Source organism: Jannaschia sp. L-14R, from assembly GCF_056857695.1.
This window is the reverse complement of sequence record NZ_JBSXNP010000005.1, coordinates 1-56,044: the sequence shown is the minus strand read 5'-3', so window position 1 is coordinate 56,044 and position 56,044 is coordinate 1. Positions and strand designations below refer to the sequence as shown.

55 protein-coding genes and 1 pseudogene (1 of these 56 cut by a window edge) are annotated in these 56,044 nt (G+C 59.8%); 23 read left to right on the top strand and 33 right to left on the bottom strand.

The window, feature by feature from the left end:
- The 4 genes from AC13C2_RS00720 to AC13C2_RS00705 form a co-directional block, all read left to right on the top strand.
- Positions 1-3,058: the 3' portion of an efflux RND transporter permease subunit gene (locus tag AC13C2_RS00720; RefSeq protein WP_482885632.1), read on the top strand. It extends 23 nt beyond the left edge of the window; only the last 3,058 of its 3,081 coding nucleotides appear in the window; its start codon lies beyond the left edge, outside the window; its stop codon occupies positions 3,056-3,058.
- Between the two features lie 76 nt (positions 3,059-3,134).
- Positions 3,135-3,503 (top strand): acyl-CoA dehydrogenase family protein, encoded by a 369-nt coding sequence (locus tag AC13C2_RS00715; protein ID WP_074838771.1) that lies wholly within the window; start codon positions 3,135-3,137, stop codon positions 3,501-3,503.
- 49 nt (positions 3,504-3,552) lie between these two features.
- On the top strand, positions 3,553-4,119 hold the full coding sequence (locus AC13C2_RS00710; protein ID WP_074838768.1) for a biotin transporter BioY: 567 nt from the start codon (positions 3,553-3,555) through the stop codon (positions 4,117-4,119).
- A 153-nt stretch (positions 4,120-4,272) separates the two neighbouring features.
- A complete protein-coding gene (locus AC13C2_RS00705) occupies positions 4,273-5,091 on the top strand; it encodes an MBL fold metallo-hydrolase (protein WP_074838765.1) in 819 nt (272 codons plus the stop codon).
- A gap of 62 nt (positions 5,092-5,153) precedes the next feature.
- Here AC13C2_RS00705 and AC13C2_RS00700 read toward each other — a convergent pair whose 3' ends face one another.
- The 3 genes from AC13C2_RS00700 to AC13C2_RS00690 all read right to left on the bottom strand — a co-directional run bounded on the left by AC13C2_RS00700 (position 5,154) and on the right by AC13C2_RS00690 (position 7,539).
- Positions 5,154-5,996 (bottom strand): hypothetical protein, encoded by an 843-nt coding sequence (locus AC13C2_RS00700; protein ID WP_111368590.1) that lies wholly within the window; start codon positions 5,994-5,996, stop codon positions 5,154-5,156.
- Positions 5,997-6,232: 236 nt separating this feature from the next.
- A complete protein-coding gene (locus AC13C2_RS00695) occupies positions 6,233-6,661 on the bottom strand; it encodes a hypothetical protein (protein ID WP_057821026.1) in 429 nt (142 codons plus the stop codon).
- A gap of 308 nt (positions 6,662-6,969) precedes the next feature.
- Complete coding sequence (locus AC13C2_RS00690) at positions 6,970-7,539, bottom strand: hypothetical protein (RefSeq protein WP_482885631.1); 570 nt, start codon at positions 7,537-7,539, stop codon at positions 6,970-6,972.
- A gap of 18 nt (positions 7,540-7,557) precedes the next feature.
- Here AC13C2_RS00690 and AC13C2_RS00685 point away from each other — a divergent pair, with 18 nt between their 5' ends.
- The 5 genes from AC13C2_RS00685 (at position 7,558) to scpB (ending at position 11,636) form a co-directional block, all read left to right on the top strand.
- The gene (locus AC13C2_RS00685; RefSeq protein WP_482885630.1) at positions 7,558-8,658 is read left to right on the top strand and encodes a transposase; all 1,101 of its coding nucleotides are present in this window, start codon (positions 7,558-7,560) and stop codon (positions 8,656-8,658) included.
- Positions 8,627-9,493, top strand: a complete 867-nt coding sequence (locus AC13C2_RS00680; RefSeq protein WP_093039160.1) for a TniB family NTP-binding protein — start codon at positions 8,627-8,629, stop codon at positions 9,491-9,493. Before AC13C2_RS00685 ends, AC13C2_RS00680 begins: the two co-directional genes overlap by 32 nt.
- Positions 9,490-10,425, top strand: coding sequence for a TniQ family protein (locus AC13C2_RS00675; RefSeq protein WP_175544817.1), 936 nt, complete (start codon positions 9,490-9,492; stop codon positions 10,423-10,425). Before AC13C2_RS00680 ends, AC13C2_RS00675 begins: the two co-directional genes overlap by 4 nt.
- 105 nt (positions 10,426-10,530) lie before the next feature.
- Positions 10,531-11,034 carry a DUF1403 family protein gene (locus tag AC13C2_RS00670; RefSeq protein WP_482885629.1) on the top strand — a complete coding sequence of 168 codons (504 nt, stop codon included), beginning with the start codon at positions 10,531-10,533 and terminating at the stop codon, positions 11,032-11,034.
- Positions 11,031-11,636, top strand: a complete 606-nt coding sequence (gene scpB / locus AC13C2_RS00665) for an SMC-Scp complex subunit ScpB (RefSeq protein ID WP_482885628.1) — start codon at positions 11,031-11,033, stop codon at positions 11,634-11,636. The genes AC13C2_RS00670 and scpB overlap by 4 nt, the downstream gene beginning before the upstream one ends.
- A gap of 135 nt (positions 11,637-11,771) precedes the next feature.
- On the opposite strand, the gene AC13C2_RS00660 is transcribed toward scpB, so the two are convergent.
- From AC13C2_RS00660 to AC13C2_RS00645, 4 genes are read right to left on the bottom strand one after another with little or no spacing between them, the layout of a single operon-like run.
- Positions 11,772-13,208, bottom strand: a complete 1,437-nt coding sequence (locus tag AC13C2_RS00660; protein WP_482885627.1) for an argonaute/piwi family protein — start codon at positions 13,206-13,208, stop codon at positions 11,772-11,774.
- Positions 13,205-15,007: an SIR2 family protein gene (locus tag AC13C2_RS00655; protein WP_482885626.1), complete on the bottom strand. Its 1,803-nt coding sequence runs from the start codon at positions 15,005-15,007 to the stop codon at positions 13,205-13,207. Before AC13C2_RS00655 ends, AC13C2_RS00660 begins: the two co-directional genes overlap by 4 nt.
- A gap of 15 nt (positions 15,008-15,022) precedes the next feature.
- Positions 15,023-15,901 carry a nucleotidyl transferase AbiEii/AbiGii toxin family protein gene (locus tag AC13C2_RS00650; protein ID WP_482885625.1) on the bottom strand — a complete coding sequence of 293 codons (879 nt, stop codon included), beginning with the start codon at positions 15,899-15,901 and terminating at the stop codon, positions 15,023-15,025.
- Positions 15,898-16,722, bottom strand: a complete 825-nt coding sequence (locus AC13C2_RS00645) for a type IV toxin-antitoxin system AbiEi family antitoxin domain-containing protein (RefSeq protein WP_482885624.1) — start codon at positions 16,720-16,722, stop codon at positions 15,898-15,900. The genes AC13C2_RS00650 and AC13C2_RS00645 overlap by 4 nt, the downstream gene beginning before the upstream one ends.
- A 116-nt stretch (positions 16,723-16,838) precedes the next feature.
- On the opposite strand from AC13C2_RS00645, the gene AC13C2_RS00640 reads away from it, so the two are divergent.
- Positions 16,839-18,053 carry a DUF5623 domain-containing protein gene (locus tag AC13C2_RS00640; RefSeq protein ID WP_482885623.1) on the top strand — a complete coding sequence of 405 codons (1,215 nt, stop codon included), beginning with the start codon at positions 16,839-16,841 and terminating at the stop codon, positions 18,051-18,053.
- A 147-nt stretch (positions 18,054-18,200) separates the two neighbouring features.
- On the opposite strand, the pseudogene AC13C2_RS00635 reads toward AC13C2_RS00640, so the two are convergent.
- Positions 18,201-19,286: pseudogene (locus tag AC13C2_RS00635) on the bottom strand (helix-hairpin-helix domain-containing protein); the annotation flags it as partial.
- On the opposite strand from AC13C2_RS00635, the gene AC13C2_RS00630 reads away from it, so the two are divergent.
- On the top strand, positions 19,277-19,816 hold the full coding sequence (locus AC13C2_RS00630; protein ID WP_482885622.1) for a hypothetical protein: 540 nt from the start codon (positions 19,277-19,279) through the stop codon (positions 19,814-19,816). The pseudogene AC13C2_RS00635 and the gene AC13C2_RS00630 sit on opposite strands and share 10 nt — an antisense overlap.
- Here the strand turns inward: AC13C2_RS00630 and AC13C2_RS00625 are convergent.
- The 11 genes from AC13C2_RS00625 to AC13C2_RS00575 form a co-directional block, all read right to left on the bottom strand.
- A complete protein-coding gene (locus AC13C2_RS00625; RefSeq protein WP_482885621.1) occupies positions 19,810-20,010 on the bottom strand; it encodes a hypothetical protein in 201 nt (66 codons plus the stop codon). The genes AC13C2_RS00630 and AC13C2_RS00625 overlap by 7 nt on opposite strands.
- A 77-nt stretch (positions 20,011-20,087) precedes the next feature.
- On the bottom strand, positions 20,088-20,297 hold the full coding sequence (locus AC13C2_RS00620) for a helix-turn-helix domain-containing protein (protein ID WP_482885620.1): 210 nt from the start codon (positions 20,295-20,297) through the stop codon (positions 20,088-20,090).
- A 383-nt stretch (positions 20,298-20,680) separates the two neighbouring features.
- Positions 20,681-21,583: an IclR family transcriptional regulator gene (locus tag AC13C2_RS00615; RefSeq protein WP_482885619.1), complete on the bottom strand. Its 903-nt coding sequence runs from the start codon at positions 21,581-21,583 to the stop codon at positions 20,681-20,683.
- Positions 21,571-22,893 (bottom strand): TRAP transporter large permease, encoded by a 1,323-nt coding sequence (locus AC13C2_RS00610; RefSeq protein WP_482885618.1) that lies wholly within the window; start codon positions 22,891-22,893, stop codon positions 21,571-21,573. The genes AC13C2_RS00615 and AC13C2_RS00610 overlap by 13 nt, the downstream gene beginning before the upstream one ends.
- Before the next feature lie 42 nt (positions 22,894-22,935).
- A complete protein-coding gene (locus AC13C2_RS00605; RefSeq protein WP_482885617.1) occupies positions 22,936-23,469 on the bottom strand; it encodes a TRAP transporter small permease in 534 nt (177 codons plus the stop codon).
- 10 nt (positions 23,470-23,479) lie between these two features.
- Complete coding sequence (locus AC13C2_RS00600) at positions 23,480-24,562, bottom strand: TRAP transporter substrate-binding protein (protein WP_482885616.1); 1,083 nt, start codon at positions 24,560-24,562, stop codon at positions 23,480-23,482.
- Between the two features lie 56 nt (positions 24,563-24,618).
- Positions 24,619-26,226 (bottom strand): benzoylformate decarboxylase, encoded by a 1,608-nt coding sequence (gene mdlC, locus AC13C2_RS00595; protein ID WP_482885615.1) that lies wholly within the window; start codon positions 26,224-26,226, stop codon positions 24,619-24,621.
- A gap of 83 nt (positions 26,227-26,309) precedes the next feature.
- Positions 26,310-27,761, bottom strand: coding sequence for an aldehyde dehydrogenase (locus AC13C2_RS00590; protein WP_482885614.1), 1,452 nt, complete (start codon positions 27,759-27,761; stop codon positions 26,310-26,312).
- A 139-nt stretch (positions 27,762-27,900) separates the two neighbouring features.
- Positions 27,901-28,767, bottom strand: a complete 867-nt coding sequence (locus AC13C2_RS00585) for a dioxygenase family protein (RefSeq protein WP_482885613.1) — start codon at positions 28,765-28,767, stop codon at positions 27,901-27,903.
- A gap of 2 nt (positions 28,768-28,769) precedes the next feature.
- Positions 28,770-29,849 (bottom strand): maleylacetate reductase, encoded by a 1,080-nt coding sequence (locus AC13C2_RS00580; RefSeq protein WP_482885612.1) that lies wholly within the window; start codon positions 29,847-29,849, stop codon positions 28,770-28,772.
- 4 nt (positions 29,850-29,853) lie between these two features.
- On the bottom strand, positions 29,854-31,065 hold the full coding sequence (locus tag AC13C2_RS00575) for an FAD-dependent monooxygenase (RefSeq protein ID WP_482885611.1): 1,212 nt from the start codon (positions 31,063-31,065) through the stop codon (positions 29,854-29,856).
- A 144-nt stretch (positions 31,066-31,209) separates the two neighbouring features.
- On the opposite strand from AC13C2_RS00575, the gene AC13C2_RS00570 reads away from it, so the two are divergent.
- Positions 31,210-32,091, top strand: a complete 882-nt coding sequence (locus AC13C2_RS00570; RefSeq protein ID WP_482885610.1) for a helix-turn-helix domain-containing protein — start codon at positions 31,210-31,212, stop codon at positions 32,089-32,091.
- Positions 32,092-32,115: 24 nt separating this feature from the next.
- Here AC13C2_RS00570 and AC13C2_RS00565 read toward each other — a convergent pair whose 3' ends face one another.
- The 9 genes from AC13C2_RS00565 to mhpA all read right to left on the bottom strand — a co-directional run bounded on the left by AC13C2_RS00565 (position 32,116) and on the right by mhpA (position 40,894).
- Positions 32,116-32,448: a hypothetical protein gene (locus AC13C2_RS00565; RefSeq protein ID WP_482885609.1), complete on the bottom strand. Its 333-nt coding sequence runs from the start codon at positions 32,446-32,448 to the stop codon at positions 32,116-32,118.
- A 172-nt stretch (positions 32,449-32,620) separates the two neighbouring features.
- Positions 32,621-33,466 carry a dioxygenase family protein gene (locus AC13C2_RS00560; protein ID WP_482885608.1) on the bottom strand — a complete coding sequence of 282 codons (846 nt, stop codon included), beginning with the start codon at positions 33,464-33,466 and terminating at the stop codon, positions 32,621-32,623.
- A 28-nt stretch (positions 33,467-33,494) separates the two neighbouring features.
- Positions 33,495-34,520 (bottom strand): branched-chain amino acid ABC transporter permease, encoded by a 1,026-nt coding sequence (locus AC13C2_RS00555; protein ID WP_482885607.1) that lies wholly within the window; start codon positions 34,518-34,520, stop codon positions 33,495-33,497.
- Positions 34,521-34,529: 9 nt separating this feature from the next.
- Positions 34,530-35,393, bottom strand: coding sequence for a branched-chain amino acid ABC transporter permease (locus AC13C2_RS00550; RefSeq protein WP_482885606.1), 864 nt, complete (start codon positions 35,391-35,393; stop codon positions 34,530-34,532).
- A complete protein-coding gene (locus tag AC13C2_RS00545; protein ID WP_482885605.1) occupies positions 35,390-36,103 on the bottom strand; it encodes an ABC transporter ATP-binding protein in 714 nt (237 codons plus the stop codon). Before AC13C2_RS00545 ends, AC13C2_RS00550 begins: the two co-directional genes overlap by 4 nt.
- Positions 36,100-36,819 carry an ABC transporter ATP-binding protein gene (locus AC13C2_RS00540; RefSeq protein ID WP_482885604.1) on the bottom strand — a complete coding sequence of 240 codons (720 nt, stop codon included), beginning with the start codon at positions 36,817-36,819 and terminating at the stop codon, positions 36,100-36,102. The genes AC13C2_RS00545 and AC13C2_RS00540 overlap by 4 nt, the downstream gene beginning before the upstream one ends.
- 55 nt (positions 36,820-36,874) lie before the next feature.
- Positions 36,875-38,140: an ABC transporter substrate-binding protein gene (locus tag AC13C2_RS00535; RefSeq protein WP_482885603.1), complete on the bottom strand. Its 1,266-nt coding sequence runs from the start codon at positions 38,138-38,140 to the stop codon at positions 36,875-36,877.
- A gap of 31 nt (positions 38,141-38,171) precedes the next feature.
- Positions 38,172-39,233 carry a maleylacetate reductase gene (locus tag AC13C2_RS00530; protein ID WP_482885602.1) on the bottom strand — a complete coding sequence of 354 codons (1,062 nt, stop codon included), beginning with the start codon at positions 39,231-39,233 and terminating at the stop codon, positions 38,172-38,174.
- Between the two features lie 14 nt (positions 39,234-39,247).
- A complete protein-coding gene (gene mhpA / locus AC13C2_RS00525; RefSeq protein ID WP_482885601.1) occupies positions 39,248-40,894 on the bottom strand; it encodes a bifunctional 3-(3-hydroxy-phenyl)propionate/3-hydroxycinnamic acid hydroxylase MhpA in 1,647 nt (548 codons plus the stop codon).
- A gap of 321 nt (positions 40,895-41,215) precedes the next feature.
- Between mhpA and AC13C2_RS00520 the strand changes: the two genes are divergently transcribed.
- A complete protein-coding gene (locus AC13C2_RS00520; protein WP_482885600.1) occupies positions 41,216-41,854 on the top strand; it encodes a TetR/AcrR family transcriptional regulator in 639 nt (212 codons plus the stop codon).
- Positions 41,855-41,872: 18 nt separating this feature from the next.
- Here the strand turns inward: AC13C2_RS00520 and AC13C2_RS00515 are convergent, their stop codons facing one another.
- On the bottom strand, positions 41,873-42,634 hold the full coding sequence (locus AC13C2_RS00515; protein ID WP_482885599.1) for an IclR family transcriptional regulator domain-containing protein: 762 nt from the start codon (positions 42,632-42,634) through the stop codon (positions 41,873-41,875).
- A 105-nt stretch (positions 42,635-42,739) separates the two neighbouring features.
- On the opposite strand from AC13C2_RS00515, the gene AC13C2_RS00510 reads away from it, so the two are divergent.
- The 4 genes from AC13C2_RS00510 to AC13C2_RS00495 all read left to right on the top strand — a co-directional run bounded on the left by AC13C2_RS00510 (position 42,740) and on the right by AC13C2_RS00495 (position 46,508).
- On the top strand, positions 42,740-43,459 hold the full coding sequence (locus AC13C2_RS00510; RefSeq protein ID WP_482885598.1) for a 3-oxoacid CoA-transferase subunit A: 720 nt from the start codon (positions 42,740-42,742) through the stop codon (positions 43,457-43,459).
- Positions 43,459-44,151 carry a 3-oxoacid CoA-transferase subunit B gene (locus tag AC13C2_RS00505; protein WP_482885597.1) on the top strand — a complete coding sequence of 231 codons (693 nt, stop codon included), beginning with the start codon at positions 43,459-43,461 and terminating at the stop codon, positions 44,149-44,151. The genes AC13C2_RS00510 and AC13C2_RS00505 overlap by 1 nt, the downstream gene beginning before the upstream one ends.
- Positions 44,151-45,350, top strand: coding sequence for a 3-oxoadipyl-CoA thiolase (gene pcaF / locus AC13C2_RS00500; RefSeq protein WP_482885596.1), 1,200 nt, complete (start codon positions 44,151-44,153; stop codon positions 45,348-45,350). Before AC13C2_RS00505 ends, pcaF begins: the two co-directional genes overlap by 1 nt.
- A 147-nt stretch (positions 45,351-45,497) precedes the next feature.
- A complete protein-coding gene (locus AC13C2_RS00495) occupies positions 45,498-46,508 on the top strand; it encodes a ParB/RepB/Spo0J family partition protein (protein WP_482885595.1) in 1,011 nt (336 codons plus the stop codon).
- A 148-nt stretch (positions 46,509-46,656) separates the two neighbouring features.
- Here the strand turns inward: AC13C2_RS00495 and AC13C2_RS00490 are convergent, their stop codons facing one another.
- Genes AC13C2_RS00490 through AC13C2_RS00480 form a run of 3 tightly spaced genes read right to left on the bottom strand, consistent with a single transcriptional unit; the run spans position 46,657 to position 48,692 of the window.
- Complete coding sequence (locus tag AC13C2_RS00490) at positions 46,657-47,133, bottom strand: DUF6915 family protein (RefSeq protein WP_482885594.1); 477 nt, start codon at positions 47,131-47,133, stop codon at positions 46,657-46,659.
- Position 47,134: 1 nt separating this feature from the next.
- Positions 47,135-47,518 carry a DUF6878 family protein gene (locus AC13C2_RS00485; RefSeq protein WP_482885593.1) on the bottom strand — a complete coding sequence of 128 codons (384 nt, stop codon included), beginning with the start codon at positions 47,516-47,518 and terminating at the stop codon, positions 47,135-47,137.
- A 4-nt stretch (positions 47,519-47,522) separates the two neighbouring features.
- The gene (locus AC13C2_RS00480) at positions 47,523-48,692 is read right to left on the bottom strand and encodes a hypothetical protein (protein WP_482885592.1); all 1,170 of its coding nucleotides are present in this window, start codon (positions 48,690-48,692) and stop codon (positions 47,523-47,525) included.
- A gap of 167 nt (positions 48,693-48,859) precedes the next feature.
- Here AC13C2_RS00480 and AC13C2_RS00475 point away from each other — a divergent pair, with 167 nt between their 5' ends.
- From AC13C2_RS00475 to AC13C2_RS00460, 4 genes are all read left to right on the top strand, one after another.
- Positions 48,860-49,237 carry a hypothetical protein gene (locus AC13C2_RS00475; RefSeq protein WP_482885591.1) on the top strand — a complete coding sequence of 126 codons (378 nt, stop codon included), beginning with the start codon at positions 48,860-48,862 and terminating at the stop codon, positions 49,235-49,237.
- Positions 49,238-49,914: 677 nt separating this feature from the next.
- Entirely contained in the window at positions 49,915-51,510 is a 1,596-nt protein-coding gene (locus tag AC13C2_RS00470; protein ID WP_482885590.1) for a hypothetical protein, read from the top strand.
- The gene (locus AC13C2_RS00465; RefSeq protein ID WP_482885638.1) at positions 51,392-52,213 is read left to right on the top strand and encodes a DUF7146 domain-containing protein; all 822 of its coding nucleotides are present in this window, start codon (positions 51,392-51,394) and stop codon (positions 52,211-52,213) included. The genes AC13C2_RS00470 and AC13C2_RS00465 overlap by 119 nt, the downstream gene beginning before the upstream one ends.
- Positions 52,214-52,511: 298 nt before the next feature.
- Positions 52,512-53,423: a DUF2493 domain-containing protein gene (locus AC13C2_RS00460; protein WP_482885589.1), complete on the top strand. Its 912-nt coding sequence runs from the start codon at positions 52,512-52,514 to the stop codon at positions 53,421-53,423.
- On the opposite strand, the gene AC13C2_RS00455 is transcribed toward AC13C2_RS00460, so the two are convergent.
- Complete coding sequence (locus tag AC13C2_RS00455; protein ID WP_482885588.1) at positions 53,420-53,725, bottom strand: helix-turn-helix domain-containing protein; 306 nt, start codon at positions 53,723-53,725, stop codon at positions 53,420-53,422. The genes AC13C2_RS00460 and AC13C2_RS00455 overlap by 4 nt on opposite strands.
- Before the next feature lie 129 nt (positions 53,726-53,854).
- Here AC13C2_RS00455 and AC13C2_RS00450 point away from each other — a divergent pair, with 129 nt between their 5' ends.
- Both AC13C2_RS00450 and AC13C2_RS00445 read left to right on the top strand, forming a co-directional pair.
- Entirely contained in the window at positions 53,855-55,018 is a 1,164-nt protein-coding gene (locus AC13C2_RS00450; protein WP_482885587.1) for an ATP-binding protein, read from the top strand.
- Between the two features lie 503 nt (positions 55,019-55,521).
- Positions 55,522-55,860, top strand: coding sequence for a DUF736 domain-containing protein (locus AC13C2_RS00445; protein WP_482885586.1), 339 nt, complete (start codon positions 55,522-55,524; stop codon positions 55,858-55,860).
- The last annotated feature ends 184 nt before the right edge of the window (positions 55,861-56,044 follow it).

Sequence of the window (56,044 nt, the reverse complement as noted above, 5' to 3'; positions counted from 1 at the left end):
GAGCATCGAGCGTCCTGTGGCGGTCTGGCTCACCATCATCTTCTGCGTTCTCGGCGGCTATTGGGGGCTGAATACGGTCGGCCGCCTTGAAGACCCGAGCTTCACCCTCAAGACGGCACTCATCTTCGTGCCGTATCCCGGCGCCACGGCAATGGAGGTTGAAGAGGAGGTCGCAGACGTCGTCGAAAACGCGCTGCAGCAGATGAAGCAGCTCGACCGGGTGGAATCGAAATCGATGCCGGGCATGGCGCAGATCACCGTCGAGATCGAGATGACCTATGGCCCGGACGAGATCCCGCAGGTTTGGGACGAGATGCGCCGCCGCATCAGTGATATCGAGGGGGATCTTCCGGCAGGGGCGCAACCGCCCATCATCAATGACGATTTCGGCGACGTCTATGGCATGTTCTATGCGGTGACGACCGAAGGTCTGAGCCCATCGGAGCAAAGGGACTTGGCCACGACGCTGCGGCTCGGGCTGGTCACTGTCGATGGCGTCGCCAAGGCCGAGGTTCAAGGCCTCTCCGAAGAGGTGATCACCCTCTCGATCCCGTCTGCACGCCTCGAGAAACTGGGCCTTCCGCCGACCCAGATCCTGGGAATTCTCGCAGACGAAAACCAGGTGTTCTTCAACGGCGAGATCACCGAGGGCCCCGCCCGCATCGGCCTGTCCGTTCCGCCGGGCTATATCAGCCCCGAAGGCATAGAGGAGTTGCGGCTGGGCACGGCCGGAAATGTCGGCCAGATCGCCGTCAGCGACATCGCCACCGTCACACGGGAGGCGGCCGAACAGCCCAGCCAGATCATCCGGCAGAACGGCAAGGCGGCCTTCACCCTTGGCGTTTCCGCGTTGACGGACCGAAACGTGGTCGCTGTCGGCCAGGAGGTTTCAGCGCGGCTGGAACGGCTCAAGTCGGAGCTTCCCGAAAGTGTCGAGATCATTCCGATCTACGAGCAGCATGTCGTGGTGGACGAAGCCGTTTCAAGCTTTCTCGTCAGTCTCGGACAGTCGGTCGCGATCGTGGTCGGTGCCCTGATGCTGACCATGGGGTGGCGCGCCGGCCTCGTGGTGGGCGCGACCCTCGGACTTACCGTTTTCTCCACGCTGTTCTTCATGTCGGTGTTCGGGATACAGATGGAACGGATCAGCCTTGGCGCCCTGATCATCGCGATGGGTATGCTGGTCGACAACGCCATCGTCATCACCGAAGGCATGGTGATCGGCATGGCGCGTGGCAAAAGCGCGGAAGACGCGGCGGCCGAGACGGAATCCTCGACGTCCATTCCCTTGCTGGGGGCAACCGTTATCGGGATCATGGCGTTTTCCGGTATCGGGCTGTCGCCCGATGCGACGGGCGAGTTCCTGTTTTCGCTTTTCGCCGTGATCGCCATTTCGCTGCTATCAAGCTGGGTTCTGGCAGTCACGGTCACGCCGTATCTTGGCAAGCTGCTGCTCAAGGCCCCCAAGAACACCTCGGACGATCCCTACAAGGGCCCGTTCTACGGGATTTACCGCGGGGTTCTGTGGACGGCGCTGCGCGCCCGCATCCCGGTCGTTCTGACGATCATCGGGATCACCGTCTGGTCGGTCATGGCTTTCGCCCAGGTCAAGCAGGCCTTCTTCCCCGCCTCGAACACGCCTATTTTCTACGTCGAGTTCCAGATGCCGCAGGGAACCGATATCAACACGACCGACGAAGAGATGCTGCGGCTTGAGCGGATACTTCTGGATGAGGATGCTGTGACCGGGGTAACGGCCCTCGTAGGGCGGGGGGCAAGCCGCTTCATGCTGACATACAATCCGGAACAGGCGGATGCCAGCTATGGCCAGCTCATCGTCCGGGTTGCCGACGCCGCAACGATCCCGGCGATCGCGAGCAGGCTCAACCGGGATTTGCCAGCCGAATTCCCCCACGCTCTGATCCGTGTCGAAGAAATCGTGTTCGGACCGCCGGCCGGTGCCGATGTTGCAGTTCGTTTCTCGGGCCCCGATCCGGTCGTCCTGCGCCAGCTCGCGGATGATGCGATGAGGATTTACGAGGAGGCAGGAACCATCACCAATCCGCGCACCAATTGGCGGCAGCGTGAGATCCTCGTCGAACCCATCGTCGATGAGGCACGAATGCGGCTGGCTGGCGCAACGCGCGGAGCGATCGCGGATACCATCCGCTATGGAACGTCCGGACTGCGCGTTGGCGACCTACGCGAGGACGACGTGTTGATTCCGATCCATCTCCGGCTTCCCGAGAGCGAACGCGACGGAGTTGACCGCCTTCGTGACCTATCGGTGTGGTCCGATGGGGCAGGGTCCTATGTACCCATGGCCAACCTTGTCGAAAGGTTCGATCCCCGTCTTGTCGAGGCACTCATTCACAGGCGCGACCGAGAGCGGACAATCGCCGCCCTCGGCGGTGCCCGCAGCGATCTCACCGCGGATGAGGCATTCCGAAGCGTCCGCACCGAGATCGAATCCATCCCGCTTCCCGACGGTTATGCAATGGAATGGGGCGGCGAATTCGAAAGTGCGCAGATGGCTCAGGAGTCGCTTGGCAAGCAGCTTCCCCTGGGCTTCCTGGTCATGTTGACGATTTCGATTTTGATGTTCAACAAAGTCCGCCAACCGCTGATCCTGTGGCTCGTGGTGCCAATGTCCGTGACGGGCATGGTCCTGGGGTTGCTGTTCACCGGTCTGCCCTTCACATTTACGGCCCTGCTCGGCTTCCTGTCGCTTTCGGGAATGTTGATGAAGAACGCAATCGTTCTCATCGAAGAGATCGACTTTCTACGTGCACAGGGTGTGCCCGATTACAAGGCGGTGATCGACGGCTCAGTCAGCCGTCTTCGCCCTGTGGTGCTCGCCGCCGGCACGACGATCTTTGGCATGATTCCGCTTCTGCCCGATGCGTTTTTTGCCTCGATGGCGGTGACGATCATGGGCGGCCTCGCCTTTGCTTCGGTCCTGACGCTCGTCGCGGTTCCGGTGCTCTATGCGCTTCTGTTCCGGATACGGCCACCGAAACGGGACGCACAGTCGGACGGCCTAGCGGCGACCGCCTGACACAACGATCCTCCCTAAAATAGGATTTCGAGCCAATTTGAGGATAGCGGAATGGCCCAGAAAAAACAAAACCGGAGTGGATCGTCGCGAAGCTCCGGGAGTCCGACGATCCCAGGGCGCCTCGTGCGGTGTCCTATGGGACAAGCAGGTGGTGCGCCAGCGGCTGGCAGACTGCCAGACGAGGATCGCGGCGGGACGGCAGCTGGTCTATCATGCCGCAGGTCTGGACGCGGCGGGCCACGATTGCGTGCAAGAGGTCTCGATGGTCAAGGCCTATTGCGGCGAACTGGTAAACAGCGTGCTCTACGACTGCGTCCAGTTTCACGGCGGCATGGGCTATATGCGCGAAACCCCGGTTGAACGCATGTCGCGCGACGCCCGTGTTCAGGCCATCGGCGGCGGTGCGAGCGAGGTCATGCTGGAAGAAGTCGCCAAGCGCATGTGAGCTTCCCTATCCAGCAAATCAACGATCTACAGAAACAAGGACGAAACAGATGAATTTGGAAGCCACTCAACGCCAACCGGTCGCAAGACTGACCCGAGAGATCTCAATAATACTCATCGGCACAATACTTCTGACACTATCCGCCAAAATCGCGGTGCCGTTCTACCCGGTACCGATGTCAACACAAACCCTGGTGGTCTTGGGTCTCGGCCTTTTCCTGGGGCCGGTGCGCAGTAGTCTAGTTGTCGCTGCGTACCTTCTGGAAGGTCTGTTTGGCCTGCCGGTTTTCGCTGGCACGCCTCCCGCACCGGCGGGTCTGGCCTATTTTGCGGGTCCCACTGGCGGATTCTTGATTGGGTTTGCGCTCGCGGCGGCGGCTGCAGGATGGATGGTTCAAAAGCTGGCAGGGCTTCCGCCTTCAATCAGAGCATCTGTAGCGGTCCTCTCCGGTTCGATACTTATGTATTGCGCAGGGCTATTCTGGTTGGGTGGCTTTGTCGGCTATGGCGAAAAATTGCTGAACGCCGGGCTTTACCCGTTCCTGCTTGGAGACCTGACGAAGGCAGCAATTGCTGTAGTGCTGTATACAGGTTTCCATAATCGGGGTCACGCTTGACTGCTGGGCTTTGTTGCCTTGTTCCAGCGCCGGTTCTGACCGGCGCTGGACGCCAGCCCGAGGCTTCCAAAGCTATGCAAAGCAAAAGGCGGCTTTGCAAGTCCCAGACTTTTCACTGTCAGAAAGTGGTCGTATTCAATGACAAAACGCAGCATGTTTCACACAGAGCCGGAACCGTGTCGCGCGCGTGCAGAACAGGTGGCCGAGGGAATCCTGAGGATCGTTGCGAGCAATCCCGGGAAGATGACCTATCACGGGACGAACAGCTACATCATTGATACACCTGACGGTCGGTTCATTCTCGATCCGGGTCCAGCAGAAGACAGTGCACATTTCGAAGCAATTGTCGAGAATCTGGGAGGCAACCCGGCCGGAATTCTAGTGTCACACCACCATTCCGATCATTTCGGTGCCGTGCCGGGATTGCGCGAACGGACAGGTCTGCCCGTTTATGTTTCGCGTGCCTTTCCAGACGATGCATTTCAACCCGACGGGTTTTTGGAAGACGGGCAAAGGATTGCCGGTCTTACTGTCCTTCACACACCCGGTCACGCGAGCGATCACCTCTGCTTTGCGAGGCTGGATGGAGTGTTATTCACGGGCGACCACGTGATGAGTTGGAACAGTTCGATCGTCAGCCCCCCTGACGGCAACATGCGTGATTACTGCGACCAGCTTCAACGGCTTATTGATCGCGACGATAGGATCTGCCTGCCGGGTCACGGGCCCGTACTCCAGGATCCGCGCCCTTACATCGAACGGTTACTTGCCAACCGGATGCGCCGCGAGACCCAGATCCTCAAGCATCTCCTAAATACTTCCGATACAGTCCAGAATATCGCCGCTTCAGTCTACAAGAAATCTGACCCGCATATTGCAATGGCCGCCGAAAGGAATGTTGTGGCTCATTTACAGAAACTTCTTTCTGAATCGCGAGTGGCTCAGGAAGAAGGGATCTGGAGGGTAAATTAACATAAACTTAACTATCGGATCTTTACGTTCACACGCAGGGTTTTCCCGGCCCCAAAGCGAGCCTACCTCGAAATCTCGCCTGCCAACACCGCTCGTCCGTGCACCGCTAAGGTTGCTGAGAACCTCTGACACCCAAACTTGCGGATTACATCCAGTACTCGCGCTTCGTAGGCAGCGTGACCGATCAAACGACACAGGTCGGACGCGTGGAACTGGCGGTTCGCAGTCGGGGCGGCTTGCATCTGTCTCAGCAATTCGCGCTCTTTGGGGTCTGCTACCCGTTTCTGCGATGGTTTCACCTCGGGACGAGGCGGAGTCCCTGGCGAATTCCGCCATCGTCGCATAAAGCCAAGCAGGAAGCCGGCCGGCACCTTTCCGTTGCCTCGGGACCGGTTGAAGGCGAGGAAGCGATCCCAGATGACCTGGGTGTCGATGTTCCAGCAGGGCAACGTGGCCTTCGCTGCTTTGATGAGCTCTGCCCAACTGGTCTGAAAAACGTTCGAACTCTCGGTGATTTCGATCAGCCCTGAGAAGATAGTTTTGTTATTATTATCTCTAGATAGTGATGTGTCGCCTTCACCTGACACGAGATCATGGGTTTCACTCTCCTCGTCGAAGGCGGAAAACCGAAAGATCCAGGGCGCGAACTTGCCATTCGGCTTCGCCCGCTCGAGCTGCAACTCCGACGTCTCAAGTTCGCTCAAAAGAACCGAAAGATATTGTCGTGAGACACCCATCTTCTCCGCCAGGGCAGAGAGGGTGAAGGCTGCCGTTCCGCGCGGCAAACCGTTGTAGCCATCCTTCCAGGCGATGGCATCGAGGATGAGAGTAGCAAGCTTGTGCGCAGCAACAGAGAGATTTGTCTGCGTGATCCGTCGCAGGATCAGGCCGGTCGTAGGTTCCATGGTCGAGGTCTCCTTGGAGATCCGACGCCATGTCGTGAGACAACAACATTCTTGCCAGCAAAACAACTTTGCTGGTTGCAGGTGTTTTGGCGGTGCGCTAGGAAACTCTTGTTCACGGAGTTTTCTAGCACGGCGTCAGGCTTCACGGTCTGGCGTCGTCTCCTTTTTGGGGGCTTTGCACAGCCTTTCGTGCGGGGTTGTGATGACGCGCGCGGCAAGACCGCGTGCAGATTTTGTCAGTAGCGAACTTCTTCAGAACCATAGTTCCCGGCGTGATCACGCCAGTCGACGAAGACGGAGCGGTAGAAGTAGCTGCCGCATCCATTCGGGATGCTCAGGCCAGATGCAGCCGGCACTTGGCCCACGTTGGATCTTGTCCATCGGTAGTCGCCCTGCACTCCGTAGGACCCCAATCGCGTGGAATCGGTGCGATTGCAGTCGCCATCTCGGTTTTCATGCTGGCGGTACTGAATGTGATAGACGCGAATGCTGCGCACGAAATCAAAGGCGTCGCCTGAGATGTCGATGTCGGCTTGTTCATCCGCCTGGACGCGAACAAGGGGTATCGGAGTCGATACCTGCGGTTCGGGCGGATCGCGAAACGTGATGTCATAAAGGCGTTCCATAGGCGACAACGGACTTGGTTCGTTGAACGACACACCCATCGGACACCGCCAGATTTGTAGGGGCGGCTCGATCGGCCATGGCGTGATCCGCCGAATGAAGACCGCTCTGGCATGGGCGCAGGGCGCGGAGGCAGGCCAGCCGCCCGCAAGGCAGAGGAGGATCGCACAGTCCACTTGATAGGCCTGAGCCGGACCTGACGAGGCCATTAGTCCGGATATGCTTATTGCCGTGGCTGTTGTCACTGTACCCTAATTAATCAGAATCGGGCCTGAATTTGTCCCATAAAATCAATGGCGGTTTGTACCCTTAATTTTCATATTGTACCGTTAATTACCATACTGTATCCTTAATTGCCGTACGGTCGGAACTGTGGATAAGTGTCGGCCTGTTGGGGTGGGGGATTTACGTGGCCAGCGAGCGTATTGCGAAACATCGTGCAGCGGTTCTTCGGCCGATCCTGGAGCTTGAGAAGAGGGGCGAGCCGATCAGCGCTGCTATCGGGGACGCCGCTTGGGAACTCGGCTTGGCGAAAAGCCACACATGGTCGCTCTACCGGCGTCTGAGAGAGAACGATGCACGTGCCACGGCGTTGGAGTTGGACCGTCGCGGGCCGAAACCGGGGTCGAAACGGATCGCACAAGACGTCGAAATCATCATCGATGAGAGTCTGGAGCGCTACTATCTGGTTCGTGAGCGCTCGAGCTTTCTTCGCATCTGGCGCGAGATCCGTGCCGAGTGCGAAGCGAAGGGGTTTCAGCCCCCGACCCGGAAAACGGTCAAAGCCCGTCTCGACGCGATGGATCAGCGAGAGGTCTTCCGGAAACGGCGCGGGGCAGAGGAGGCTGACAAGGTTTTTGCCGCGCGTCCTGGCCGCCTTGAAGTTTCGGCCCCGCTGGAAGTCGTTCAGATCGATCATACAACTTCGGACATCACGTTGGTCGATCACGTCAATCGACGGCCGCTTGCGCGCCCCTATCTGACGGTGGCCATCGATGTCGCGAGCCGGATCGTTCTTGGGGTCTATGTCACTTTCGATGAGCCATCTGTCTTGTCGATCGCCCTATGTCTCGATCACTGCGTGCGCCGGAAATCGGTGCACGTCCCTGGAACTATGGAAGAGTTGGTTTGGCCGACGGCGGGCATTCCGAAGGCGATCCACGTCGACAATGCGCAGGAGTTCCACAGCGATGCCTTCAAAGTGGCCTGCGAAGATTGGGGCATTTCTGTCGAGTATCGTCCGCTTGGCGGCAAACACTATGGCGGCCATGTAGAACGGCTGATCGGAACGACCATGGGTGCCGTTCATGTACTGCCCGGGACGACGCATTCCTCAATCGTCGAGAAGGGCGACTATGACAGCGAGAAGCATGCGGCCCTGACACTGACCGAGTTCGAGGACTGGCTTCATCTCGAAATCTGCCGCTACCACAATACGGTTCACGAAGCCCTCGGCCGAACGCCGTTGGCTGCCTGGGCTGACCTCGGCGGGGATACTGCGGGGCGGCAGGTCGTTGACGTCGAAGCCTTTCGGACGAGCTTCTTGCCCTTCGAGTGGCGCCAGCTCGGGCGTACCGGGATCACGCTCTTCGGGGTCCATTACTGGAGTGATGTCTTCGCGTCGTTGGTCGGACGCGGGCAGGGCAAGGTGCAGGTGAAATACGATCCGCGAGACTTGTCGCAGGTCTGGGTCATCACCGGTGATGGCCGTGTGACCCCGGCGCGCTACCGGGATCTCTGCCACCCGCGGATCTCGCTTTGGGAAAGTCGGCGGGCGCGGAAAGATTGGCAGGAAAAACACGGTGGCCGGATCAACGAGCGGGTCCTATTCCAATTGATTGACGCGCAACGGCGGCTGGCCGAAGCGGCGCGCCAAAAGACAAGGACTGCCCGGTTGGAAAACGAAAGAGGTGCTCGGCTTCCCCGGCACCAACCACGTCGCGATCCGTCACGCGAAATGTTCGCGATCGACACGGGCAATCCTGATCTGCCAACCTATGAGATTGATGAGTTTAATGACCCCAGACGAAAGAATTGACCGTATCCGCGGCGATCATTGGATCGCGTTCGACCGTGCCACCATCGTTCTCAACCGATTGACATCCCTGATGGAAATGCCACAGCAAAGCCGGATGCCAGGGTTGATGGTTTATGGCAGCTCTGGCATCGGAAAGACGATGATCGCCAAGCGCATGGCGAGCAAATATCCAACGCAGTACAACGCCCAACTGGGCGCCACGAAGACACCCATACTGCTGGTTCAGGCCCCGCCCGCACCGGACGAAAGACGCTTCTATCAGCACATCCTGGCGACGATTGGGGCGCCGATGTGGGGCCGGCATACCGTGTCCGAGCTCGAGGTGCGCGCGCTCAGTCACCTTCGGGACATGGACCTTAGGATGTTGATGATCGACGAGGTGCACAATCTGCTTGCTGGCAGCTACCGGGAGCAACGCCGTTTCCTGAACATGCTCCGGTTCCTCGCCAACGATCTCTGCGCCTCACTCGTTGTCTTCGGTGTGAACGAAGCCCTGGAGACGGTTCGAGGAGACGATCAATTGGCCCGACGTCTAGACGAACACTACCTGCCGCTCTGGGAAGACGATGTGGAGTTCTCTCGCCTGATCCAGACACTGATCGCGGCGATGGCGCTTGAGCAACGCTCAGGCCTGACGGTGGCGTCGCTTCGGACGATCCTGAAGGTTACCGGGGGTGTGACCTCCCGCGTGTTTATCATGATCAAGTCCCTGGCTATCGATGCGATTGAGACCGGAGAAGAGCGGATCACGGACGAAGCAGTTCAGGCCTGGCAACCGGTTTGGACGAAGCATGCCTGGAGCATTCCTCGCCAGCCCGTTGCTACATTCGGGTGAACGTCAAACCGCTACCGTTTCGGCCACCGCCAGCGCGCGATGAGCTTCTGTCCAGTTGGATCGGGCGATTGGCAAAAGCCAATCACTGTTCTGTCGAAGAGCTTTGCGGCTATCTCGGCTTGGGGCAGGGCAGGGTGCCGGAGCGTATCAACGATCCCGGAGAGATGGACTGGGCCCGCCTCTGCTCGGCAGTTCAACGGACCCGGAATGAAATCGCCGCCATGACCCTTCCGGATACGGTGCATCATGCCGTACGATACGTGTCACGGCATGACTTCCAGTATTGTCCGGGGTGCACGGAGCAAACACCCGGTCTCGCTCTTCGTCATTGGCGCTTCGCGTGGTCGATGACCTGCGAAACCTGCGGTCAATCCCTCGCGGCGAAACATCCAGCCGAAGCCGTATCAGACCGGCTACTTGCGCGCGCTGCACGTGGCGCGCAGGTCTGGGAAACGGCTGTGGCGAGCAACGATCTCAGGCGTTTGCGCCGAATGGATTTGACCCTGTCTATTGTATCGATTCTGGGCGTCGGCAACTCAGCGTCCGTCATCTCCATGAACGAACTCGAAAGATTGATGGCACTTGCTGCGGTTGGTGTCGGCATGACCCGTCCCTTGTTGGGTGCCGCCATCATGCTGAGAGGAAACGGCCAGGTGGTTCGGGAGTTGCGCCGCGTCTTTCCTCAGCATCGCAGGGTGATCGAGCGGGTCCGTGGGTTGTCGCGTGACCTCGATCAACAGTTGACGGGACTGCGCGAAACGGGGCATCCGACCGGCCAGGAAACACACGGAATGAGCCGCCCAAATGCATCCGAGAGCGCTTTGCGAGCAGCACGTCAGGCCATCTCAGAGCTCGGACACGATGCAAATCGTCAAGCGTTACTGGCGCGCGCCGATGCAATCTGGACGCGCTCAAGTGGGGTTAAATCCTGAAGCGAGCAGCCTGTGGATATATTGTAATTAAGGGTACAAAAGTGCCCCAAAATGCCCTGAACCCGCAGAATCTGATTAATTAGGGTACAGTGACACCATGGTCCGTTGTCGGGCTGCGTCGCCGCCCTGCGCGCCGTGCTTGAGGCCGACGACAGGGCGGAACGAGTCGCCTGCCTTCTATCCGATGTTGTCCTGGCACGGGCGCTGAACCGGAAGGCGGTGCTGCCGGTTTCGGCGCAGCACCTGACGAAGACGGCGCTACGTGACTTAAGCGCGAACGGGCAGGGCGCAGAACTGGCAGCGCAGGCCCGGGTCCACGAGTCCATCGAAGGGACGATCCGGATGGCGCGCGAACTGGCTCGTCGCGCCGAGGCGCTTCGCGCCGTCGCACCAAAACTGCGAGCCAAAAGATCGGACGCGGCGGTCGAGCTGTTCCTGACCGAGGATGCCGTGGCGCCTGCGTCGATGCTGTCGCCGCGCATCCGGGGCACCTCGATCCCCATGACCGACCGCGCTGCTCGGCGGTTCTGCGACCGGCTGGTCGAGCTGGGCGTGGCACGGGAACTGACCGGGCGGGCGACGTTCCGGCTGTATGGGATCGCGCCATGACGGTCGCGACCCGGAAACGAAAACCGGCGGACGAGGGTGGCGCCGTCTTTGACCGGGAGCTCGACGATCTGCCGCAGGAGTTGCGCTGGCGCGAATGGATGGGGCGGATCGAGGCTGTGCTCTTCGCCAGTGCCTCGCCTGTCGGTCGTGAGGACCTGGCGCGCGTCGTGGGGCAGGGGGCCTCGGTCGAGATGCTGATCGAGGACATCCAGGCCGAGCTCACCGGGCGGCCTTATGAGTTGGCACAGGTGGCCGGCGGCTGGATGTTCCGAACGAGGACGCAGTTTGCCGATGCCATCAAGGCGGCGGCCGATCTTGGCGAGCAGTCGTTGGCCTTCACTGAAATGGAAATGGGCGTGCTCTGCGCGATCGCCTATCACCAGCCGATCGACCGGGCGGGGCTGGCGGACATTTTTGGCAAGGAGGTCAGCCGCGATCTTTTGGCCCGGCTGCGGTACAAGGACCTGATCGCGAGCGGCCCGCGGTCGCCGAGACCCGGGGCGCCGCATACCTTCGTGACGACAGAGACGTTCTTAATGACCTTCGATCTGCAGAGCTTGCGGGATCTGCCGGAGCTGGAGCTACAAGGCTCTGACGCTTAGGTTCGGTCTTAGCCGCATGCCATGACTTTGGTTTTTGACCTCAGTGGCTAACATCGCCACTGCGCGGGCCTTAAAAGCTTCTACGATTAGGGCGGCTTTCACAGACTCCACGATGTCTGCAATAGAAAGGAGGGATCACATGAAACACCGGAAATCAAACACTTGGTCCACAAGCGTAGGATTTTGCTGAATGATCTCTGCAAAACGGCCCGAGTAAACCATCGTTACCGGTAGCTTCTTGTAAAGGGTGTTGTTGTTCCAATCCATTTTGGTCAGCGCGAGGATACCGCTGACAGTTTCATGCCAGCCGCCATCTCCAGAGAAACGTCGCAGCAAGAGCGGCGACGGCGTTGGTTTGAGGGCACCCTCCTTGTAGACGTTGTAGCGTGGATTTTGCAGTTGAACACCTAGGACACTGCCTTGCGACCAAGCTAGGGCCTCAGATGACGAGACTGGCACGTAGGTGCCGCGTTCGACTGGGTAATTGTAGGGTTTGGGCTTCTCAGCACGATTGCCTTGCTGCGCCGACTTTCCAGAGGTGTATCGCAGACCCATCCAATCGGTGGATTGGACAATCTGCACAAGTTCGACTTCCGTACCGTCATTGAAGCTATCAAGCGCCGCTTCAATCTCCTCCTCCTTGAATTCGGTGTTCTTGTGGATCGTAATTTTCTTCGGCGTTCTACCGACATGGCCTGATTGATAGACGTGCAGGCTCTTCGCTAGAACCGACTGCATCTCGAAATACGAAAGATACGGATTGTGACGGCGATCCTCTGTGAACTCCTTCGCGTCGTAGGCCACAAATTGAAATCCCGTTCCGTCAGGATCGAACACCTGGCTGCAACAGGTCGTGTACTCTTGACCTCCACCATCATTTTTTCGCCGTGTTGCGTAACTGATGCCAATAAAGGCTTCTTGCGGATCAAGCCCCGTAAGTTTCCAAGGCTCGCCCCGAGCTTTGGCAAACAGAGCAACAGACAAACCCCACATCACATTGGCCCTGCACGATCTATCGAAGCTGTCTTGGTTCAATATCTGGATCGGAATACCGGTGGGCGCACAGTAAGCTTTGATAAAGTGATGGAGATTGAAGCTTTCACCCTCAAAGCAATCACTCCAAGCGCGCGGGAGGTAGACCAGCGCGACATCAAATCTTTGTCGTTCCGCACGGAGCTTGATTACTTCGTTGAGCAAAGCCCGCGCCAAGCCCATCTTATCGCGCGCCGCTGCAAGCCGGTTCAGGTCATCCGGCAGCGTAAAACGCATCGCTTCATCGACATCGGCAATCGGCGTGCGCATGAGTGCTTCAAAACCTGGATACTCAGGATAGTAGGCCGGCGCCTCTTTCGGCTTTGCCGGTGAGCCCAGTTCCCGGACCAACCCATCGATCCGCGCTAAGTCGGCTTGTGGAGCAACAACAGCGAACCGAACCACCGAAGGTGCCCCGAACCTGAGACTGAAGGGGCCGTGATCGATGAGACCGCGCAGAGGGTGCCGGTCCGTCCGACCACCATGAAAAATTAGCTCTGGTTCTGGAGCGATTGAATATGCCGGAAGCGCATCAGTCATGTCCTGCCCCTCTTCATCGCAAAACCTGTCTGCGTCGAGAATCCGAATACTGGGTTTGCAAATCCCGTATCGCCATCAAACGGCGAGAAGGTCACTTCGACATCTCTGCCCGCATGGTCCGATAGGATTCCTATCCAAGCCGAAAGCATCCGATCATGTTTGTCATTGCGTCGGTCAGCCTTACGCTTGTCCAAAAAGTTCGTTGCATGCTGCCGCGCAAATCTTGGCCATATCCAGACATCAGGTTTTAGAAGTAGCCAAAGCCGATTGTCCGCATAGCCAAGCGACATATGCACCGCCTCAGCGAAGTGAACTTGGTGTACTGCCTCATGCTCCTCAGTAGCCGGTAGGGACAGACCCGGCACGGATCCGGTCACCTTGCCGGTCTCGCGGTGCAAATCCTCCAGGATGCCAACGTCCAGCGCTTTATGATCAACGATCAAAGAGACCCCCGACCCCTGCCGCCGTTGGAGGAGCGGCCGCACCCGGCAGATCGCCCGCGCCAGTCCCTCTTCGAGAAAGTTCTTAATGTGAAGTCGTGAGCCCGATCGCCAGTCAGGATCGAACGTCACTTCACTCTTACCGAGAAACTCTGCACCAAAAGTATCTTCGATATCTTGTCGCCCACCCCAAGCCAGGACCTTGCCGTCAAAGGTGAGAACCGCACTCGTTTCCGGCTGTCGCTTGAAGTCGGCAATCGCTTCCCAGCTTGAGGTGGTCTTCAACTTTACTTCGGCACATGTCGTGGGGACTTTGGTCACTGGTAGGCCGTTGAACCGCAAAAGCGGCTTGGTACCCTTCGGTTCCGGCACCGCGATCTGGACAGTCCCCGCTCGACCTTTGCGTACCTTCGCATCCAAGCCATCTGGCTGATTTGGAAGATTGCGCCACAGCCGAAGCATAACTGTGTCGTAAGTCTCAATGTCCACGAAATCAGCGCGAACCCCGGCAGCCTTCGCGCCTTTCATTAGCGATGCGACGCTGTCAATCGGCGTCGAACCCCGCATCTTCATCCAATAGAGTCCGTGCGGAAACGGGTTGGGTGCTTCCAATATGGCATGAAACAGAGCCATGACACTCTCGTCGCGGCCCGAGTATCCGGCGACCACAAAACCGAACCGCGCCCCTGCCATTGTCATGCTTTGAGAGAGTTGAACGTTCTGCGTTGCCAGATCCGACGACAAATTCTTGATGCTGTCGTACTGAAAATCTCCATGTAGTTTACAGTAGATAGGGAACTGCTCGTTGTTGAGCGCCGATACAACGTTGTGAGCGCCCTCAAGGTGATAGGCTGACAAGGGCTTCCCAGATATTTCCGCAACGGCCTTTTCGACAACCGGATCAAAATTGGTCGTAAACGCCATGCGGCACAAGCCGCCTGACAACAAAGCGCCAAATACGCGGTTTCCTACGGCTAAACGAACACGATCTTCCGCCAAAATACTCGAAATATAGTTCCGTTGACGCTCGCGGTCTTCTCCGAAAATCGTCTCAAAATATGTCGTGTACTCTTCGGCAGACCAGCGCTCTGGAAATCCGCGTGATCGCAAGTAGCCTTCAATTTGCGCCCTTACCGCGTCGTTTTGTAGATCCTTTGTTGAGAAGTTCTGGTTTTCTTCACTGCAATAATACCGTCGTTTCAAGTCTGTGATGACATCTTCTGCAGTCGGAAGATTCGCATTACGCGACGCGCCCGCCCCAAGGAACCATGCGAAGCTTTCGGGGCGCTCGCAAAATATTCGCGCAAACTCAGCTTGGTTCATAATACCTGCCCAATACATCAATACCGAAGCAAACATAGACCCGCGCGGACATCAGTTCACCCCAATGATTTCAGATAAACCCAAGGTCTCAGCCAATTCATCAGTGCGCGCCCACCTATCCCCAGGGATTAGAGCAATCACATTGGTGAATACCCTGAGAAACGCCGCTCGACCGGCAGCGGCATCCAGCGAGTTTGCACGATCAGGGGTCAGCAATGCGCGAATATCCCCGAGCAAATCCGGGCGTGCGAACTTCGCCAGCATCCGCTGCTCAGCCTCTGCCCGCGAGATAGCCTGACCCTGTTGGTCAAGATATCGGACAAACAACTCAACAACCCGACCGAGATTGAGTTCGGGAAGCGCATCTAACGCATGGTCGAGATCAAAAAGATCGCGCCCTTTGTCGCGTTGCAATAAGGCACGCAGTTTTGTCGATAGCAGTTCTTCCGGGGAGAAGGATGCGATGGTCGTGTTTCCTGTGAACCACGGGTTCTCGACGGCGTATGGGATCGAAACCGGCGGGTCGAAAGCGTCGATTTCAGCGATGTTGATCTCTACCTTTAACCGGATCTGCGCTTCGGGATCATCCTCAGCCGGAACGCGAAAACGCAGCTTCGGCGCGACCTGGCTCGACGCAAAATTCGCTTGTCCCAACCAAGGCTCCAACACGTCTCGCATTGCATCAAGGATGGGGCCGATTGGTCCTGCCGTTGTGCGGACGAGATCAATATCCTCCGAATAACGCAACGGTTCCGGGAAGATGATCTTGTTGAGGGCTGTGCCCCCTCGGAACCTCAGTTCAGTTCCCAGAAGATCGTGATTGAAGATCTCGACGAGCGCGCGAGAGATAATCAGATCCTGCTCGACTTGCCTCGGTTCGGCCCACGGCGCGATCAAGCTCCAAGCTGTGATGTTGGTTTCGGGGATCATTGTTCATCAACCTCAATTGGGCGGCGGACAATGATGTGCCAACGTGCGTTTCGCACCTGCTCATCGTAGGCGGTGATTGCATTTACTTCTCTAGGATCAAGCTCGACCCATGGCACATTGCCGTTCCGGATATGTTTCTCCAAGCAGGAAGCAAGCTCGTCATGTCCCAGATGCTCGAGGATATAGCCGAGGCGTTGGACGACAGACCGCTCAAAGCTCGGCGCCAGTGCATCAAACTGCATCGGGTCAATATGGGCGGCAAGCTCATTGAGAACGCTTGCCGCATGATCGACACCACCACTCGCATGCGGATAGCGTATCAAATCCAACGCGGTGAGCGCTGGCGACGACACCCGCATCGAACCCGTGTCGGTCTTTCGTTGCTCGACGCCTTGTCCGACGCGTTCAATGTCCCTGCGGAAATAGAAGGCGAGTTTTGAACGTCCGGCCCGGATGGGTTTCCACTGCCGGTCGGTGACGACCTGGAACTCCATGACCGCTTGATGAGCTGCCCCATGGAGCTCCGCGGCTTTCAGGAGCGCCACATAGTAAGGTCGCCCCGCATCCTTCATCATAGCATCGATGTACCAAGTTGGTGGCGGTGCACCCCACTTCAAATACCGTGTGGGCGTAATGACGTAGAAACCTCGGCGCGGCGCGAAGATGTGACCCCGCCTTTTGAGGCGCGCGGCCGCATCGAGAAACGCTCCATGGCTAACCCCTAACGCCTCTACTGCGTTCTCGCGGGTGAAACAGGTTCGGCCGCTGGACGCTAGCTCTTCAACATAGGTCGCCAAACTAGAGGTGCGCTGAGGTATCATATTCCAAAATCCGCTCTACCCACAGACTTTCTATTATGATACTACCGTCCAGGCAAGCTCAATATGGCTAACTCCGCGTTCAAAGCGGATTTATGAATATGATTCTAGGTGCGTGTATGACGGAGACAGACGATAGCGATCGATTGATTCAAGAGGTCCTCTCAGAGCTAGGTTGGAATGACGACCCGAAGAAAGTCGCCGACAAAGTCAGACGATTAGACCAGGGTCTGCCCGCCGAAGACGAGTTTACGGCCATCTGCAGTTGGCTCGGCAAGGCCCGCCTCGTTCACAAGCTCGATCAGCATCAAGCACCAACGAACTCGCGCGACCTCTATCAGGTTCCGGATTTATTAGTCGAGTTTGAACATTCCGGACCCGTCCTCATTGAAGTGAAGTCGAAAGCGAAACCAACGCTCTCTTTCGCGCCGCATTATCTCGACAAGCTCAACGCTTACGCACAGCTCGTGGGCATGCCACTGCTCATCGCCTGGAAGCACCACGGTTTGTGGGTGCTCTTCGAGATCCAGCATCTCGCCAACACGGATCACGCTACATCCTGGATCGACCACGTGCACGGTCAGTTTGTCCTGATTGACGAGCCCTATGGGAATGTGCCGGACGAGAAAGCGCGGGCTGCGTGGGCTGATCGCACCGGTTGGCGCATCGAGAAGAGCGTGTGGCCAGGCATGTATCGCCCATCCGACTGCGACCTCTACGTCGCCGTAGATGGGCGCGCCGGATACGATCTCAATGTGCTGATGCGAAAGATCGACGCCATGCCAGCGCCCATTGTCAGCGAGAGATGGACCGGCGATTCAGGTCCGTCTTGGGAGACGTTTCTGAGCCCAATGGCGACAACCCGCCAGGATGAGCGTCGGGCGAGATGCAAAGGCATGATCTATCCGTCGGCAAGCAAATCATCGGTGCCATGTAGCTACAATCCGGGTTGTCGTGATCGTCGTCCTGCCGGTGAGCTTGGGATTGAAGGACACATTGAGGCAGGTCGCATTATCAAGACTGCGATGCGCTCGGAATTTTCGCGCAACACCGTCTATACGCGGATGAGTTCGCTGCGATCCGATCTCGAAAACTGGCTGGCTCTTGAAGAAGGACCCGAGCTTTACGAGAAGCGTGAGTTTGACCAAATCTACTACGGTTGGACTGATCGGGATCAGGCGTTTCTGGAGGCGCTGCGCTCGAAAGAAGACGTGATCTCCAATCTTCTAAGTTTGGCGCCAAAGTTGAAGGGCTCCTATCCAGATTGCGCTCCACTTCGTCAGCAACTTCGCCGGATCGAGATGTCAGTGTCACTGCTTGAAAAGGCAAACTGAGTCTGGTCGCCCAAACAAGGGTCCGTGAGCAAATCGTCTAGCCTGCAACAGACCGTAACCTGTTGCAGGCATAGTTCTTGGACATCCTCGCTTCGAGGATGTTTAACGCTTCGGTGATGGCTACGGTGACCCCAATCAATCACTTCGCTAGTGAAAATCCCGGCTCGGAAACAGCTTCTTAGCCTGTTCGCGCGGATGCCGGGCGGTTGATCCTGTGCTGCCGTGCGTCGGTCCATGCTCTGGCTCAGCCCGACGGTCACCAATATTGGTCACCGGTCGTCCAAGGCTCGAAAGCATCGGCGAGATGTCCTCGATCCGCTCGGCAATCAGATGGACGACCTGTCCCTCACGTTCGATCCGGCCCGTGATACGCAGCAGCCGCCCGGCAATCACTGCCTTCCGGAAGGTCTCGTAAACCCGGCTCCAGACCACCACATTGGACACGCCGGTCTCGTCCTCGAGCGTCAGGAAGATCACGCCCGAGGCGGTGCCGGGCCGCTGCCGCGTGATCACAAGACCCGTCACCGTGATGCGACCGGTGGCCCGATCAAGACGTTCATGCGGCAGACTGTCCGGCAGGCGGGGCCGCAGCAACTCCATCGGATGGGCGCGCAGAGAAAGCCGCAGTGCCAGGTAGTCCTCGATCACCTCTTGGCCCAGCGTCATCGCCGGCAGCGCAACCTCCGGTTCCGCTCCGCCCTCACCGTCGGCGCCGAAGAGGGGCAGGGGCTTTGGCCCTCGCAACGCCCGGGCGGCCCAGAGCGCATCGCGCCGATTGAGGCCAAGCGAGGCGAAGGCGTCGCCTTCGGCCAGCCTTTCCAGTGCGTCCGGCCTGACACCGGCCCGGCGCCAGAGGCTCTCGACATCGGGGTAGCCGTTGCCGCGGGCGGCCTCGATCCAGGCCGCATTCTCCTCCCGCATCCCCTTGATCTGCCGAAACCCGAGTCGCAGCGCCAGCGCTCCGTCGCCGCGCGGCTCCAGAGTGCAGTCCCAGACCGAATGATTGACCGATACGGCACGGATTTCGACGCCATGCTCACGCGCGTCACGGACCAGCTGAGCCGGGGCATAGAAGCCCATTGGCTGGCTGTTCAGCAGGGCACAGGTGAAGACCGCCGGATGGTGGCGCTTCAGCCAGGCCGAGATATAGACCAGCCGCGCGAAGCTCGCCGCATGGCTCTCCGGGAAGCCATAACTGCCGAAGCCTTCGATCTGGGCGAAGCATGGCTCCGCGAACCCCGGAGAAGGCGCAGGCCTATGACATCGACTGCGCCATTATGCTCTGCATGGCCGGTGGTTTCCCCCCGAGCGCGGTCTGCGCACGGGCCTATCGCACCATGATCCGGCGGATCACGCCTTGGCCGAGCCTGCCGCCCTTCGGGGTCTGCACTTTCGCCCATGTGCCGGTCGAACTTGGCGGGCCTGGCGGCGAGGGCGAGCTCGACACCAACCTGCCCGAATACGAATGGCTGAACCGCACCCATGTGATCTGGTTCACCGGTCAAGCCTATAGAGAAAGGGGAGGCGATCAGTATTGGGACTGGTCGCTTCGTTCCTGCGACCGAGAGAACCGCACCTGCCGGTACATCCAGCGGGTCTACCGATCCCACACGCCCTGGCCCATGACATTCATCTCGGAAAGCGGTCAGGAGATCGCCTATCCGAGCGGCGGCAGTTCCTCGTACTTCTATTCGCACAGCATCATGGTCGAATACGGAGACTACGAGGGCAACATGGGCCACTCGGAGTGGTTTTCCTACTGATCCGAACGGTCCGATGCCTCCAGGGAAATTGAGCGAAGCTCGGCAAGATCTGCATCAAAGCGTTCCGGATCGACATGCCAGCGGCGGCTCACCGAGCCGTCATTCCAACGGTAATCGGTGAACAGGTGAATCTCCTGCGCACCGTCGTTCAGAAACCCTTCCTGGAAAGGCCAGCCAGTCTTTTTCTTCGCCATGTACCCGCGCCACTCGTACCGTTCTTGCCGTTGTCTCTTTTCTGCTGAGCTGTGTGATCAAACTCGGATGAAACGGACTAGCGTTTCGCAAAAAGCTCGACGGGGTCGACATTGAGTGCTTTGGCGATGCGTTCGAGGAGGTCGAGGGACGCCGCGAACTTGGCGTTCTCGACCTTGCCCATATGGCCGCGGCTCACGTCGGCCTGATGAGCAAGCTCCTCCTGGCTGAGGCCGCGGGCGCGTCTCAATTCCTGGATGTTCAGTGCTACACGGTCCCGCAAGTTCATGCCCGCGAAACGGACATGATGCGCGAAATATCGCCACGCGATATATGTTACATTCGGAGGTGCAGAGAAGATTTCTTGGAACGGCGCGAGATCGCCGTAATGGGATGCCTGCCGATACGCAGGTCACGGGATGATCCGTCTCGCAAACATATTGGACCGTTCAATCGTTCTTTCGGAAAAGGGCGGCACCGGCCATACCGGTGCCGCCAGTCGGTCGTCCACAGGGAGGTTGTAGAGGACGAATTCTACAGGGAAATTTGGGGTTGGCCAAAAATCGCATAAGACTTCTTATGTTGATATTCCCTTAGAAAATCTCGGAATTTTTGACGCCCGAAGGCATTATTGGTCCAGCTCATAACTGTGGAGATCTCATATATCCGTTTTCAGTTTAACGCGGAGCCAATACGTTTAGCGGCTTTCTCTAGCAAGGTATGTGCCATTTCTTGAAAGTCGGATGTAAAGTGAGATCTCGGGCCAAAAAGAGAAATACTCATCAACAATGATCCGCCAGATGTGTAGACTGGGACCGCTGTAGCTGAAACTTCTTCCTCTCGCTCCGCAATACATACCGAATAACCATTCTCTCGGACGCGTTCTATTTCCTCTGTTATGGCCAGCTCCTCATGAAGAGTATTTGAAGTAAACTGAGTTCTGTGTTCACGATGTAAGTATTCGCGGAATTCATCGTTGCTCATATTCGCGAGCCAGATTTTTCCATTCGCCGTGCAATGCAATTCAAGTTCAGCCCCCACGTTCATGTGCACCGAATATGGACGCGGTGAATTCGCGCGGGCGATGATGACAACCTTCCCGCGCCTCATGATCGCCGCCAGCGCGGTCTCCTGGCTCTCCCGGGCAAGCTCCTCGAGCACTTCATGCACGTAGCGGTGGCCGGCATTGGCGGAAACTGCGGAGGCTCCAATATCTATCAGCTTGGGGCTCAACCGATACTGGCCGCGCTTTTCAAGCGACAATGCGCCTGCCACTTCAAGGGTTCGAAGAAAGCGATGGGCAGTCGCCGACCCTAGGCCAAGTTCGTTGCATAAGTCCTGACTAGTGATGGTTTGCCGATCCCGGGACAGTAGGTCCAGAATTTCGAAAGCTGTTAGTACGGAGTTGTTCAGTTGTTCCGCCAATTGCAACTCCTGTACAGTAAACACGGGGCCGAGTACCGTGGTGAAACTCAGTTGTTTTACCGTTTCCCGTCCTAAATGGAACACGCTGACAGTACTGTCCAGATGACATTGTCGCCAAAAAAGCCCTGTTCTTGGCGTCAGGATATCCATGCCGGAAACGCCAGGACGATAACAGGAAACGCCACCAAGAGGATGACGCGCACGACCTCGAAGAGGAAGAAGGGAAGCGCGCCCTTGAAGGTCTCGATCATCGGCACATCTCGCGCCAAAGCATTGATAATGAAGACATTCATACCAACCGGTGGGGTGATCAGTCCAAGTTCGACCACGATCAGCGCCAGAATCCCGAACCAAAGCTTCGTCTCGTTCGGCGTTAGCCCGAAATCCAGTTCGGAAATTACCGGCCAGAAGAATGGCAGGGTCAGCAGGATGATCGACAGGGAGTCCATGAACATTCCCATGACGATCAGGGCGGCAAGGACGACGAGGAGCAGAACGTAGGGTGGCAGGCCGGACTCCAACATCGCGCTGGCTGCCGCTTGCGGAACGCCTCCGCGAGACATGAAAATCTTGAGCAGCTCGGCTCCGAGCACGATGAGGTAGATCATGCCGGCATTCTTGGCCGTGGCGAGAATTGCTTCGACGATATCGCGCAGGGACAAGACCCGGCGCAGCACACCGTAGGCCAGCACCAGAAACACACCGATCGACGCCGCGGGCGTTGCGGTATAGAGTCCAAGATACATTCCGCCGAGGACGATCCCGAAAACCAAAGTCACGGGGATTGCCCCGAGTGTCGCAGACAGCAGTTCCTGCCGATCTACGCGTCCGCCCTTTGGTCCGGCGTCCGGCGCGACGCGCGTGTAGATCGCGATTGCGAGCATGAAAAACAGTATGGCGACAAAGCTGGGCACCATCGCTGCCGAGAACATCTCAACGATATTGGCCTCGACGATGACCGAATAGACAACCAGAACGATGGAAGGTGGGATCAGGATACCAAGCGTCCCGCCCGCGGCGAGGGTGCCCGTCGCAAGGGCGGGTGAATACTTGTACCGACGAAGTTCTGGCAAAGCGACTTTGCCCATCGTCGACGCCGTCGCGAGCGATGACCCGCAAATCGCCCCGAACCCCGCGCAGGCGGCGATCGCGGCCATGGCAACTCCACCACGGAAATGCCCCAACCAGGCATTCGCAGCTCGAAACAGACCGAAGGAGAGATTGGCCCGGGTCGCGAGATGTCCCATGAGGATAAAGAGCGGGGCCACCGACAAATCGTAATTTGTGAACGTTCCGAATGCGAGCGACTTCATCTGCGATAGCAGGATTGCCGACCCGGAAATCAGATAGATACCCACCATGCCGACAAGGGCCATCGCGAAGGCGATCGGGATCCGGATTGCGATCAGAAGCACCAGAAAGAAGAGCCCGGTTAGCCCGGTCAGGAATTCTTCGCCCAATTTATTGTTCCTTGAGTTTTTTGGGGGCTGAGGGACAGTCGCTCAGCCGTCGATGTCATAGTCGACCCGTTCGGGAAGAATGCCGCGCGATGTCTGGATCATGTTGGCGACGGCGGCCAGAACAAATAGCGCCAGTGAAAGGAGGACCGGCACGTAGGCGATCCAGATTGGAAACTGGTAGATCGCCGTCGTCTCGCGGTAGACGTAGACGTCCTCGAGGCCGAGGCTCATCCTCCAGATGAGGAACAGACCGAACAGCCCGCCAAGGAATGCGCCGATGCCTGCGAGAAACGCAACCGTTTGAGACCGCAAGGATGCCGTAAAAATGTCGGCCGAAACGTTGGAGCCGGTGATCTGGCAATAGGGCAACATCATGAACATGGCGACTGCTACACCGATTTGGACGATTTCGTAGACGCCGGGGATCGGGCTCCTCCAGATCGCCAGCCCGGCAACGCTTGCCACGTTGACGGCCACGATCCCGAACAGGATGATCCCGCCGCCAATCGCCCACCATTTGCAAAGACGATAGGCGAACGAGACATAGACGCCGGTTTCGAGTTTCGTGGCCGTCATGATCCCAACCTTATTCAGAATGCGCCGTGATCGACGCACGTGCCGCGTCGACAAGGGCTTGACCATCGATGCCAAGACCGTTGGCCTCTTCAACCCACCGCGTCACGACCGGTTCTACCGCAGCTTCGAATGCCGCGCTTTCTTCACCTGTTAGGGTGATCGGTGTGTTGCCGGCCTCAGTCGCGATCTCCAAACCATAGACGTCGGTTTCCGCCCAGATATCGCCGACCTCACGGAGCCAGGCCTCGCCAGAGTTGTCGAGGAAGATCTGCTGGATATCCTCGGGCAGGCTATTCCATCGATCGAGGTTCATCGAAACCTGGAAGACACTTGTTCCGAGGCGCCCGCCGCCGTCCAGCTCGATCTGGTAATCCGTCAGGTCCTGAAGCTGGAGAGCCGGGATGATCTCATAGGGTACAAGCCCACCGTCGACAACACCCCGCGACAGGGCCTGCGGGAAATCCGGGACCGGCATCGAGACCGGATTGGCCCCGAGGGCTTCAACGACCCAGGCGCCCGTGCGGGTCGGAACACGCAAGCTTTTGCCCGCGAGGTCCGAAGGCGAACGTACCTCGGTGTCCACCATTTGGATGGCTTGGCCGGCATGGACATGCTGGAAGAGGACCTTCACACCCACATGCTCTTCCGCCAGATAGGTATCGAACAGGTCCGCCATGGCAAGGTTCGTTGCGGCGGGATTGTTCCGGTGAATGTTGGGGAGTTCAAACACTTCCGTTCGCGGGAAGAGGCCCGGCGTATAGCCGTTCAGTGTCCAGACCATATCGACGACACCGTCGCGCACCTGACGGATCAACTCGGGCGGTGTCCCGCCAAGAGACATGCTGGGATAGATTTCGATATCAACACGTCCGCCGGATGCCTCTTCGATCCGCTGCGCCCAAGGTTCGAGCATCTGGGTTTGCGCGGGCGATTTCGGTCCCAGGAAATGATGCAGTTTGAGTTTGATCTCTTGTGCGGTTGCTGGCACCACGAAAATCGCAGTCGCGAGCGCCGCGCCGAACATGGATTGCGTGATGGCTGTCACACCGCGCCAGCGGCGTTCTTCAGTCGTTCTTTGATCGTTGTTGGTCATGGTTTCCTCCCAATGTTGGACCCTTGTTCTTGGTTTGGGTCCGTTGCAGTGACTTTCTAGTAGAGCACCTGAACTTCGGCTCCGATTGCGACTTCGAGCAGATAGGGCCCCTTGGCGTTGAAGGCGGCGTCAAGTGCTGCCGCCAGTTCTTCCGGTTCGGTGACGCGATGGGCGGGGCATCCCATCCCTTGTGCCAGGCTCGGGAACTCCAGACCGTCAATCTCGATACCGGGAGCATCGCGTACCTGGAGTACCTTGCTGAAGGACCGCATGGCTCCATAGCCACCGTTGTTGACGACAATCACGGTCAGGTCCAAGCCTTGCTGGACAGCGGTCCAAAGCGCTTGAGGTGAGTACATGAACGACCCGTCGCCGATCAGACAGACGGTCTTTCGGTTGGGCCTTCCGAGGCCATGGCCCACGGCCGCCGGCAATCCGTACCCAAGCCCGCCGCTCGCCATGGTGAAGAAACCGCTCCACTCGGTGAGGCGAACAAAGTGCTGCATCAAAGGTCTGAGCGAGGGAGCTTCCTCCACGAGAACGGATTCTTGGTCCAGTCGTTGTCCCAATTCCCACAGAAGCATTTCGGGGGTGATGGCGGCGGCCTTTGCCGGGGCTAGAATGGCTGGGCGCGGACTTGGGGCAGGCCGCTCGCTCTGGGCCACCTGACCGACAAGTTGCGGCAGTGCGAACTTGAGACTGCCGACAATGCTCATTCCTAAGGGCGCAGAAGCAGCCGTCGCGGCATCGACTGTCAAATGGATAATTGTCAGGTCGTGCTCGGCGAGCTCTGATCTGCCTGGCACGTGGTAGGTGAACGCCGGGGCACCGACGGCGACCACAACATCGAATTGCGTCAGGGTCTGCGAGACCTTCTCCGGCGCTGCGGGCAGGAACCCGGCGAAGAGTGGATGAGTCTCGGGAAATGCGATCCTGGCAGCAAACGGCGCGGCGTAGACCAGCGCACCGATGCGTTCCGCGAGCCGGACCATGTCCTCCCCCCTGCCCTCTTCGTCGACCTCGGCGCCGACGACGAACACCGGCTTTTTTGCGCCGTCGATCAGGCGCGCAGCCTCTTCGATAAGGGCCGGGTCCGGTGCGCAATCGGTTGAAACCGTTCTCGGCGTGAGGGGCGCACAACTATGCCCCCAATCATCCGCGGGAACTGAGACGAATGTCGGCCCCCAGGGGCGCTGCATCGCGATGCGATAGGCTTGGGCGATGGCGTCCGGAACGTCTTCGGGGCGCGCCGGTTCGACGCTGAATTTCACGTAAGGCTTAGGGAAATCGACCGCGTTGGAAGCCCCAAGAAACGGATAGTTGGACAAAAGTTCGCGTGACTGCTGGCCTGCGATGATTACCATCGGAGCCCGGTTCCGATACGCCGTGTAGACATTTCCGAGCGAATGCCCGAGGCCGGCGGCGGAGTGGACATTCACAAAAGCGGCCTTGCCGGTGGCCCGCGCGTATCCGTCGGCCATTCCGACAACGGAGGCTTCCTGCAAACCCAGCACATAACGGATATCCTCGGGCCAGCGATCCAGCATGGCCAGTTCGGTCGATCCGGGGTTGCCGAAGAAGATATCTACTCCGGCGGACCGTAGAAAGTCGAACGTCGCTTCGCGCACCGTTCGCAAGGTGTTGTTGCTCTTCGTTGAGGGCATGCGTGAGACCTCGATTGCTCGATGAGGAGTGCCTAACCCTGCCGCGCGCCCTTGCTGGTCGCGCGGCAGGAACGCCGACGGGTTCAGAATGGGTAATGCTGGTGCGGGTCTTCGATGGTGATCCACCGCAACTCGGTGAACTGGTCGACCCCTTGTTGGCCGCCGAACTTCCCGTATCCCGATCCTTTGACCCCGCCGAAGGGCATCTGCGCTTCGTCTGCGACCGTCGGCCCGTTGATATGGCAGATGCCGGATTCGATTGCCTCAGCCACTCGGATCGCTTCGTTGATGTCCGATCCGAAGACTGCTGCAGCGAGGCCGTATGCATTGTCGTTTGCGAGTTCGATCGCATGATCGGCATCGCGCGCGCGCATGACGGCAACCACCGGGCCGAAACTCTCCTCACCGAAGAGCTCCATGTCGTCGCTCACCTTGTCGACCACGGTCGCGCCCATGATCGTTCCGCTCTGAGGGACTTCGCCTGATACGATTTTCGCGCCCTTGCCGACGGCATCGTCTACAAGATGGCGCACGCGGTCCATGACGTCAGTGTCCACGACCGAGCCAAGGATAACATCGGCTTTCGCACTGTCACCGTAGCTGAGCGACGCCGCCTTGGCGGCGAACTTCGATACGAATTCGTCGGCGATCAAGTCATCCACGATGACCCGTTCGGTCGACATGCAAATCTGCCCCTGGTTCATGAAGGCACCGAAGGCCGCGGCATTTACAGCCGCATCAAGGTCGGCGTCCTTGAGGACGATCAAGGGCGCCTTGCCACCGAGTTCCAAAAGCACTGGTTTGAGATGTTTGGCAGCCTCGCTCGCGATGATCTTGCCCACGCGCGTTGACCCTGTGAAGTTGATCCGCTTGACTTTGGGATGTGCGATCAGGCTCGAAACCACCTCAGGGGCATCTTCCGCGGAATGCGTCACCACGTTGAGGACACCCTTCGGCAAGCCACCGCGTTCGAAGATCTCAGCGATCATCCGATGTGTTCCCGGGCAACGTTCGGAGGCCTTGAGGAGGACCGTGTTCCCGCAGGCGATCGGCATTACCACTGCACGGACGGCCAGGATAATCGGCGCATTCCAGGGTGCCATCCCGACCATGACGCCGACCGGGCGGCGCACCGCCATGGCGAGCGATCCGGGCTTGTCGCTCGGGATGATCTCGCCCTTGATCTGGGTCGTCATCGCTGCCGCTTCGCGGATCATGCCGGCGGCAATCTTCACGTTGAACCCCAACCAGATCTTCGTGGCTCCGGTTTCGCGCGAGGCGGTCTCCATGAAATCGGCGACGGCCGCGTCGAAGGCCTCCGCGACTTTCAGCAGGACGGCCCGGCGCTGCGTCGGGCCTGTTTTCGACCAGTCCTTGAACGCTGTAGCGGCCGCCTCGACGGCGCGATCGACATCTGCCGCCTTCGCAGCGGGTGCCGAAGTCACAACCTCACCTGACACCGGATTCTTCCGCACAAATTCACCGTTCGCAACGGCGCTCACCGGTTCACCGCCGATCAGCATATCGATTTTCATTGGTCTTCCTCCCGTTTGGCCAACTCCGGAAATCTTAGAACCGGTGGCATGCAGCCTCTCATGTGGTTTTTGAATTGCTATAATAGATATGTCAATATCTATTATAGCAATAGCGGTTTCTGCTTACGGCGTCAGGGCCCTAGCTCCCGTCCGCCACATCGTCATCAACCAGGTCCGCGACCATGACGAAGTCGAAGGAACAACGCCATTCGGTCTCGCCCCTGACATGTTCGAACGGCGCAACGAGCGTCTGCTTCACGCCGAACACTGCGTCGTCGTCGATGTATTGGTCGTCGCCGACGAAGGTATGCGTGACAATTTTCTTGTGTCCTGGTGCCGTGACCAGGAAGTGCATATGAGCCGGACGATAGGGATGGCGGCCGAGGCTCTCGAGCATCTTGCCGACGGGCCCGTCATCGGGGATCGGGTAGGAGACTGGCTTGATCCCGACGAAACGATAGACGCCGTCCGGACCGGTGATGAAGCGGCCCCGGTTGTTCCATTTCGGCTGAATTCCAGGCTGTTGGACATCGTAGAACCCGTCCGCATTGTCGGACCAGACATCGATACAGGCACCCTCGATCGGTTCTCCTTGCAGATCGCGCACCTGGCCCTCGTAGAGGCAACTGTCGCCCTTTCCATCCAGGCTGATGTTCGCCCCCATCTCGCGAATTGGAGCGTCAGCAACATGAAACGGACCGAAGACGGTGTTCTCCGTCGCGCCGGCGGGTCGGCGGTTGTTGATCGCGTCGACCAGCATCGAGACGCCGAGCACGTCGGACAGAAGGATGAACTCCTGACGCTCCTCCGAGCAGATCTGACCCGTCCGGGTCAAGAAATCGATGCCGAAATCCCATTCCTCCTGGGTCAGCTCGATCTCTTTGGCAAAGGCGTGAAGATGTTGCACGAGACAGCTCATCACCTTGCGCAGGCGGGGAGAGATATCCGCCCCCATTCGCGCATTGACCGTCTCTGCAGAATGCTCTTCCGTGAAATAGTGGGTCATTGTCACTCTCCGGGTTCTGGGCGCCGCCCATCGAAGGCGTTTTGCAGCAGCTCGCGTATCGCGCGCTCTTCGATGGTAACGGGGTTCCAATACGGGTTGCGGGCCGCCTCCGACGCGATCTCGTCCAGATCACGTTCTGCAACCCCAAGGGTTCTCAGGTCCGTCGGCGCGCCCAGCGAGCGGGAAAAATCGAAAAGCCCAGCCGCCGCTGTGTCGGCGTCAAGCAACTCCGCCAGAGGCGCAAGCTTTTCGGGGACAGCCCGCTCGTTATAGGCAGTTGCCTGTGGAAGGATGACGGCATGGGTTTCGGCATGGGGCAGATTCAGGGCGCCCCCGAGGGTGTGGCAGAGCTTGTGGTGCAGCGCCATGCCAACCTGGTCGAGCATCGTCCCGCAAAGCCACGCCCCGAAAAGCGTATCCTCCCGCGCACCGAGATCGCGTGGCGCGGCGGCGACCCGTGGTAGCCCGCGAATAAACGCCTTCAGCCCCGCCAGGGAGAGTTCTGACGAAAGGCGGTTGGCATTCTCGGCATAGAGCGCTTCGACCGCGTGAGCCATCGCGTTGAGCCCGCTGGTGACCGAAGGCAAGACCGGTAGGTCACGCACGAGCTCAGCGTCATAGACGATCGCTTCGGGTTGAACCTTTTCGGAACGCAAGGTGCTTTTTCGGCCGTTTTCCGTTTGCCCGAGAACGGGTGTTGCCTCGGATCCCGCATATGTGGTCGGGATGACGATCTGAGGCAGGTCCGTGCGGTGGGAAATCGCCTTGCCCAGACCGATCGTCGAGCCACCACCCACAGCGACCAGACAGTCCGCGCCACACTTGGCAAGCGCCGCCATCGCCATTTCGGTGACCTCGACCGGAGTGTGCATCGTGGCATTCGAGTAAAGCCCGACCGCCGCGCCGCCGAGACCGGCGGCCACCTCTTCGCCCTGATCAGTCTGCTGGGGCGTCGTCAGGATGAGCGCCCTCGTTCCGCCGACATGATCCAACTCGGAGGAGAGGTCCTTCCGTCCACCCAGGTCGAAGCGTACCCGCACCGGTTTTCCCGAAGGGTCGAACCCTGCATGAAACAATGTCATCGGGTCAGCCCGACTTCTTGTGGAAGCCGGCAACCTTGCGATAGTTGGCGGCAACTTCCTCAAGCTCTTCGGCAGTGATCAGATCTTCGATCCGATCGTCCGGGCCGGTCACGCGCGCTGCTGCGATGTCGAGCACCTGTTCGGGACCACCCTGGCGGTTCGTGAGGACGACATTGGCCGCAATGGGCAATCTGATGTCCTCATAGGCTTTGAGGCCGGCGGGGCCAGCGTTCTCGGCAAGACACTCGGCGAGTGTCCGGGCGTCTAGAATTGCCTGGCTCGCGCCGTTGGCGCCGATCGGATACATCGGATGGGCCGCGTCCCCCATCAACGCAACCCGTCCATCCGTCCAGGATGGCAATGGGTCGCGGTCGATCATCGGGAATTCGGTCACCGAAGCTGTGTTTTCCATGATTTCCGCGAGGTTCATATCGTTCATATGGAATTCGCGGAACGGGGTGACGTAGTCCATCGTGGCGCCCCGGGTCCAGTCGGCGTCGTCGATATGCCGCGGTGCGCTGTGGCGAATTTCGGCAACCCAGTTCGTAAGCGCCTTGCCCTTTTTCCGCAGGGGTTCGCTGATCGGATACATGACGAATTTCTGGTCGTGATCGCCTGCGATGACCATGGTGCGGCCATCGCCGATCATGTCCATTTCCACAGCGCCGCGGAACATCATGGTGCCTTCGTAGCACAGCGGCCCCTCGTTGGGATGCATTTGCGCACGGGTAGTCGAGCGCAGGCCTTCCGCGCTGATGAACAGATCAGCCTCTTCGGTCGACCCATCCGCGAAAAGAACCGTTACGCCATTGTCATTTTGGCGATAGCCCGAGACGGGCCGCCCGGTTTCGACCGCATCCGCACCGAGGCGTTCCTTGACGGTGTCGAACAGCAGGAACTGGAGTTCGCCGCGGTGGATCGAATATTGCGGGCTTTCGAAGCCGGCTTCGACATTGCGCGGGTCCGACTGGATGATATGGCCGTAGCGGGTCCGGTATTCGATGGCGCGGGTGCGAACGGCAATCTCGTCGAGACCGTCGGCCAGCCCCAGATCGTGCAGGATCTTGGACGAATGTGGCATCACGTTGATGCCCACGCCCAGCGGCCGGAGCTCGTCAACCGCTTCGAAAACTTTCACATCGAAGCCCTTTTCATGAAGGCAAAGGGCTGCCGTCAGGCCGCCGATCCCGGCGCCTGCAATTGCTATGCGGGTCATGATTTCCTCCCAAAGTACTGAACACTTCTGGAAGCACGTGCCTCCAGAAGTGTCGTCTGGGGTCTCATTCAAAGCAAATTTGACCTTGTAGACAAGCCACCCTGACGACTAAAACTTTTCATATTCCAACCTTTGGAGGCTCCGGTGACGTCGCCACGCGCAGATCGCCATCTCTATGTTCTCGGTGGACCGTCGGATCATCTTGGGTACCTGAACTGCGAACGCATTTCTGAGCGCAGCCACATTCATGGCTGGTCCGTCGATGCACATTTTCACGAAGGGCTCGCTCAGATGTTTGTTTTTGACGCGGGCAAGGTCGAGGCGCAGCTCGACTATGCTCATATATCGATCCAGGGACCTGCGTTGGTTTGGCTCCCTGCCCTGTGCAGCCATGCTTTCGACTATGAACCGGGGATGGAAGGTTGGGTAATCACGCTCCCGACGACCGATCTGGCTCAGCTCGTTTCCGAAGCCTCATACCTTGAGTCTTGGATCGACCGGTCACAACTGATCGTCGGGACGGAGCAACGACCCGTACTTGCGGAAGCGATAGACCTCGCGCGCAAGGTAGAGAGTGTTCATCGAGAGGCGCGTGAAGATCAGAATCTGGCGTTGAAGTCGTTGTTCTCTTTGCTGCTGATCCTTATGAATCGGGGCCTGCACGACAGAGACGCTTTTGCAAACGACAGCCGAGAGCGGACGCGAGATCTCGTGCGCAAATTCCAATCCTTGGTAGAGAACCCTGAAACGACCGACCATACGGTGGCTGCGATTGCGCGCCTTCTGTCTGTGACCCCGACCCACCTCTCTCGGTCTGTCAAAGGCGTGACGGGGCGTACGGCCAGCGAAGTTATGACGGACCAGCTCTTGCTCAGGTCTAAACGCAAACTCGCCTTCACCGACCAGTCCGTGTCAGACATCGCCTTCGATCTTGGTTTTTCAAGCCCGTCTTACTTCAGCCGGTTCTTTTCCGCCCACACAGGAGAGACGCCCCGCAACTTCCGAAAAACGGTCCGCAACCGATGAGAAGCCCTCAGGCTCAGGTCGGCATCATTTCAGGGCTACATAGGTCTCTTTGTCGAGCAGGGAAAACCGCACGGCGCAGCGCAAGCCAGTGGCTTCGGCGACCAAGTCTCTGATCTCTTGACCCAAGGCGTGGAACAGGTCTGATGTCCGGTCCGGATGCGGCAGCACCAGAAGCTCGACGTTGATCAAGGGCTGATCTGGCAGACCGATGACGGGCACAACGGCCAGCTGGCAGGCGGCTACGGGAACGGTCAGCCTCTCGCAGAGGAGGGTCCGAAGAGGTGTCAGCATGGTTTTCAATGCGTCGCCATGCTGGGCGTGGACCGTTTCGTCTACGTAGAGTTTTACATTTGGCATCGTCTCTTCCCTCGTTTCTAGCGTGTTTTGAAGGCCACATTTGCGGAATTAATGGTTGCAGGCAAACCAAGCGGGGAGTGCTACCAAACAACAAGCGCTTAACCTAAGGCCCTCGCCTTCGGCAGCGCTCCCCTCGACGTCCCAGCCAATCGTTCTATCCGGCTTCAGTCCATTAGTCCGCTTGCGGGACCATGACGAAGTCAAACGGGGACCTCCAGATCGCGTCGCCATCGTTCACATGCTCGAACGGTGCCACCAGCGTTTCCTTGACCCCGAACACAGTGTCATCGGAGATGTACTTGTCATCGCCCACGAACGTATGCGTCACAATTTTCTGATGCCCCGGCGCCGTCACCAGATAGTGCATATGCGCCGGCCGGTACGGATGCCGCCCCAAAGAGCCCAGCATCTTGCCCACCGGGCCATCGTCGGGAATCGGATAGCTGACGGGCTTGATCCCGTAGAAGCGGTACACCCCGTCCTTGCCGGTGATGAACCGCCCGCGATTGTTCCATTGCGGCTGGATGCCGGGCTGCTGCACGTCATAGAACCCGTCGGCATTGTCGCTCCAGACATCGACGCAGGCCCCCTCGATCGGCTCGCCATGGATGTCGATGACCCGCCCCTCATAGAGGCACCGCTCGCCTTTGCCATCCAAGCTGATAGTGTCGCCCATCTGGCGGATCGGCGCGTTCAACACATGGAACGGGCCGTACACGGTGTTTTCGGTGGCCCCCGCCGGACGGCGGTTGTTGATCGCATCCACCAGCATCGAAAAGCCCAGCACATCGGACAGCAAGATGAATTCTTGTCGTTCGTCCGAACAGATCTGTCCCGTCTTCGTCAGGAAGTCGATGGCCAGGTCCCATTCTTCCTGCTTGAGATCAATGTCCTTCGCAAAGGCGTGCAGATGTTTCACCAGGCTGGCCATCACCTCTTTCAAACGAGGGTTGATGTGATCCCCCATGCGGGCGTTCACCGTCTCGACAGAGCCTTCTTCGGTAAAATATGTCGTCATGTCGGTTCCTTTCATAAGGGTCGCGCGTTTAGTCAGCCGACTGCGGAGGGGTCTGACGCAGCGGCAAAAGCTCAAGTCCGGTTCGGTCCGTGAACAGCCCCCACAGGCCACGGCGGGCAAACAGCATGATGGCGATGCCGATCAGGCCCAGAACGATCAGGTACACGGTGCCGTAATCGGCCAACAGGCGTTGCAAGGCATAGAAGACGATAACCCCGACAATGGGACCGGGCAGCGTTCCGATGCCGCCGATCACGGTGATGAAGATCACAAAAGCGGTCCAGTCCACGACGGAAAATGCGGCGTCAGGGGTGACGCGGGTGATCTGGATGAACAGCAGCGCACCGCACAACCCGGTTCCAAAAGCCGTCAGCAGGAACACCAGGGCTTTGAGCCGGGTCGGATCAACGCCGACCGAGCGGGCAGCTTCTGTATTGTCACGGATCGCCTGAAGCCCCAGCCCCATGCGCGAGCGCAAAAAGGCATAGCTAAGCCCCAGCGTTGCAAGCACGAGCAACAGGGCCAGCCAATAGGTCAGCGCATCCGCGGCCGCGGAGGAACTTAGATCCAGCCAATTTTTGATCTGCGGCACGCCGAACATGGTTTTCGTGGTGCCTTTGGGCAGCGACGTGCCGGTGCCGCCGCCCAGTGCCTTCCATTGTGCAAAGCTCAACCGGACAATCTCGGACACGACCCAGGTGCCAATGGCGAAGTAGGCACCATTCAGGCGGAAGGTGAAAAAGGCCATCGGGATGGACAGGGCGAGGGCCGCCAACCCGCCGATCAAAATCCCCACCAGAGGGTCCAGATCCCACAGGATCACAGCGGCAAACATCGCATAGGCCCCAACGCCAACGAATGCTTGCTGACCAACCGAAACCAGCCCGGCAAATCCCGCCAACATGTTCCAGTTCAGGGCCAGCACCAGCATGGTCATCACCATGAACAGGTCCTGGACAGCGGCGCGGGTTCCGATCACCGGCACAAGCGCCAGCAATATGACAGCCCCCAGCCCTAAAAGGCGCATCAGATTGGTTATTTGTGTCTTGCTCATCTTTGCACCTCAGTCATTCGCACGCGGGAACAGGCCGCGCGGGCGCACCAGCAGGATCACGACAAAGGCGATATGCCCCGCCAGGATTTGCCATTCGGGATTGATTGCCGCGCCCAGAGCCTGGGCCACACCGATCACGATGCCGCCGGCCAAAGTGCCCCAAAGGCTACCCAGCCCGCCGATAATCACCGCCTCGAAGGCGTAGATCAGGCGCGCCGGACCAATGGAAGGGTCGAAATTGGCGCGAATGCCCAAGTACAGGGCCGCAATCGTCGCCACGACCATCGCGATCCCGGTGGCGATGGCAAAGACGTTCTGCGGGCGAATCCCCATCAGCCCCGCCGTCACCGCATCATCCGAGGTCGCCCGGAACGCTCGCCCCAGAGCGGTGCGGTAAAACAGCTGGTTTAGTCCGAAAATCACCGCCACGGCCGAGACCAGTGTCAATAAAGGCATGACACCGACCGTCACCGGCCCCAAGGCAACCGATGCGGACTCGATCGCTCCGACGGAGAGTTTCTGGCTGTCGGCGCTGAACCCTTCCAGCAGGGCGTTCTGGATCACCACGGAAAGCCCGAACGTGACCAGCAAGGGCGGCAGGATGTCATCGCCCAGTACCCGGTTCAGAACCCAGGTTTGCAGCGCCCAGCCCAGAACGAACATGACCGGGGCAGCCACGAATATGGCCAGGAACGGAGACAAGCCCAATGCATTTACGGCCACCAGGATCAAAAATGCGCCGAGCACGATCAGATCGCCATGGGCCAGGTTCACAAGCCGCATGATCCCGAACACCAGGCTCAGACCCGCTGCGAACAGCGCATAAAGACCGCCCAGCAGGATACCTTGAACGATTGTGTCGACCCAGATCATGCGCTGACTCCGAAATAGGCGTTGTGGATGTCGTCGCGCGATAGCTCGTTGGGTGTACCCTGCAGAGTCACACGCCCCTCCATCATGCAATAGACCCGGTCGGCCACCTTTAGCGCCTGCCCGATGTCCTGCTCGACCACGACGATGGAGGCTCCGCTTTCCTTGATCTTCGGGAAAGAGGCGTAGATTTCCTTGATGACCACCGGGGCAAGTCCGAGGCTGATCTCGTCGCACAGAAGAACTTCGGGGTTGGACATCAGCGCGCGGCCGATGGCCACCATTTGCTGTTGTCCGCCCGACAGGGCCGTCCCCGGATGTGTGCGGCGTTCGCGCAAAGCAGGCACGATGTCGTACACTGTTTCCAGCGTCCAAAACCCATTACCCTTGCGCTTGTGCGCGCCGATCATCAGGTTTTCCTCGACGCTGAGCGAAGGGAACAGTTTGCGCCCCTCAGGCACCATCGAAACACCGCGCTCAAGCACCTCGGGGGCGCTGAGCGCGCCGATGTTTTCGCTCTTGAACCGGATTGCCTCCGGTGCATTCGTCAGCAGGCCGGTGATCGCCCGCATCAAAGTGGTCTTGCCGGCGCCATTCGCACCGATGATCGCCACGGTCTCGCCCCGGCGCAGTTCTATATCGACCCCGAATAGTGCCTGAAAATCGCCATAGTGGGCGGTCAGGTCATGGGTGGAAAGCAGAACGTCACTCATACCTCGATCCCCAGGTAGATTTCCTTGACGGCGCGGGCCTCCATGACCTCGGCAGGCTCGCCGATCATCAGCATCTTGCCAAAGTTCAGCACCATCAGTCGCTCGACAACCGAATTCAGCGCGTGCAGCACATGTTCGATCCAGATGATCGCGGTGCCCTCGGCATGGATGCCCTTGATCGTGTCGATCAGCGCGCCGCATTCCGCGTCCGTCAGCCCGCCCGCGATCTCGTCCAGCAGGATCAGCCGGGGCGAGGTCGCCATCGCCCGCGCCAGTTCCAGCCGCTTGCGCTGCAACAACGAAAGCCCGCCCGAGGCGCTTTTGGCTTCGTCCGCCAGCCCGGTGCGCGCAAGGATTTCCATGCAGAACTGTCCAGCCTCGGTCCCATGGTGCCCGCCACCAAACTGCGCCGCGACCATCAGGTTTTCGTAGACGGACAGATGCGTAAAGGGCTGCGGGATCTGGAACGATCGCCCCACCCCAGCCCTGACCCTTTGCATAGGCGAGTCGCGGGTCACATCCTGCCCGTCCAGAACGATCTGTCCCACATCGGGACGAATGTTGCCGGTGATCAGGTTGAACAGCGTCGATTTGCCGGCACCGTTGGGGCCGATGATCCCCAAGGCTTCGCCGGGGGCCACGTCAAAGCTGACGTCATCAGTGACCTTGAGCGCACCGAAGGATTTCGACACGGATTTCAGAGAGAGTATGGACATATGCGCGTTTCCTACGGAAGGCATCGGCGGCACCAGAACCGCCGATGCCCTGAGCTCAGGCGATGGCTTCGAAATCGCCACCCACCGGAATATCCGGCGCATTACCGTTTTCGACGATCACCAGGTCGTAACCACCATCGTCCCGAAGCCGCCATTGGCCACCCACCAGCGGGGTCTTGGCCACGTTCTTGCGAGCAAACGGCGGTAGGTTCTCCTTACCCCAGCCGATGTTGCCGACGACCGTGTTGAGGTTGGTCGCGGCCACAGCTTCGGCGAGATCGTCGCCATCGGTCGGGTCGCTGGCACGTTTGATCGCATCAGCAGCCACTTCAAACAGCGCATGGGTAAAGCCCACGGGCTGTGTCCAGCGGCGACCCGCGGCCTCCTCGAACCCGGCCGCGAGATCCTGGTTGCTCTCGCCAGTCAGCGAGGAGCTGTAGGGGAAGTCCGGGGTCCAGTAGACCTCGCAGCTGAGATTGTGGCCCAGATCGCCCAACTGACCGATGGTTTCGGGAAAGAGCAGCGCTTTGGCGACCGAGGCGATCCTGGGCGTGAACCCCTGCTGGCGCGCCTGCGTCCAGAAGGTGGTGAAGTCGGGCGGGATCGGAATGCCCGTGAATATCTCGGCATTCGCCTGCTTGAACGCGTTGATCTGGGCGCTGAAGTCGTCGGTCAGATTCTGATACCGGCCCGGATCGACCACTTGATAGCCCGCCTCGGCGGCCGCAGGCGGCATTCCAACGTCGCTGGACCAGGCGTTGCCGTCGCCGTCATTCGGCCACAGCGCTCCGACCACCTTGTTGGTGTCCAGCCGGTTCCACATGTTGAGGAACACGCCGACATTGTCCTCGAGCCCCCAGAAGAAGTGGTAGACATAGTCGAACTCCTGCCAGGTGGCGGGATCTCCGGGGTTACCCTGCTGGCCGATGAACCACGGCTGCCACGGGGCGACCGAAGAAATCACCGGAACCTCTTCGGCTTCGGCGATGGTGCAGACCGGGTTCGTGGTTTCCGGCGTCGAGGCGACGCAGATCAGGTTCACCTCGTCGCGCACGATCAACTCGCGAGCCACGTCGGCCGCGCGGTTGGGGTTGGACTGGCTGTCCTTGACCACCACCTCGACGTTCAGGCCTTGAGCCGCCGCCGTCTTGATGAATTGCGCGATCATGTAGTCGTCGGCCTCGGAAAACGCCGAGAGCGGCCCCGATTGCGGGCTGACATAGCCGATCTTGATCGGACGGCCCTGGGCCAGGGCTGGCAGTGCCAATGAGGATGCGGCTGCCGCCGCGCCTGTTTTCAGAAGTGTCCGTCTCGTAAGCATCTTGTCTCCTCCCTGATGCGATTGTGTTGGATCATTCCGTTGGCCTCGCGCCCTCCCAGGCGCGTTGCAGCAGTTCCCGGATCGCCAGGCGTTCCACCGGGCGCGGGTTCCAATAGGGGTTTTGCGTGGCCAGATCGGCGGCCTTGTCCAGGTCCGCCTCGCGCAGGCCCAGATCTTTCAACGCCAGAGGCGCGCCCAATCGTTTGGCGAAGTCCCACAGCCCCGACCCCAGATCGCCTCCGAACAACTCGGCGAGATGCCGGGTTTCCACCTCGGCCGCGGGCGCGTTGAAGGCCGCCGTATGCGGCAGCATGATCGCGTGGGTTTCCGCATGGGGCAGATCGAACGATCCTCCCAACGTGTGACAAAGCTTGTGGTGCAGCGCCATGCCAACCGTGCCCAACACCGTCCCGCACAGCCACGATCCATACAGCGCCTGTGTGCGGGCCGTGATATCCTGGGGGTCTTCCACGATGACCATCAAGGCGTCGCGCAGGGCGCGCACCCCTTCGACCGCTTGTAGCGAGGATACCGGATTGCGATCCTGCGCATAGACCGCTTCGACCGCATGGGCCATCGCGTTCAGGCCCGATGTCACGCTCATCGCAACTGGCAGGCCGAGCGTCAGGTCAGGGTCATAGATCACGACCTCGGGCAATACCCGTGTGTCCCGCAACGTGGTTTTCAGCCCGTCCTCTGTCTGGCCCAGAATGGGCGTCACTTCCGACCCGGCATAGGTGGTTGCCACCACGATCTGCGGACAGTCATTCCGATAGGCGATCGCCTTGCCCAGCCCGATTGTCGAGCCGCCGCCCAGAGCCACGACACAATCGGCCCCAGCCTGCACGTATGCGTCCACAGCCTGTTGCGTCACCGAAACGGGCGTATGCATCGCTGCCTGCGAGAACACACCCGCGGCCAGATCCCCGAGTTGCGCAGCCAAGGCTTGCGCGTCGCCTTCCTGGAACGGTGTCGACAGGATCAGAGCCCGGGCACAGCCTTGGCCGCGGATTTCTTCTGCGACCGTGGCCAGAGTCCCCTGCCCGAACACGATGCGGGCAGGGTTCAGGTTGCATGTGAATGCTTGCATCATGGTTGGCAGCCTGCTCACTCGGCGGCCAGGGCCGGTTTGGCCGTCAGATGCAGTTCTTTCATCACCTTGGCAAAGCGCGCCTGCAATGCCTCGGGGCTGTTCGCCGTGACAGCAACATAGAAGTCCGGACGGATCAGCACATATTTGGCGTCGATCTCGTCTAGCCACGCCTTGAACGTGCCTTCGATATCGACCACCTCGCAGTCCCCACCAGGGGCACATACCTGAACCGTCATCCCCTCAAGCGAGGCCAGTTCAGCGCGCTGAGCTTCGGTGATTGCCTCGGCCGGATCTGCTTCATATCCAAGCAGGACCCAGCCCTGCCCCACTGCCTGGTCAAAGCGGTCACGTTTGCCGTTCGCCTCGACAACGCCCTGCACAGCCAATTCACCCGCATGGGCGCTATCAGAGCACCAGGCCCCCTGCCCCAGCTGGCAGATATCCGTCGGGACCGGCGCGTTATCCCGCTCGGCCAGCTCGGCAATCATGCGCGCATCGCGCTCGGCTGCCTCTTGTTCATCCGCGATGCAGATGATCTGGCCCAGCTCCTGGCTGAAGTTGATGTAATGCTTGGCGTGTTCCTTGCGCTCGGTGGTGTAGCTGTCCAGAATGCCCAGGCTGTACTTGCCCTCGAGCACCCCGTTCAGACGCCAGGCCATGCCAACGGCATCCCGGACGCCCGCGCACATGCCCTCGCCGGCAAAGGGCGGCATCAGGTGGGCCGCATCGCCACCGATCATGCAGCGCCCCTTGTTCCATTGCTTGGCCCAACGGGCCTGGAACCGGTAGACAGCACTGCGTTCAAGCTCGGAGTTCTCCGGCGTGATGCCCCACGGCGCCAGCAGTTCCCAGGCCTTTTCGGGCTTTTGCATTTCTTCAATGTTCTCGCCGGGCAACAGCATGTATTCCCAGCGGCGCCGCGCGGGGCCACCCGGTACAGGACCTGGCCCCCCGGGTACGATCGTGGTGGGGCGTTTGGGATCGCAAAGCTGCCACTGTGCGGGGTCAGGCTGGCGCGCCGCGACATAGTCAAAATCCGGGATCATGTCGAGGATCAGCCAGTCGAAGAAATAGCCCCTGTCCTCGTTCTCGATGCCGAGGCTTTCCCGTACGAAGCTGTTCGCGCCATCGGTCCCGGCACAGAATTTGGTCCGGATCACCTTGCGGTCTCCGTCGGGTCCGTATTCCTCTGGGTTCTGTTTAAGGGACAGCGTGACGCCGTCGGCATCCTGCTCAAGGCCAACACCTTCCCATCCACGCAGGATCTTGATGTCAGGCAGCGTCGCCGCAATTTCCAGCAGGCGCTTTTCCATCAGAGGCTGATTGAACCAGTAACGTACCCGCCAGCCGCTGGCCGACTGGCTCTGCCAGTCAACGATGCTCAGATTTTCACCGTCGCGGTTCTTCCAGTAGTAGAGCTCGTCATGGAAGCTGATCGCGTCGTCGTTTTCGGAATCGATGCCAAGCGTTGCGAAAATGCGCGCGATCTCGTGGTCGTAGGTGACAGCGCGCGGCAGTCCGTAATGGGTCGTCCAGCGCTCGATCAAGGTGACCTTCTTGCCGCGCTGACCCAAAAGAATCGCCAACAATGTCCCCACCGGCCCTGCGCCGACAATGGCCACATCGGTGTCACAACTATCCTTCGCGGATGAAACGCTCATTCTCTCTCCTCCTCGCGCCGGTGGCCCTCTCCTCCAAGAGATTGTGCCAACCTGGGTCCCATCCCGGCAGGTCCACTGCTTACGGGATTTTCCAGAGACTGCACAAAAAATGAATGATCGTCAAGTTTGAAGGATCGTCAGACATTTCTGCAGTGCGGAGAGGGCTGCGGCTCATGATTTCCATGTTTTGGATCAGAGGCTTGCCTGTCGAACGCGCGCCCTGCCCTGTCGGCCTCGCGAGACATGAGGCAGGTGCATTGATGAATTGTGATGGCGCTCAAAAGTGAATATGATTCGGACATGAGTATTGTGTGAGGAAACATGGCACCGAATGCCCAACCGACCGAAGGACGCGTCGCGCGCAGGCAGCGGCGCAACCGCACAGCCCTAATCGAGGCGGCGCGAGAGATCATGTCCGAAAAGGGCGTTGATTCCGCGACCATGCTCGAGATCGCCGAACGCGCAGATGTCGGGGCGGGCACGGTCTACAACTATTTCAAGTCGAAGGACGAACTTGCCATCGCGGTCCTCGAGGACCTGATGCACGATCTCGCATTGCGAATCGAGGAGATCACCGACACGTTCGAGGACCCTGCCCAAGTCTACGCCTTCGGTATCCGTACCGTGCTGGACACGGCGACGGAAGATTCCAGGTGGGCTCAGATGTTGCACCGCTCGGAAGTGATCGCGGACGCAATGTTTCGCAAAATGGGCCCGTTCGCGATCCGAGATCTAAGGCTGGCGTCTCAAGCTGGTCGGTTCGAAGTGTCGAACGCCGAACTAGTCTGGCGCATGACCACCCATGCACTTATTGGCGCGAGCCTCGGCATCACCAGCGGTACGATCCCGTCAGGGAGCAAGGAGCAGATTATCGCTCGGTTGATTTGCATGACCGGTATCGGGACAAACGCCGCGGTCGAGCTTGCCGCCAGGCCACGTCCCGAGCTGCCCCAGACGTAGGGCGAGTGCCAAGAAGCTTTACGTGAGAACACGTGCTATCCCCGCCTGAACTTTGAGAAGTGCCGGCAGGTATGTCTCGACCATCTCCTGTGCGTCCCGGTGCGTCGCGGCCATCCCGGTGTTCAATGCCGCCACCACGGCCCCTCGAACGTTCAGCACGGGTACGGCGATAGAACGCAACCCGATTTCCACCTCCTGATCGACGACGGCATAGCCCAGCTCTCGCGCCAGTTCGATCCGTTCCAGGATCTCGTCCGGGTCGGTCAGGCTATAGCTTGTACATGGGGACAGGTCCGAGGCTTCGACGATGCTGCGCGCCTTTTCGATTGGCTGTGCACCCAGCAGAATGCGCCCCATCGAGGTACAATGTGCCGGAAGGCGGGACCCTGGCATCAGCCCGATGGACATTACACGCCTTTGCGCGGCGCGGGCCAGGTAGACGATCTCTGTCCCGTCCAGGATTGCCACAGAACAGCTTTGACCGATCTGCTCGGTCAGTTGATCAAGCCATGGCTGAACGATCTCAGGAAGCTGCAGGGAGGCGATGGCTCCCATGCCGAGCCGGAGAGCTCGATGCGTCAACGTGAAGAATTTCCCGTCGTAATCGGCGTAGCCCTCTTTGTGGAGGGTCAGGAGGCAGCGTCGTGACGTAGCGCGGTCCAAACCGGTTTTTGCCGACACGTCACTGATCGAGAGTTTGGGTGTCTCCGCCCCGAAGCACTCGATCACCCGGAGCCCCTTTGCCAATGACGAGATCGTATCGGTGGATTTGTTCATCATGCGTACGAGAAATCATATGATACGAACAAATGTCAACATGCGCACAAAATGACTCGCGTTTGTTCTTAGATGCGCCTAGGCCATTCCCAACATTTGGAGGCTATCATGGACAAGACTATCTCTTCCGTGGCCGATGCGGTCACGGAGATCCCTGACGGGGCGACCGTCATGATCGGCGGTTTTGGTGGGTCCGGCGCGCCGATCGAACTGATCCACGCGCTGATCGACCGGTATCGCGTCACCGGCAGCCCGAAGAACATCACGGTGATCAACAACAACGCGGGCAATGGCTTCATCGGTATCGCCGCGATGATCAAGGCGGGTATGGTCCGGAAAATGATCTGCTCCTTCCCGCGCAGCTCGAACGCCGAAGCCTTCAACGAGAAGTTCCTCGCCGGCGAAATCGAGTTGGAACTGATCCCCCAAGGCACGCTCGCCGAACGCATCCGCGCCGCGGGCGCGGGAATCCCGGCGTTTTACACACCGACGTCGTTCGGCACCGAGCTGGCCGAGGGCAAGCCGACCGAAGAATTCGAAGGCAAGATGTATGTGCGCGAGCGCTGGCTGAAGGCCGATTTCGCGCTGATCAAGGGCCAGCAAGGCGACACGGTGGGCAACATGACCTACCGCATGGCAGGTCGAAACTTTAACCCGCTGATGGCCATGGCCGCCACGAAAACTATTGCGCAGGTGTCTGAGCTGGGTGAGCCGGGGTCGATCGACCCCCAGCAGGTCACCACCCCGGGCATCTTCGTCGACGCCATTGTCGAAGTGGCGGAACCTCAACAGGAAGAAGTGCTCGTGCGCACGGGAGTGGTCCACTGATGTCCGATTTTAACATAATGGAAGACAGGCTTTCCAACGCTCAAATCGCATGGCGCGCCGCCCAGGACATCGAGGACGGCTCCTATGTGAACCTCGGCATTGGCTTCCCGGAGATGATCGCCAAGTTCCAACCGGAAGGCCGCGACGTCACCTATCACACCGAGAACGGCGTTCTGGGTTTTGGCGAGGCCCCTGCCCCCGGCGAAGAGGACTGGGATCTGATCAACGCCGGCAAGAAAGCGATCACGCTGAAGCCCGGCGCATCGTTCTTCCATCATGCCGACAGTTTCTCCATGGTTCGTGGCGGTCATTTGGACCTCGCGGTGCTGGGTGCCTATCAGGTCGCGCAGAACGGCGACCTTGCCAACTGGCGCGTCGGCACCAAGGGCGTTCCCGCCGTCGGCGGCGCGATGGATCTGGTTCATGGCGCAAAACGTGTGGCGGTGGTCACCGACCACATCACCAAGGATGGCGGACCGAAACTGGTCGAGACCTGCACCTTCCCGCTCACCGGCGTGGCTTGTGTGACCCGTGTCTACACCTCTCTGGCGGTAATCGACATCGAAGGCGGCAAGTTCATCCTGCGGGAGAAACTTCCGGGGATTTCCATGGAAGCGCTGCAAGCGGTGACGGGCGCGACACTCCACACCGACGGCAACGTTCTCGATCTTATTGTCCCGGAGGACCTGTGATGACCGACGTTTATATCTGCGACTATATCCGCACCCCCGTGGGCCGTTACGGCGGCGCGCTATCTTCCGTGCGGGCCGACGATCTGGGCGCGATTCCCCTGAAAGCCTTGGCGGAACGCAACCCGTCGATGGACTTGACGGCGATTGACGACGTGATCTTCGGCTGCGCCAACCAGGCGGGCGAGGATAACCGCAACGTGGCACGCATGTCCTTGTTGCTGGCGGGCTACCCGGAGACCGTGCCAGGCACGACGATGAACCGGCTCTGCGGCTCTGGCATGGATGCTGTGATCACCGCGGCTCGCGCCATCAAAGCCGGGGAAGCCGATCTGATCATCGCCGGCGGCGTCGAGAGCATGTCGCGCGCGCCGTTCGTGATGCCGAAGCCAACCACTGCATTCTCCCGCGCCAATGAGGTGCATGACACCACGATTGGCTGGCGTTTCGTCAACAAATTGATGAAGGCCCAATACGGCGTGGATTCCATGCCGGAAACCGCCGAGAATGTTGCGGAAGATTTCAACATCTCCCGCGAGGATCAGGACCTCTTCGCTCTGCGGTCGCAGCAAAAGGCGGGCGCTGCGATGGCCAATGGCCGTCTCGCCAAAGAGATCACCCCGGTGGTGATCCCGCAGCGCAAAGGCGATCCGATTGTGATCGCTGAAGATGAACACCCGCGCCCGTCCACGACGCTGGAAGCCCTGCAAAAACTCAAAACCTTTGTCAAAGCGGATGGTTCCGTGACTGCGGGCAATGCCTCTGGCGTCAATGACGGAGCGGCAGCGCTCATTCTCGCCACCAAAGAGGCGGCCGAGAAATACGGTCTGACCCCGATTGCCAAAGTGTTGGGCGGGGCAACGTCCGGTGTTGCACCGCGGATCATGGGCTTTGGCCCAGCCCCGGCTTCGAAAAAGCTGATGGCGCGCCTGGGTCTTAACCAAAAAGACTTTGCCGTCATCGAACTCAACGAGGCCTTTGCGTCCCAAGGGCTTGCGACCCTTCGTGATCTCGGCATCGCCGATGACGACCCGCGCGTAAACCCGAACGGAGGGGCGATTGCAATCGGTCACCCACTCGGCATGTCCGGCGCCCGCATTACCGGAACCGCCATGCTGGACCTGAAACCCGGAGAAAAATCGCTCTCAACCATGTGTATCGGCGTCGGACAGGGGATAGCTATTGCTCTCGAGGCGGTCTGAGGATTGATAGTGATAGGGTAAGGATACTAAAGGGAATCCACCTGTAATGCGAAAATCACAAAGAGCCAGAGAAAGGGAAGCCCGGGTGCCGGGCTTGAAAGGATAGAGAGAGTCTCATCCGGGTCCGGCGCGACAAGGATCCTGACTATGGCCAAGACCGCTACTCGACCGAAACCCTCCATCTCAAAGAAAGCCAAGGCCGCCGGATCGGCAACGCCTGCCGCTGCCGCCGACAACCGTCTGATCCCGCTCGACCAGCTGGAGCCCAGCCCGCTCAACGTTCGCAAGGTGGCGGCGAGCGCCAGCGACGACGCCGAGCTTCTCGCAAGCATTCGCGAAACTGGCATCAAGCAGAACCTGGTGGTTCACGCGTTGTCAAACACGCGCTTCGCCGTCGATGCCGGCGGTCGTCGCCTAAAGGCGTTGAAGCAGCTCGCCGAGGACGGTGCCATTCGCGCAGATCATCCGGTGCCCTGCCTCGTCGAAGACGAGCGCAATGCCATCCTCACCTCCGCCACGGAGAACCTCCAGCGCGCGGCGATGCATCCGGCCGACCAGTTCGAGGCCTTCGACAAGATGATTGCCGAGGGTCGCAGCGAAGACGAGATCGCGCTGAAGTTCGGCGTCTCCATCGACTTGGTGCGGCGGCGTCTCAAACTCGCCCGCGTTGCGCCCGAAATCATCGAACAGTTTCGTGCTGGCGATCTGACCGTTGAATGCGTTATGGCCTTCACGCTGACCGACGATCACGATCGTCAACTGGCGGTCTGGAACGCGGTGAAGGGCGGCTATCACATCCATCCGCAGAGCATCAAACGCCAGTTGACCGAGACCGCGCATTCGGCCAACTCGGCCCTTGGGCGCTTTGTCGGCATCGAGGCCTATGAGGCCGCGGGCGGCGTTCTGCTCCGCGATCTCTTCGATGATCGTGCCAGCGCCCATATGGAAAAAGGACGGACTTGCGTTCGGCGCGCTCGCGCAGCTGGTCCATTGAAAGGTCGCTCTGATCCGAAACATCGGCAAGATCGCGCAGGAACGCCTCGGGGCTTTCGAACTGATGGCTGTCACCCAGCCGATAGCATCGATGCCAGCAGATCAATGTGCCGAGGTTGGACCACTCCCGTGGGCTTTCAGCATCCGGGTCATGGTAGATCTTGATGGTATGACCTTGGTAGGCCTCCTCAAAGACGGGGTCGTGCATGTCGATGTCCTTTCTTGAAACGAAATCGACCCGCCAGGCCGATTAAGGCGCAGTCGGGTCGATTGCGACGTGGTCAGGTGGTTGGTGAGTTTGCCGCCCGGCGGATCAGGCGGCGGCGCGGTTCTGGCGATGCTGAACGTGCTCGACCGAGACCTTGAGAAGCCAATCCTCAAACCCGAGAATGGTCTGGTGATTGGCCACCGCCTCGATCCAGGCCGCGCGTGGATCGCTGCCGATCTGCGTCAGCTCGTTGTCTATCCGGCCATTGGCCATCCACGGCTCCGGCTGAATGCGGGCGAGCCAGTCCGCCAACGACGGGATGCGCCCCTGGCAGTCTTCGCGCACATGCTGTTCGCCGATCCAGCGGATCGGTACGACCCGGCCCGCACTGTTGGTCAGGCTGCGCCCGAACAGCCGCTCGGCTTCGAAAATCCCAAGCGTGTGATGCCGATGTGCTCGGTGGGTGAAAATCGCGAGGTGCTCTTTGGATGAGTCGAACCAGTCATGCACGAACTGATAGTCATCTGGAACGCCGCCGAATTTTTGGGCCGAGCTTTCGGCGTGGTGGAGGGGATGTGCCATGTCAGAGCCCCTCGTGTTCGGTAGTCTCAGACGCGATATAGCGGTTCGAGTGGCTGACATCGATCTTGTCCGCCTCGAGCGCCCAGGTCAGTTCGCCATAGCCACCTTCGTTGTTCTCAAAACCGGGACTCAGCGCATAGGCAAAATCCCATCCGAAATCTTCGACCCGGCGCCGCAACTCCTCGGTCAGGGTGATCGTGTCGGGCGTCACGACGATATCCTCGACATTACCGGAATCGCCGTAGCCTTCGTATTGCACCTCGATGCTCGTCACGCCGAGCGCACGCAGCTCGGCGAGGAGGGCCGCGCGGGTTTCGACCCGTTGCTCGGCTGCACGTCTCTGCGATTCGAGCATCTGCGCATAGAAATCAGTCGCTTGTGTCATGTCTTCAGTCCTTTGGAATTGTGGGAAGGGGAGGGCGACCGTTACGCGAGGCCGCCCCGGAGTTTTCTTTTTGGGCGGCTTCAAGCCGCCGCGTCGCCGCTCTTCTCAGCCGTCCGATCGACCAGGTTGAAATTGAGGTTCTCGGTCGCGCGTTTGAACCCCGGCGGTTTGCGCGGGGCGAGGCAGCGAACCGAGGCGCTGCAGCTCTCATCGCGGCCGCGATATCGCCCTTGCGCTCGCGATTGCGATCCTCGGCGTAGTCCTCGCCGATCAGCTTGCGCGCCGTTGCCACCGCGTGGCCCTTGTTGACCCGACCCCAGTAGTTTTGCGCGGTCGGGCGCCAGCAGGCCGCCACATCGACGTCGAGCCGCGCGCCAATCTCCTCGATGATCGGGGAGGGACGATTGTCGGTGGAGAGCTGCGGTTTGACCGCGAGACCCGTCGCCCAGGCGAAAAGCGGCTGCTTGTCGGCAAGAGGCAGCGCCGACATCGCCCGGAAGTCCTCTGGTTTCTCCAGGGTCATCCAGTCGGTGGCGAGGTCCTGTTCCAGCGCCTCGAGCATCTTCTGGGCAACAGTGCCCTCATGAAGCACCTCGCGGTTTTGCGTCTGGAAGGGCCGGATAGAGATATCGAGCGCCTCATTGTTGTAGGACCGCCCGAGGGCCTGTTCGCAAAGCGCGTAGAGCATCGCATCGAACGCCACCTCAAAATCCGCCGCCAGATGCGCCCGCAGGATGTGCTGGCGTGTCGCGCGAAGATCATCCGCGAGGCTCGCCGAAATTCCATCCGCCTTGCGCAAAGTCGCCGCCGGGTCGGAGGTCGGTACAGGCGATGACGAGGTCGGCGGCGTTACGTGTGGGCGGGCAGGGCAGGGGGCTCCATCCGCATCTGCAGTGGTCTCTTCGGGTTCCGGCGCCGCGGGAATATCCTCGGGGCGGACCAGGCCCTTCTCGACCCGAATCGCCCCATCGTGACCGATGGTCAGCACAACTCCCGCGATTGCGCGATCCTCATCGGCAAAGGGCTGCCGTTCGCGCTGCAGGGCCTCGATCTCGCGCAGGCGCGGCTCGATGGTGTAGTATTCTTCCGTCTCTGCATCGGTCCAATCCTCACCGTCATTCTGCGCCGCCAGTTCTTCTTCCCGCGCGATGAAACGCTCTTCTTCAGCCAGCAAGTCCGGATCAGGTTCAATATCCTGCGGATAGACCCGCCCGAAACTGCGAAACGCGCCGTAGTCCACCGAAAGATGCACCTCGACCCATTTCCACTGCGCCTCGAAAGGTTTGGCCGCAGTCTGCAGCTTCTCGATGGCGAGGCGCTCCAGGAGCTCGGGGTTTACCCGTGTTTCTCTATGATCATTCCGGGCTCGCCATGAACACCATCGGATTCCACTGCCCGTGGGACTCCGGCCAGGTCGGCTTCGTCTACGCGACCAGAGAAGCAGTCCGGAAAGAGTTCGGTGTGAAACGTGTCACCAAGGCGCTGCGTGAAAAGGCTGAAGACATCCTGCGCGGCGAAATCGTCACCTACGATGCCTATCTCGGCGGACGGGTTTACGGCTATGTCATCGAGCGGGATGGCGAGGAAGTAGACGCCTGCTGGGGGTTCGTCGGCGACTATGAGACGGGTTGTTTGCCCAAGGCGCGGGAGGCGGTGCCCACACCGTCGCCGGGTCAAACACGTCAGTCCGCTGCCGCTCAGGCGCAGGCTCACCCTTAGGAACCGGCACAGGTGGCATACGCTCCTTTTCTTGCGGCAATCCCAATCGGCCTCGCATTGCTGCAATGCAGAAATATCATGACCCGGCTATTGTGCGGTCGCAGCATGACCACTATGTTTCGAATGTGATCGGTTCTCTCCTCCTCCCTGAGCCGATCTAAGCTAAACGGCGGCATCCACCTCCTCCCGGATGCCGCCTTTTTCTTTTTCAGAGCTCTTCCTGAAATTTGTAGGTGGGTAGTCGGCCGCTGCTTGGTCGAAGGGGCGCACCCTTATCGGATGCGCAAGCCGCAAACCGCCCAAATCGTAGGCGAGCTGGTAATACGTCAAGCTGACAAGGGCTACCGCGACAGCGCCCACAGACCCATCCCCAGATTCTGGGGACAAGTTTCCGCTGCAGGGCGGAGATCAGCACTCCCATGAAAGAGCGAGAGGCAGGGCAGGAGGGGTGACCCCTCCCGGGCGAGAGAGTGCGCGCGGGGCTTGGGGCCAACCCTCAACCCCGGAGATTGCCGATGAACGCTCACCCCCATTCCGCCCCGCTTGCGCCCGAGCCCGAGGCCCCTGCCCGCCCGGAAGCCTCGCGCTTCGCCCACAACCTGATCCAGGCTGCAAGAACCCTCGTCCCGCAGTTCGAGGCTGGCCGACCCATCGACGCCGCCGGACTTCGCGCGGCGATGGAGGATGCTTCCGGCGCCGGCGACACCAGCGGTGCCTGGGTCTGGAAGGACGCCTACGAAGCGGCAGAAGTCGCGCAGATCCTGATGCTTTCGCGCTACGGCGCATTGATGCAGCGCCAGGCCGCCTCACTGCAGGCCTTCCTCACCATGATCGAGCGCCTCGCCGGGCTGGCACCGTCCCACACGCGGCGCTCTGAAGACAGTGTCCGACTGCAACAATTTTCGACCCCTCTACCGCTTGCGGCCATCGTCGCGCAGGCGGCGGGGTTTCGGGAAGACGACCTGGTGCTCGAGCCCTCGGCCGGCACCGGCATGCTGGCGATCTTCGCCCGGATCGCAGGCGCGCGCCTGGCGCTGAACGAGCTCGCTGAGACCCGCCGCGCCCTGCTGGGACATCTGTTCCCCGATGCCGTTGTCTCAGACCACGATGCCGCATCGATCGACGACCGTCTGGATCGGTCAATCACGCCCACGGTCATCGTGATGAACCCGCCGTTTTCGGCTGCGAACCATGTCGAGGGCAAGTTCCGGCAGGCCACCAGCCAGCACGTTCTGTCCGCCCTGGCACGCCTTTCGCCGGGCGGGCGTCTTGTCGTCATCACTGGCGAGAGCTTCCGACCCTCGACGAAATCCTTCCAGTCGACGTTTCAGCGGATCAACCAGAGCGCCAAGGTGGTGTTTTCTGCCGCCATCGATGGCAAGGTCTTTGCGCGACATGGCACCACGATCGACACGCGGCTGACCGTGATCGACAAGCGCACGGTCGGCGAACAAGAAACGGCAGCGGACGAAATCGAGGCCGCCTATCATCCTATCTGCGCAACAACGGCCGATCTCCTCGCGTCAGTTCTGACTAACTGCCCGGAGCGACGCAGCCCCCCGCCCTGCCCCACCCCGTCTGCCCTGTCGGTCCCGTCTCAGCCGACCCGCACCAACCTCCACGCCCTGCGCAACGCCGCCCGCAAGGAAACCCGTGCGCTCGCCGAGGAACGCGCCAAACATCCCTTTGACGATATCGAAACGGCCCCGCTCGACTACCTGCCGAAAGCCTGGAGCGAACCCGACGGGGCGCTCCAGGACACGGTCTACGAGGCCTACGACCTGCAGGCGATCCGGATCGACGGCGCAGCGGCGCATCCGACCGCGCTAGTGCAATCCGCCGCCATGGGATCAGTGCCGCCACCCGTGCCGACCTGGCGTGTGTCCTTGCCGATCATCCAGTTGGCGCAAGCGGCGCGGATGCCGCCGCATGAGCGCGCGGCGCAGCATCGCAGACCTCTCGGCCGATCTGGCAGACCGGGCCGAGAGTTTCTGCCGCCACTATTTTCCCGAGGGGCACAAGCAGGGCAATTATTGGCAGGTCGGCGACACCTCTGGCGCAAAGGGCCAGAGTCTCGCGATCCGACTGCAGGCGGAAGGCGGGCGCAAGGCCGGGTCCTGGACCGATTACGCGACAGGGCAGTATGGCGATTTGATCGACCTGCTGCACGAACGGCTCGGATCGGTCACGCTCAAGGAGACGCTGAGGGAGGTCCGGTCGTTCCTCGGCGAGGCCCCCTGCCCTGCCACCCTGCATGCTACGCGAAACCCTGAGCCCCCGAATGCAGCTTCCGGGAAACGCATCGCGCGGGCGCGGAGACTTTTCGCCGCTGGCAAGCCGGTGCTCGGCACCCTGGCCGCCACCTATCTTCAGGGGCGCGGGATCACACGGCTTGGACCCGCCCTCCGTTATCACCCACGGGTCTTCCTGCGGCACGGCACGGACGACGCCGATCCGCCGCAAAGGGCCCCTGCCCTGCTCGCAAAGATCACCGACAAACGGGGCCAGATCACCGGATGCGCGCGGGTCTATCTCGACCCGTCTACCGACGGGTTGGCCACGATCGAGAGTCCCAAACGGATCCTTGGGCAGCTGCACGGCCATGCCATCCGCTTCTGGGCCGGCGCGGGTCGCTCGGATCTCATCGTCGGCGAAGGGCTCGAGAATACCCTCTCGGTCGGCACGGCTCTCCCGGAGTTCGACCTCGCGTCCTGTCTCACGGCAACCCATCTCGGCCTCTTCATCCCGCCACCGGGCGTCAAGCGTATCTGGATTGCGCGGGATAACGATGACGCTGGACGCAATGCATCAAGGAGATTACGTAACAAGCTGAAATCGCTTGGAATTGCCTGTGGTGAGCTCGTGCCGGCCATGGGCGATTTCAACGACGATCTGCATGCATTTGGCAGAGATGCGCTGCGCCGGTCGTTGCTTGAGGCCATGAAAGCACAAGGTCTGGAGATCGAGGGCGGGTGAGCGCCAGCCCCCTAAGTGACGCCCGACAGGGCAAAGGTTCCGCGAGTTCGATCTGATCCCGTTTGGATAAGGGGAGCGATGGACCGGCGGGTCGGGGCTGAGTGCCCCTCGCCCGGGCAGCAATGCGCCCCGAACCAGAAAATTCCCCTGCCCCTTCGGGCCATTCCTCGCGGGAACAATTTTCCGGCCCTGGGCGCATTCTCCGCTTTGCTCCGATCCTGACGGATGCGGCCCGATCGCCGCCGGTCCTGTTATCGCCCCATCCAAATCGGGTCAGATCAATCAGAGGAACCAGACAATGCCCCATCAGACAGACACCTTCGAGGAGACCGGCGTGACCTCCGCCATCCTCGACCACCTCGCATTGCACGGCGCAACACCGGGACCCGGTGAGAGCGATCATCGCCCCCTGCCCCAGCCCGACGAGGTCGAGCTCGCCATGGCGACGCTTTTCGACACCACCATCGGCCTCCTCACCGGCAGCCAGTTGGAGGACAATCTCGAAGAGATGCTTTGGTCCCTCACCTCGATCTTCCATCGCCGGCTTGCCCATATCCAGAAACTTCTCGACGACAACGAATTCGAGGTCCGGGAAAGTCTGGCGGTCCAGGACGGCTCCGAGGTCGCCTCGGTCGAGCTGGAGCGCCTCCAGATGATCGGGCTTAAACTCTGGGACCATCGCGACGCCTTCGAGCAGATGCGCGACCTGGCCGTGGACCACTTCTCGGCCGCCACCGGTTCACCCTGGCTGCCCCGCACCGGATCAAAGGTCTCCCATCGCGGTCTCACCTCCGCCGTGGTGGACAGCCGGGCCTATCTCTCGGCCAAGCGCCGCAAGGAGACCGAGGTACACTGCCCCGAAGGCACGCGGATCGCTTTCTCGGGCGGGGATTATCACGCCTACGATCTGATCTGGTCCGTCCTCGATGCCACCCATGCGAAATATCCCGACATGGTGCTGCTGCACGGCGGTACGCCCAAAGGTGCAGAAATGATCGCGGCCCGTTGGGCAGATACCCGTGGGGTCACCCAGGTGGTCTTCAAACCCGACTGGAAGAGCCACGGCAAGGCCGCCCCCTTCAAGCGCAACGACAAGATGCTCGAGACCATGCCCCAAGGGCTGATCGCAACCCCCGGTTCGGGCATCACCGAGAACATCGTCGACAAGGCCCGCAAGCTCGGCATTCGTATCAAGAGGATCGGGGCTTAGGCCCCGGTTCTCGCGCCGCGCAAGAGATCCTGCACGACAGAAGGCTTCTTTGCGATCAGTGCCAACAGAACCTGTGCCGGGCCTGTCGGTTGCCGACGCCCGTGTTCCCAGTTCAGGAGCGTGCCTTTCGCGACGCCAATGCTCTTTGCAAACTCTGCCTGGGACAGGCCAGTCCGTTGCCGGACTTGGGCGACATCGACCTCAGCAACGGAAACTTCATGCACCTTCGCGCTTGCCAAGTCGCTATTCGCGAAGGCGAGAGCCTCTTCCAGGCCCTTGGATACAGATTTGAATGCACTCATTTTGCGTCAATGCTCCTTGGCCACGGCTGTTTTGCCGCGGTAGTAAGATACTTCGGCTTGAGCAACTAGCTATAGCCGCAGGTAAGATTAACCTTGCAAATCTTCCGTGGCGTGGAGTAATTGCAAGGTATGTACAAACGCAAGACCCAAAAATTCGTGCAGTCTTCCTTGGAGAGCCAAGCGGCTGTGGTCCTGCTCGGCCCCCGACAGGTCGGAAAGACAACACTTGCACTCGACATCGCATCAGAGCGCCCATCCGTCTATCTCGACCTTGAGCGTGAGGCGGACAGGCAAATCCTGACTGAACCAGATCTCTATCTGGACGAACAGGCGGGCAAACTCGTCATCCTCGACGAGGTGCAGCAGATGCCTGACCTCTTCAAGACCTTGCGCGGCCAGATCGATCAGCGTCGGCGGGCCGGATTTCGGACGGGGCAGTTCCTGCTCTTGGGATCGGCTTCCAATATCCTCTTGCACCAAACAGCGGAATCCCTCGCCGGTCGTGTTCGATATGTTGAAATGCCTCCCTTGCAGCCTGACGAGGTGGGGGCGGATCAATTGAACTTGCTCTGGCTGCGCGGCGGCTTTCCCGACAGCTTTCAGGCCGCGAGCGATCGGGCAAGTATGGACTGGCGTCTGGATTTCCTGCGCACCTATCTGGAGCGAGACATCCCTGCCCTTGGGCCTCGGATTCCGGCAGCGACCTTGCGGCGGTTCTGGACGATGCTTGCGCATGTCCAGGGCGGCCTTCTGAACGCCGCTGCCCTTGCCGAGGGATTGGGCGTGTCCGGCCAGACCGTTGGGCGCTACCTCGATCTGCTCGTCGATCTCATGCTGGTGAGACGCCTGCAGCCCTGGCACGAGAATGTCGGCAAGCGTCTGGTGAAATCGCCAAAGGTCTATGTGAGAGACAGCGGGATCGTGCATGCGCTGTTGGGCATCGGCACGACAGAGGGCTTGCTCGGGCATCCGGTCGTCGGTGGCAGTTGGGAGGGGTTCTGTATCGAGGCGCTTCTTGCTGCCGCCCCTTTAGGCACCGAACCTTTCTTCTATCGCACTTCGGCCGGTGCTGAACTCGACTTGGTTTTGCGTTTGCCAAGCGGTGACATCTGGGCTGTTGAGATCAAACGAACGACTGCACCAAAGGTTTCGAGAGGATTTCACACAGGGGCCGAGGACATTGGAGCCAACCGAAAGCTCCTGGTCTATGCCGGTGAGCATGAGGTCCCCGTCGCGAAGGACATTCGAGCGTTACCACTGGCATATGCAATCGAGTTGTTGAGCGCGCTATGACCTCGTTTTGATCTCTGGCTCAGGACACGTCCATTGGTCTGAGGATAACAGCGACACGCGAAGCATCTCAGAGCCAGGTCTGGCCATGTGTTGGGCACCAGAGCGGATGAGTGCCTGGCAACTCGATGGTATCTGGACGCCTGCATCTCCGAATGCGGACGCAAACGCTCCTTTGATGCCACGGAAGGATGGGCGAACGCCCTGCCGTTGCCATCGATTTGTGATCTGACGGCTTTGTGCGGCATCTCCCTCGGCTGCTCACCCAGTTTCTTTCGTGGCCAGGGCACTTCTCCCGATGTCTGAGTTGCATGACATGCTGGTCGCAGCTGTCGTCCCGTCCACAAAGGTTGTCGCCGATCTTTTTCCCCTGACCCCGCGGGTCATTCCTCGCGGACCAAAAAGACCGGCGCCCGCCCCTCTCCGCTGCGCTTCGCCTTCGGTGTGGCCGGGCCTTTGCCAGCTGCAAGGTGACCATCATTGCAACGCAAACAAGGAGAAGAGCAATGACCACGAACTGCATCAAATTCACCAGCGCCGACATCGAAACTGCCAAGGGCACAGGCTCCATCTCGACCCTTACCTTCGACCTCGACATCACGGTTGAGCCCGTCGCGAGCTCGAACCCCATGGCCCCCACGCACCGCGTCCTCGGCCGCTCCCCGCGCGGCAAGCTGGTCGAGTGCGGCGGCATCTGGAAGAAGCAGAACAAGGAGACCGGCGCCGACTACTACACGCTGACCATCCGCGACCACGGCTTCAACGCCAACCTCGGCAAGGCCGCGAACCAGGACGATCTGTCCCTGCAGGCCGTCATCCCCTGGGGCCCGAAAGACGCCGCGTGACGGCTAAGGCCGGTCGGTTCTCCACCGACCGGCCCATCAAGACTCCAATCTTGAACGCGTTCAAGATTGGAGTTTTAGGGGTCGTGGAGCTTCTAAATAAGCGCCTGAAACTCATAGGCGCGTGGTATCTTTATCTTTCCTCCAAAACCGTGCTACCATAGAAGCAGAATCGAGTCGAACTCGG

Excerpts from the sequence above, each read along its gene's own strand:
- AC13C2_RS00530 (WP_482885602.1), bottom strand. The coding sequence starts at position 39,233 with ATGATGCAAGCATTCACATGCAACCTGAACCCTGCCCGCATCGTGTTC.
- mdlC (WP_482885615.1), bottom strand. The coding sequence starts at position 26,226 with ATGCCCTCAACGAAGAGCAACAACACCTTGCGAACGGTGCGCGAAGCG.
- AC13C2_RS00585 (WP_482885613.1), bottom strand. The coding sequence starts at position 28,767 with ATGACCCACTATTTCACGGAAGAGCATTCTGCAGAGACGGTCAATGCG.
- AC13C2_RS00650 (WP_482885625.1), bottom strand. The coding sequence starts at position 15,901 with ATGATCCCCGAAACCAACATCACAGCTTGGAGCTTGATCGCGCCGTGG.
- AC13C2_RS00505 (WP_482885597.1), top strand. The coding sequence starts at position 43,459 with ATGTCCGATTTTAACATAATGGAAGACAGGCTTTCCAACGCTCAAATC.
- AC13C2_RS00540 (WP_482885604.1), bottom strand. The coding sequence starts at position 36,819 with ATGTCCATACTCTCTCTGAAATCCGTGTCGAAATCCTTCGGTGCGCTC.
- scpB (WP_482885628.1), top strand. The coding sequence starts at position 11,031 with ATGACGGTCGCGACCCGGAAACGAAAACCGGCGGACGAGGGTGGCGCC.
- AC13C2_RS00615 (WP_482885619.1), bottom strand. The coding sequence starts at position 21,583 with ATGGATATCCTGACGCCAAGAACAGGGCTTTTTTGGCGACAATGTCAT.
- AC13C2_RS00625 (WP_482885621.1), bottom strand. The coding sequence starts at position 20,010 with ATGGCGAAGAAAAAGACTGGCTGGCCTTTCCAGGAAGGGTTTCTGAAC.
- AC13C2_RS00630 (WP_482885622.1), top strand. The coding sequence starts at position 19,277 with ATGGCTCCGCGAACCCCGGAGAAGGCGCAGGCCTATGACATCGACTGC.
- AC13C2_RS00535 (WP_482885603.1), bottom strand. The coding sequence starts at position 38,140 with ATGCTTACGAGACGGACACTTCTGAAAACAGGCGCGGCGGCAGCCGCA.
- AC13C2_RS00520 (WP_482885600.1), top strand. The coding sequence starts at position 41,216 with ATGGCACCGAATGCCCAACCGACCGAAGGACGCGTCGCGCGCAGGCAG.
- AC13C2_RS00515 (WP_482885599.1), bottom strand. The coding sequence starts at position 42,634 with ATGATGAACAAATCCACCGATACGATCTCGTCATTGGCAAAGGGGCTC.
- AC13C2_RS00545 (WP_482885605.1), bottom strand. The coding sequence starts at position 36,103 with ATGAGTGACGTTCTGCTTTCCACCCATGACCTGACCGCCCACTATGGC.
- AC13C2_RS00695 (WP_057821026.1), bottom strand. The coding sequence starts at position 6,661 with ATGGGTGTGTCGTTCAACGAACCAAGTCCGTTGTCGCCTATGGAACGC.
- AC13C2_RS00460 (WP_482885589.1), top strand. The coding sequence starts at position 52,512 with ATGCCCCATCAGACAGACACCTTCGAGGAGACCGGCGTGACCTCCGCC.
- AC13C2_RS00710 (WP_074838768.1), top strand. The coding sequence starts at position 3,553 with ATGAATTTGGAAGCCACTCAACGCCAACCGGTCGCAAGACTGACCCGA.
- AC13C2_RS00690 (WP_482885631.1), bottom strand. The coding sequence starts at position 7,539 with ATGATCGATCTGAACGACTTCCAGCGGGGCCGAAACTTCAAGGCGGCC.
- AC13C2_RS00590 (WP_482885614.1), bottom strand. The coding sequence starts at position 27,761 with ATGAAAATCGATATGCTGATCGGCGGTGAACCGGTGAGCGCCGTTGCG.
- pcaF (WP_482885596.1), top strand. The coding sequence starts at position 44,151 with ATGACCGACGTTTATATCTGCGACTATATCCGCACCCCCGTGGGCCGT.
- AC13C2_RS00580 (WP_482885612.1), bottom strand. The coding sequence starts at position 29,849 with ATGACATTGTTTCATGCAGGGTTCGACCCTTCGGGAAAACCGGTGCGG.
- AC13C2_RS00645 (WP_482885624.1), bottom strand. The coding sequence starts at position 16,722 with ATGATACCTCAGCGCACCTCTAGTTTGGCGACCTATGTTGAAGAGCTA.
- AC13C2_RS00705 (WP_074838765.1), top strand. The coding sequence starts at position 4,273 with ATGTTTCACACAGAGCCGGAACCGTGTCGCGCGCGTGCAGAACAGGTG.
- mhpA (WP_482885601.1), bottom strand. The coding sequence starts at position 40,894 with ATGAGCGTTTCATCCGCGAAGGATAGTTGTGACACCGATGTGGCCATT.
- AC13C2_RS00455 (WP_482885588.1), bottom strand. The coding sequence starts at position 53,725 with ATGAGTGCATTCAAATCTGTATCCAAGGGCCTGGAAGAGGCTCTCGCC.
- AC13C2_RS00550 (WP_482885606.1), bottom strand. The coding sequence starts at position 35,393 with ATGATCTGGGTCGACACAATCGTTCAAGGTATCCTGCTGGGCGGTCTT.
- AC13C2_RS00450 (WP_482885587.1), top strand. The coding sequence starts at position 53,855 with ATGTACAAACGCAAGACCCAAAAATTCGTGCAGTCTTCCTTGGAGAGC.
- AC13C2_RS00495 (WP_482885595.1), top strand. The coding sequence starts at position 45,498 with ATGGCCAAGACCGCTACTCGACCGAAACCCTCCATCTCAAAGAAAGCC.
- AC13C2_RS00575 (WP_482885611.1), bottom strand. The coding sequence starts at position 31,065 with ATGACCCGCATAGCAATTGCAGGCGCCGGGATCGGCGGCCTGACGGCA.
- AC13C2_RS00605 (WP_482885617.1), bottom strand. The coding sequence starts at position 23,469 with ATGACGGCCACGAAACTCGAAACCGGCGTCTATGTCTCGTTCGCCTAT.
- AC13C2_RS00445 (WP_482885586.1), top strand. The coding sequence starts at position 55,522 with ATGACCACGAACTGCATCAAATTCACCAGCGCCGACATCGAAACTGCC.
- AC13C2_RS00600 (WP_482885616.1), bottom strand. The coding sequence starts at position 24,562 with ATGACCAACAACGATCAAAGAACGACTGAAGAACGCCGCTGGCGCGGT.
- AC13C2_RS00680 (WP_093039160.1), top strand. The coding sequence starts at position 8,627 with ATGAGTTTAATGACCCCAGACGAAAGAATTGACCGTATCCGCGGCGAT.
- AC13C2_RS00510 (WP_482885598.1), top strand. The coding sequence starts at position 42,740 with ATGGACAAGACTATCTCTTCCGTGGCCGATGCGGTCACGGAGATCCCT.
- AC13C2_RS00490 (WP_482885594.1), bottom strand. The coding sequence starts at position 47,133 with ATGGCACATCCCCTCCACCACGCCGAAAGCTCGGCCCAAAAATTCGGC.
- AC13C2_RS00560 (WP_482885608.1), bottom strand. The coding sequence starts at position 33,466 with ATGACGACATATTTTACCGAAGAAGGCTCTGTCGAGACGGTGAACGCC.
- AC13C2_RS00485 (WP_482885593.1), bottom strand. The coding sequence starts at position 47,518 with ATGACACAAGCGACTGATTTCTATGCGCAGATGCTCGAATCGCAGAGA.
- AC13C2_RS00700 (WP_111368590.1), bottom strand. The coding sequence starts at position 5,996 with ATGGAACCTACGACCGGCCTGATCCTGCGACGGATCACGCAGACAAAT.
- AC13C2_RS00470 (WP_482885590.1), top strand. The coding sequence starts at position 49,915 with ATGGAGGATGCTTCCGGCGCCGGCGACACCAGCGGTGCCTGGGTCTGG.
- AC13C2_RS00655 (WP_482885626.1), bottom strand. The coding sequence starts at position 15,007 with ATGTTTGCTTCGGTATTGATGTATTGGGCAGGTATTATGAACCAAGCT.
- AC13C2_RS00555 (WP_482885607.1), bottom strand. The coding sequence starts at position 34,520 with ATGAGCAAGACACAAATAACCAATCTGATGCGCCTTTTAGGGCTGGGG.
- AC13C2_RS00660 (WP_482885627.1), bottom strand. The coding sequence starts at position 13,208 with ATGACTGATGCGCTTCCGGCATATTCAATCGCTCCAGAACCAGAGCTA.
- AC13C2_RS00620 (WP_482885620.1), bottom strand. The coding sequence starts at position 20,297 with ATGAACTTGCGGGACCGTGTAGCACTGAACATCCAGGAATTGAGACGC.
- AC13C2_RS00640 (WP_482885623.1), top strand. The coding sequence starts at position 16,839 with ATGACGGAGACAGACGATAGCGATCGATTGATTCAAGAGGTCCTCTCA.
- AC13C2_RS00565 (WP_482885609.1), bottom strand. The coding sequence starts at position 32,448 with ATGCCAAATGTAAAACTCTACGTAGACGAAACGGTCCACGCCCAGCAT.